This is a genomic window from Paenalcaligenes sp. DL 463 (assembly GCF_057475185.1).
On record NZ_JBYBKX010000001.1, the window covers coordinates 286,558 to 344,228 of the forward strand.

The 57,671-nt window shown below is 50.4% G+C and carries 43 protein-coding genes (2 of these 43 only partly in view); 27 read left to right on the top strand and 16 right to left on the bottom strand.

All coding sequences use genetic code 11. The annotated features are described in order from the left end of the window. Positions 1-1,305, top strand: partial view of a DNA-directed RNA polymerase subunit beta' gene (gene rpoC, locus AC2UZI_RS01345; protein WP_486942033.1) — the 3' portion only. It extends 2,961 nt beyond the left edge of the window; 1,305 of the gene's 4,266 nt are visible here — the last part of the coding sequence; its start codon lies beyond the left edge, outside the window; its stop codon occupies positions 1,303-1,305. A gap of 124 nt (positions 1,306-1,429) precedes the next feature. Here the strand turns inward: rpoC and AC2UZI_RS01350 are convergent, their stop codons facing one another. The 3 genes from AC2UZI_RS01350 to AC2UZI_RS01360 are packed head-to-tail and all read right to left on the bottom strand — an operon-like array spanning position 1,430 to position 5,220. Next, positions 1,430-3,415, bottom strand: a complete 1,986-nt coding sequence (locus AC2UZI_RS01350) for a CHASE2 domain-containing protein (protein WP_486942034.1) — start codon at positions 3,413-3,415, stop codon at positions 1,430-1,432. 10 nt (positions 3,416-3,425) lie between these two features. After that, positions 3,426-4,469: a FecR family protein gene (locus AC2UZI_RS01355; RefSeq protein WP_486942035.1), complete on the bottom strand. Its 1,044-nt coding sequence runs from the start codon at positions 4,467-4,469 to the stop codon at positions 3,426-3,428. Positions 4,470-4,524: 55 nt separating this feature from the next. After that, on the bottom strand, positions 4,525-5,220 hold the full coding sequence (locus AC2UZI_RS01360; protein WP_486942036.1) for a response regulator transcription factor: 696 nt from the start codon (positions 5,218-5,220) through the stop codon (positions 4,525-4,527). Positions 5,221-5,606: 386 nt separating this feature from the next. Here AC2UZI_RS01360 and rpsL point away from each other — a divergent pair, with 386 nt between their 5' ends. The 5 genes from rpsL to rpsJ all read left to right on the top strand — a co-directional run bounded on the left by rpsL (position 5,607) and on the right by rpsJ (position 10,371). Further along, a complete protein-coding gene (rpsL, locus tag AC2UZI_RS01365) occupies positions 5,607-5,978 on the top strand; it encodes a 30S ribosomal protein S12 (RefSeq protein ID WP_486942037.1) in 372 nt (123 codons plus the stop codon). A 146-nt stretch (positions 5,979-6,124) separates the two neighbouring features. After that, positions 6,125-6,595 (top strand): 30S ribosomal protein S7, encoded by a 471-nt coding sequence (gene rpsG / locus AC2UZI_RS01370; RefSeq protein ID WP_486942038.1) that lies wholly within the window; start codon positions 6,125-6,127, stop codon positions 6,593-6,595. An 18-nt stretch (positions 6,596-6,613) separates the two neighbouring features. Continuing rightward, positions 6,614-8,716, top strand: coding sequence for an elongation factor G (fusA, locus tag AC2UZI_RS01375; protein ID WP_486942039.1), 2,103 nt, complete (start codon positions 6,614-6,616; stop codon positions 8,714-8,716). A gap of 83 nt (positions 8,717-8,799) precedes the next feature. After that, positions 8,800-9,990 (top strand): elongation factor Tu, encoded by a 1,191-nt coding sequence (gene tuf / locus AC2UZI_RS01380; protein ID WP_486942025.1) that lies wholly within the window; start codon positions 8,800-8,802, stop codon positions 9,988-9,990. A gap of 69 nt (positions 9,991-10,059) precedes the next feature. Continuing rightward, positions 10,060-10,371, top strand: coding sequence for a 30S ribosomal protein S10 (gene rpsJ / locus AC2UZI_RS01385; protein ID WP_238665749.1), 312 nt, complete (start codon positions 10,060-10,062; stop codon positions 10,369-10,371). A gap of 118 nt (positions 10,372-10,489) precedes the next feature. Here rpsJ and AC2UZI_RS01390 read toward each other — a convergent pair whose 3' ends face one another. Then, positions 10,490-10,924 (bottom strand): IclR family transcriptional regulator, encoded by a 435-nt coding sequence (locus AC2UZI_RS01390; RefSeq protein ID WP_486942040.1) that lies wholly within the window; start codon positions 10,922-10,924, stop codon positions 10,490-10,492. A 261-nt stretch (positions 10,925-11,185) separates the two neighbouring features. On the opposite strand from AC2UZI_RS01390, the gene AC2UZI_RS01395 reads away from it, so the two are divergent. The 14 genes from AC2UZI_RS01395 to rpsQ all read left to right on the top strand — a co-directional run bounded on the left by AC2UZI_RS01395 (position 11,186) and on the right by rpsQ (position 21,686). Next, a complete protein-coding gene (locus AC2UZI_RS01395; RefSeq protein WP_486942041.1) occupies positions 11,186-12,793 on the top strand; it encodes a GMC family oxidoreductase in 1,608 nt (535 codons plus the stop codon). Positions 12,794-12,837: 44 nt separating this feature from the next. Beyond that, positions 12,838-13,734 (top strand): MFS transporter, encoded by an 897-nt coding sequence (locus AC2UZI_RS01400; RefSeq protein WP_486942042.1) that lies wholly within the window; start codon positions 12,838-12,840, stop codon positions 13,732-13,734. Positions 13,735-13,948: 214 nt separating this feature from the next. Then, positions 13,949-15,910 carry a glycine betaine ABC transporter substrate-binding protein gene (locus AC2UZI_RS01405; RefSeq protein ID WP_486942043.1) on the top strand — a complete coding sequence of 654 codons (1,962 nt, stop codon included), beginning with the start codon at positions 13,949-13,951 and terminating at the stop codon, positions 15,908-15,910. Continuing rightward, on the top strand, positions 15,907-16,722 hold the full coding sequence (locus AC2UZI_RS01410) for an ATP-binding cassette domain-containing protein (RefSeq protein WP_486942044.1): 816 nt from the start codon (positions 15,907-15,909) through the stop codon (positions 16,720-16,722). Before AC2UZI_RS01405 ends, AC2UZI_RS01410 begins: the two co-directional genes overlap by 4 nt. 233 nt (positions 16,723-16,955) lie before the next feature. Next, a complete protein-coding gene (gene rplC, locus AC2UZI_RS01415; RefSeq protein WP_486942045.1) occupies positions 16,956-17,633 on the top strand; it encodes a 50S ribosomal protein L3 in 678 nt (225 codons plus the stop codon). Positions 17,634-17,635: 2 nt separating this feature from the next. Then, complete coding sequence (rplD, locus tag AC2UZI_RS01420) at positions 17,636-18,256, top strand: 50S ribosomal protein L4 (protein WP_486942046.1); 621 nt, start codon at positions 17,636-17,638, stop codon at positions 18,254-18,256. Then, positions 18,253-18,549: a 50S ribosomal protein L23 gene (rplW, locus tag AC2UZI_RS01425; protein WP_486942047.1), complete on the top strand. Its 297-nt coding sequence runs from the start codon at positions 18,253-18,255 to the stop codon at positions 18,547-18,549. The genes rplD and rplW overlap by 4 nt, the downstream gene beginning before the upstream one ends. 1 nt (position 18,550) lies before the next feature. Beyond that, positions 18,551-19,378 (top strand): 50S ribosomal protein L2, encoded by an 828-nt coding sequence (gene rplB, locus AC2UZI_RS01430; RefSeq protein ID WP_486942048.1) that lies wholly within the window; start codon positions 18,551-18,553, stop codon positions 19,376-19,378. 11 nt (positions 19,379-19,389) lie between these two features. Beyond that, positions 19,390-19,665, top strand: a complete 276-nt coding sequence (gene rpsS / locus AC2UZI_RS01435; RefSeq protein ID WP_486942049.1) for a 30S ribosomal protein S19 — start codon at positions 19,390-19,392, stop codon at positions 19,663-19,665. A 2-nt stretch (positions 19,666-19,667) separates the two neighbouring features. After that, positions 19,668-19,997 (top strand): 50S ribosomal protein L22, encoded by a 330-nt coding sequence (gene rplV / locus AC2UZI_RS01440; RefSeq protein WP_486942050.1) that lies wholly within the window; start codon positions 19,668-19,670, stop codon positions 19,995-19,997. Between the two features lie 9 nt (positions 19,998-20,006). After that, complete coding sequence (gene rpsC, locus AC2UZI_RS01445) at positions 20,007-20,780, top strand: 30S ribosomal protein S3 (protein WP_486942051.1); 774 nt, start codon at positions 20,007-20,009, stop codon at positions 20,778-20,780. A 2-nt stretch (positions 20,781-20,782) separates the two neighbouring features. After that, the gene (gene rplP, locus AC2UZI_RS01450; protein WP_238665734.1) at positions 20,783-21,199 is read left to right on the top strand and encodes a 50S ribosomal protein L16; all 417 of its coding nucleotides are present in this window, start codon (positions 20,783-20,785) and stop codon (positions 21,197-21,199) included. A gap of 9 nt (positions 21,200-21,208) precedes the next feature. Further along, positions 21,209-21,400, top strand: a complete 192-nt coding sequence (gene rpmC / locus AC2UZI_RS01455; RefSeq protein ID WP_486942052.1) for a 50S ribosomal protein L29 — start codon at positions 21,209-21,211, stop codon at positions 21,398-21,400. A gap of 1 nt (position 21,401) precedes the next feature. Next, complete coding sequence (gene rpsQ / locus AC2UZI_RS01460) at positions 21,402-21,686, top strand: 30S ribosomal protein S17 (RefSeq protein WP_486942053.1); 285 nt, start codon at positions 21,402-21,404, stop codon at positions 21,684-21,686. A 119-nt stretch (positions 21,687-21,805) separates the two neighbouring features. Here the strand turns inward: rpsQ and AC2UZI_RS01465 are convergent, their stop codons facing one another. The 12 genes from AC2UZI_RS01465 to AC2UZI_RS01520 all read right to left on the bottom strand — a co-directional run bounded on the left by AC2UZI_RS01465 (position 21,806) and on the right by AC2UZI_RS01520 (position 38,807). Then, positions 21,806-22,498 carry a FadR/GntR family transcriptional regulator gene (locus AC2UZI_RS01465; protein WP_486942054.1) on the bottom strand — a complete coding sequence of 231 codons (693 nt, stop codon included), beginning with the start codon at positions 22,496-22,498 and terminating at the stop codon, positions 21,806-21,808. A 30-nt stretch (positions 22,499-22,528) separates the two neighbouring features. After that, positions 22,529-23,359, bottom strand: a complete 831-nt coding sequence (locus AC2UZI_RS01470; RefSeq protein WP_486942055.1) for a sulfite exporter TauE/SafE family protein — start codon at positions 23,357-23,359, stop codon at positions 22,529-22,531. Positions 23,360-23,594: 235 nt separating this feature from the next. Then, positions 23,595-25,058, bottom strand: a complete 1,464-nt coding sequence (gene cysG / locus AC2UZI_RS01475) for a siroheme synthase CysG (protein WP_486942056.1) — start codon at positions 25,056-25,058, stop codon at positions 23,595-23,597. Between the two features lie 2 nt (positions 25,059-25,060). Next, complete coding sequence (gene cysI, locus AC2UZI_RS01480) at positions 25,061-26,770, bottom strand: assimilatory sulfite reductase (NADPH) hemoprotein subunit (protein WP_486942057.1); 1,710 nt, start codon at positions 26,768-26,770, stop codon at positions 25,061-25,063. 9 nt (positions 26,771-26,779) lie between these two features. Then, complete coding sequence (locus AC2UZI_RS01485) at positions 26,780-28,594, bottom strand: assimilatory sulfite reductase (NADPH) flavoprotein subunit (RefSeq protein ID WP_486942058.1); 1,815 nt, start codon at positions 28,592-28,594, stop codon at positions 26,780-26,782. Between the two features lie 102 nt (positions 28,595-28,696). Then, positions 28,697-30,361: an AMP-binding protein gene (locus AC2UZI_RS01490; RefSeq protein ID WP_486942059.1), complete on the bottom strand. Its 1,665-nt coding sequence runs from the start codon at positions 30,359-30,361 to the stop codon at positions 28,697-28,699. Between the two features lie 71 nt (positions 30,362-30,432). Then, positions 30,433-30,987: a DUF4442 domain-containing protein gene (locus AC2UZI_RS01495; protein ID WP_486942060.1), complete on the bottom strand. Its 555-nt coding sequence runs from the start codon at positions 30,985-30,987 to the stop codon at positions 30,433-30,435. Positions 30,988-30,996: 9 nt separating this feature from the next. Beyond that, on the bottom strand, positions 30,997-32,319 hold the full coding sequence (locus tag AC2UZI_RS01500; RefSeq protein WP_486942061.1) for an OmpP1/FadL family transporter: 1,323 nt from the start codon (positions 32,317-32,319) through the stop codon (positions 30,997-30,999). Positions 32,320-32,485: 166 nt separating this feature from the next. Further along, positions 32,486-34,435, bottom strand: coding sequence for a 3-hydroxyacyl-CoA dehydrogenase NAD-binding domain-containing protein (locus tag AC2UZI_RS01505; RefSeq protein ID WP_486942062.1), 1,950 nt, complete (start codon positions 34,433-34,435; stop codon positions 32,486-32,488). Beyond that, positions 34,428-35,729, bottom strand: a complete 1,302-nt coding sequence (locus AC2UZI_RS01510; RefSeq protein WP_486942063.1) for an acetyl-CoA C-acetyltransferase — start codon at positions 35,727-35,729, stop codon at positions 34,428-34,430. The genes AC2UZI_RS01505 and AC2UZI_RS01510 overlap by 8 nt, the downstream gene beginning before the upstream one ends. A gap of 11 nt (positions 35,730-35,740) precedes the next feature. Continuing rightward, positions 35,741-38,089, bottom strand: coding sequence for an acyl-CoA dehydrogenase (locus AC2UZI_RS01515; protein ID WP_486942064.1), 2,349 nt, complete (start codon positions 38,087-38,089; stop codon positions 35,741-35,743). A 55-nt stretch (positions 38,090-38,144) separates the two neighbouring features. After that, on the bottom strand, positions 38,145-38,807 hold the full coding sequence (locus AC2UZI_RS01520) for a TetR/AcrR family transcriptional regulator (protein WP_486942065.1): 663 nt from the start codon (positions 38,805-38,807) through the stop codon (positions 38,145-38,147). 540 nt (positions 38,808-39,347) lie between these two features. Here AC2UZI_RS01520 and AC2UZI_RS01525 point away from each other — a divergent pair. The 7 genes from AC2UZI_RS01525 to AC2UZI_RS01555 all read left to right on the top strand — a co-directional run. Further along, a complete protein-coding gene (locus AC2UZI_RS01525; RefSeq protein ID WP_486942066.1) occupies positions 39,348-40,808 on the top strand; it encodes a TolC family outer membrane protein in 1,461 nt (486 codons plus the stop codon). Between the two features lie 71 nt (positions 40,809-40,879). Next, positions 40,880-41,092, top strand: coding sequence for a hypothetical protein (locus AC2UZI_RS01530; protein ID WP_486942067.1), 213 nt, complete (start codon positions 40,880-40,882; stop codon positions 41,090-41,092). Next, positions 41,070-43,259, top strand: coding sequence for a type I secretion system permease/ATPase (locus AC2UZI_RS01535; RefSeq protein WP_486942068.1), 2,190 nt, complete (start codon positions 41,070-41,072; stop codon positions 43,257-43,259). Before AC2UZI_RS01530 ends, AC2UZI_RS01535 begins: the two co-directional genes overlap by 23 nt. Positions 43,260-43,324: 65 nt before the next feature. Further along, a complete protein-coding gene (locus AC2UZI_RS01540; protein ID WP_486943688.1) occupies positions 43,325-44,611 on the top strand; it encodes an HlyD family type I secretion periplasmic adaptor subunit in 1,287 nt (428 codons plus the stop codon). Between the two features lie 12 nt (positions 44,612-44,623). Continuing rightward, entirely contained in the window at positions 44,624-45,256 is a 633-nt protein-coding gene (locus tag AC2UZI_RS01545) for a response regulator transcription factor (RefSeq protein ID WP_486942069.1), read from the top strand. A 233-nt stretch (positions 45,257-45,489) separates the two neighbouring features. Next, the gene (locus tag AC2UZI_RS01550; RefSeq protein ID WP_486942070.1) at positions 45,490-57,174 is read left to right on the top strand and encodes a retention module-containing protein; all 11,685 of its coding nucleotides are present in this window, start codon (positions 45,490-45,492) and stop codon (positions 57,172-57,174) included. 174 nt (positions 57,175-57,348) lie between these two features. After that, positions 57,349-57,671 carry the start of a transglutaminase-like cysteine peptidase gene (locus AC2UZI_RS01555; RefSeq protein ID WP_486942071.1) on the top strand. Its footprint extends 388 nt past the window's final position, so 323 of the gene's 711 nt are visible here — the first part of the coding sequence; the start codon lies at positions 57,349-57,351; the stop codon falls past the right edge of the window.

Sequence of the window (57,671 nt, forward strand, 5' to 3'; positions counted from 1 at the left end):
GATAGTCGTCGTGAACGTGAGCGTCACAAGATCCCTTACGGTGCCAACATTTCCGTGGGTGATGGTGAAGATGTTAAAGCCGGTCAGCGTATTGCCAGTTGGGATCCGTTAACTCGCCCAATCGTTTCAGAGTACAGCGGTACGGTTCGTTTTGAGAACATCGAAGAGAACGTAACCGTGGCTCGTCAAGTTGACGAAGTTACCGGTTTGTCGACACTGGTGGTTATTACACCGAAAACTCGTGGCGGTAAAGTCACGATGCGTCCACAGATCAAACTGTTGAACGAGTCCGGCGACGAGATCAAAATCGCGGGTACTGATCACATGGTAAATATCTCGTTCCCAGTCGGAGCGTTGATTACCGTTCGTGATGGACAACAGGTGTCGGTGGGTGAGATCTTGGCTCGTATTCCACAAGAGTCTCAGAAAACCCGAGACATTACTGGTGGTCTTCCACGTGTGGCTGAGCTTTTCGAAGCGCGTTCGCCTAAAGATGCAGGCTTGTTGGCTGAAGTCACAGGTACCGTCTCTTTTGGTAAAGACACTAAAGGTAAGCAGCGTCTGGTGATTACTGATCTAGACGGTGTTAGCCATGAGTTCTTGATTCCGAAAGAGAAGCAAGTGCTGGTGCACGACGGTCAGGTTGTGAACAAAGGTGAAACCATTGTTGATGGACCACCTGATCCTCACGACATTCTGCGCCTCAAAGGCATTGAGCAGTTGGCTAGCTACATCGTTAATGAAGTGCAAGACGTATACCGCTTGCAGGGTGTAAAAATTAACGATAAGCACATCGAGGTGATTGTGCGTCAGATGTTGCGTCGAGTAAATATTAGCGATGCAGGTGACACGCAGTTCATTACCGGTGAGCAAGTTGAGCGCTCTGAGTTGTTGAATGAAAATGATCGTATGGAAGAGGCCAAGCAAATTCAGGCCACTTACGAGAACGTATTGCTGGGTATTACTAAGGCATCGTTGTCGACAGATTCATTTATTTCAGCAGCGTCTTTCCAAGAGACAACACGAGTTCTAACCGAAGCCGCGATTATGGGCAAACGTGATGACTTACGTGGTCTTAAAGAGAACGTGATTGTTGGACGCCTAATCCCTGCAGGTACAGGTATGGCATTCCACAAGGCACGTCACAAGAAAGAGCAGTTTGAAATTGCTGAGCGCCAAGCGGCACGTGCGCAAGAGAATCCGTTTGAAAATGAAAACCCTTTCAACGATGCTCCAAGCACACAAGCTGATAATGAAGCTGCTGGTGAAGCACCGCAATCTGCAAGTGCTTCGGATAATGAATAAGTTCTAATTAATTTAGAACGTTCTTTATTCTAAGAAAAAGCCCCACATTTTTTGATGTGGGGCTTTTTTCATGTAGTTCTATCTGAAAAGCTCTGCACTGGCTGAGAGAAAATAAGAAAAGGGCTTAAGCTTGTGGATCCTTTTCGTATTCGTCGGGTGGTATGGGTAAGTACACAATAAAGGTGCTGCCCTTGTTGACTTCGCTTTCTAGTTCAATGCGACCTTGATGTCGTTGTATGACCGTTTCGACAAAGGCTAAACCGATTCCACTACCCGTAGGTGCCTCGTTGCTATCGTACGGGACGCGGTGAAACGCTTGGAAAATAGTGGGTTGTAAGTGTTCAGGGATACCCCAACCTTGATCACTAATGCGAATGATCACGTTATTGTCGTGTTGAAAGACCGAGCACTGTATTTGGGTGTTGGGAGAGCTGTATTTGATGGCATTGTCCACTAAGTTGCTTAGTGCACGCTTTAACATTGGCTGGTTAGCGTTTAGCCAGAATGCGTCTTCGGGTTCATCAAAAACTAACTGAATTTGTTTCAGTTGGGCTCTGGACCATGATTCATCGCAGACCTCGGCGATCAGATCAATCACATTGATAACGTTAAATTCCAGCTCAACCGCTTCGGCGTGTGCTAAGTCCATGAAGCTATCGACGAGCTCTAGCGTGGTGTAGGCGTAACTTTCGATTTGGCCTAAAAGCTGAGTTGGCGCCAATGTGTCTGCTTGCGCCCGTTGCATTGAAATTAATGCCAAAATTGAATTTTGTGGGGCTCTCATGTCATGAGAGATAAATCTTAAGGTTTGCTCACGACGTTGCTGGGCCTCGCGTAGTAGTTCAATACCGTGATGCAAATAGCTAAGTCGTGCAGGTAAGGTTTCAGAATGTGCTTTAGCTTGCAGCGCCAACCGTAACGTAGGGTGTTGTTCGCTCAACGTAGAGAGCTCTTGATTTACTTTACGAAGTACAGCCTCTTGGCTTCGCCAATGCCATACCGGATAAGCAAGTAGGGTGCCGATGAGGCTAGCCGTAGGCGGGGACCACACTCGAAACAGGTGCAGTTGTATCCAGTTAATGACAAGAATCGCGAGCAGTAGGCCGATGGTGGCCATCAACGCTCGCCGTGGTGAGGCGCGAATTAAAATAACACAAATAAAAAACACAGGGAGCAGACTGATAAGGATGAGAAGCGAAAGCGGCTGCTCATCAATCCATTTGTTTTGTCTGGCACTGCTCAAGCTGTTGGCAAGGATCTCTACTCCCGTCATGCTGGTCTGCTCTTCCCACGACAGAGGGGTAGGGTAAGAGTCGGTTAGCCCGCTGCTCCAAGCACCGATTAGTACGTAACGATCGTTAAAGGTGTCGGCTGGGTAGTGCCCCGCGAGTACAGCGGCGTATGCATAACTTTCAAAATGTCCGTGTCTACCCGAAAAAGGAATCAGCCGTGTTGGTTTGCTGTCGGTAAGTAGAGCATCGGCAACAGCGGCTTCTCCACCGGCTCTAAGCATCGCCAGTGTCATGTGATGCCATGTCGCACCGTCTTGCGTTTGTAGACGCGTGTCAAACCGTCTTACTACCCCGTCTGGGTCGGGATAAATATTGATGAAACCTAACTCTGAAGAGGCGTTTGCCAGAGAAGCTAAGGGTAGGGCGGCATGGGTATAACCCGATTGAACCACTATAGGTAGAACCGTACGTCCGTGTCCTTTTAATGCATTAGCAAAAATAACATCATCAACAGGATAAGCTGGGTTTAGGTCTTCAAAAATAATATCAAACCCTACCGCTTTTGCATTTTGGAGCCGCTCTAGCAGTCTGGCGTGTTCAGCACGCCTCCATGGCCAGTACCCTAATTCTTTTAGGCTACCATCATCAATAATGATTAAAGCAATTTTTTTATCTACCGCTGTGGGGGTATTCAACTTTGTTTGCAAATCATAGAATGCGTTGTCGATTTGCGTAAGCCTCAGGTCGTGCCTGAACAGCAATAGTAAAACAGTGACAAGCAAAAGTAAGCAGGTGACGACTCGCCATTCAAATTGCAGTTGTTTGGCTAATGCACTTGGGCGAACCGGTAGCCCAGCGTTATGGGTTGGACTACGCATGCGATCAAGTTTAGAAGTCGTTTAGCGTCACGGGGATATTAAATCGCGTCATCACGGGCGCCCCGTTACTGGATTGCAATACGGGTTGGCCAGGGAAGCTTGCAATGGCATCTCGCCCCATTATGCCGTTTTCATCAATAGCACGAACGCGTACGTAGTGGGTTCCCGACCCAACGCCTCGAAAGTGGGCTGTGGTGTCGGTAGTGAACTGTCGGGACACGAGTTGTGAACCCACTTCGTCGAGTGAGACTTGGACGAGATAGTGTTGGGCTCCGGATAGGGGCGGATAGTGAATCTCCCAACCACTACGGCCGCGTGTAGGCTCGGAAATAGCAGGGGCAGGGAGCAGCGTGCCGCTGGCAAAGATGGCGCCGCTGTGATCAATCGCCGCACCACGGTTAGTGGGGACCATTTGTGAGCGTTGGCCGGGCGCATGCAGTTTTGCCTGACCCGTTAGTACTTCGGTGATCGTTTTATCGTCGTAGGCACTGACTCGCAAGTCGGTGCCGCGTACGCCTGTAATGGCGATGGGCGTGTGCACCTCGAAGCGACCTACGCCTTGTTTATTCGGCGCCACCCGTGTTTCGATGTTTCCGGTTTCGAGCAACAGGATAGAGTCGCTGATGCGCGCACGCTCGAAAGCTTGGATACGTTGAAGCGTGACGTGGCTGTCGGGAGGAATACTGATCGTACTTTCATCAGTCAGCATTAAGGTTAAGAAGGATTGCTGATCAGTGTTAATGACGTCGCCTTCTTGCAGCTCATCGCCTAATTGCGCTGGGCTGTTGTTAATCAGTGGTTGGCCTACGCGATGCGTAACCACGGCGGGAGCCGCGTGCATCGGAATCATTGAAAATGGAATACGTAGGTTTTTTCCAATTGGCAACGCGAGAGGGTCAGCGATGTTGTTTAATGTCTGTAGCGTGCGCCAATTTGCGTTATTTATGGTGTATAGCTCGGCCAGATCTGACAGGGTGTCTCCGGCTTGAACGCGGTAAATGAAGTCTTCACCTTCGGCCCCCGAGGGTTGAGCAACTACGGGCTGACTAAGCACGGCAAATGCCGTTAGGAAGGTTAAGACTAGGCGGCTAAACATATTGTTTGGGTAATTAGTGTTCGTTAAGTGACTCTAAGCGATAGCCGAGTGCATAAGATGCGTTTAAACGCACACCGTTCTCAGGACGCAGCTGAAGCTTACGACGTATGTTTGAAAGGTGCGTATCTAATGTCCGAGACGTAGCAGGAATTTCTCGGTTCCACACCGATGTAGCAAGGACGTCACGTGAAAACAGTCGGCCCGGGTTTCTGAAGAGTAGTAGAGCGAGCTCAAACTCTTTAGGTGCCAGTACGATGTTTTCCTCATTTAAATGTACCGTGCTTTCCACTGGATTAATTTTGTAGGGCCCAAAGTCGAAAGGCTCACTAGATGGCACGATGGGATTCATGCGTCGGATAAGAGCTTGTACACGCGCTGTTAGCTCGCCTTCACGTACAGGCTTGAGCATGTAGTCATCGGCGCCGGCTTGTAAGCCCGTAACAATATCGGTCTCGCTAGTGCGACTGGTAAGAAACAGGACGGGCAGAGCGTAACCTTGGTTATTGCGGATCCAATGTAAAACGTCTAAACCGCTGACATCAGGAACTTCCCAATCCAGAATGATCAGATCAAAGTCAGGTGATTTAGCCAAATGGCTAATCAATGACTTGCCCGTGGCAAATTGCGTGCAAGTGTAGCCTGCTGATTCCAGAGTCTGAGCGATAAGTTGGGCCTGTGCTAAGTCATCTTCAAGCGATGCAATATTCATAGAGCCTAATGATATTTAGAACGTGGGAAGTGCCTAAAAGTATAGCCTTCAACGCCACAGTTTGTAACGTTTAAGCCGGATGTGACCTGAATCTAACGTTCTGCTGCGAATAAAGGCCTAGGAAAGTCGAATTATTGACCTAAAAGTGATCAACATGGTACATTGGTGGGCTTACTCATAGGACCCTTTGCCGGTTTTCCTAAAGTAAATTTCTTGGCGGGCTGTCATTTGTTTTTAATAAAAGATAAGTCGATTGCCAAGTAAAATAGTGCTAGACCCGCTCTTTTACGTAAATACTCGTTTTGGGCGGTTCTGTGCAAGTCGTCCAAGCCGTATAGCGGCCGGGACGTGTCAAGTGTTTGTACGTAAAAGGATACGTCGAGGTTATGCCAACCATTAGTCAATTAGTGCGCAAGCCGCGCAGCGTCGGTCGCCCAGGCAGCAAAAGCCCAGCGCTCGAGAACTGCCCTCAGCGCCGTGGTGTTTGCACCCGTGTCTACACCACCACTCCAAAAAAACCTAACTCTGCTCTACGTAAAGTAGCTAAAGTTCGCCTTACCAACGGCTATGAAGTCATTTCATACATCGGTGGTGAAGGTCACAACTTGCAAGAGCACTCAGTCGTACTTATCCGTGGCGGTCGTGTAAAAGACTTGCCGGGTGTGCGTTATCACATTGTTCGCGGTGCGCTTGATTTACAAGGCGTTAAAGACCGTAAGCAAGCTCGTTCTAAATACGGCGCGAAGCGTCCTAAATAAGCTGTAGTTTCCGCAGACTAGTTATCTAGTCCGTGTCCGTGCAGCCTTTGTTTTATTTATTACGAAGGCATGTAAGTGGCTGTTTTTTGATAAATAGCCGTGGCCGTGAAACGCGGTTCAACTGAATTGTCACAAAGGAAAGTAATATGCCTCGCCGTCGCGAAGTACCCAAAAGAGAAATTCTGCCCGATCCAAAGTTTGGTAACGTTGAGCTTGCCAAATTTATGAACGTTGTTATGTTGTCCGGCAAGAAAGCTGTTGCCGAACGTATTGTTTATGGCGCCCTTGACCACATTCAGGAAAAAGCCGGCAAAGATCCCATTGAAGTGTTCTCAACCGCCATTAACAACATTAAACCTGTTGTCGAAGTAAAAAGCCGCCGTGTCGGTGGTGCTAACTACCAAGTACCTGTCGAGGTTCGTCCTGTACGTCGTTTGGCGTTGGCCATGCGTTGGTTGCGTGAAGCAGCAAAAAAACGCAGCGAAAAATCCATGGATTTACGCTTGGCTGGCGAGTTGCTTGATGCAGCCGAAGGTCGTGGTGGTGCAATGAGAAAGCGTGAAGACACGCATAGAATGGCAGAAGCCAACAAAGCATTCAGCCATTTCCGTTGGTAATCAAAGGACATATAAATCATGGCCCGCAAAACCCCTATCGAGCGCTATCGTAATATTGGTATTTCTGCGCACATTGATGCCGGAAAAACCACTACGACAGAACGCATCCTGTTTTACACCGGTGTAAGCCACAAGCTGGGCGAAACCCACGAAGGTTCCGCCACCATGGACTGGATGGAGCAAGAGCAAGAGCGTGGTATCACCATTACCTCCGCTGCTACGACTGCTTTCTGGAGTGGTATGGCAGGCAATTACCCAGAGCATCGCGTCAACATCATTGACACACCTGGACACGTTGACTTCACGATTGAAGTTGAGCGTTCCATGCGTGTACTTGATGGCGCTGTAATGGTTTATTGTGCTGTGGGTGGTGTACAGCCTCAGTCTGAAACTGTATGGCGTCAGGCTAATAAATACAACGTTCCACGTTTGTTATTTATTAACAAAATGGACCGTACGGGCGCTAACTTTTTCAAAGTACTAGACCAACTGAAACTGCGTTTGAAAGCGAACCCAGTACCTATCGTATTGCCGATTGGTGCTGAAGACGAATTCCAAGGCGTTGTTGATCTCGTCAAAATGAAAGGTATTGTTTGGGAGAACGAGAACTACGGTATTAAGTTCGAGTACGTTGATATCCCAGAGCACCTTGTTGATGACGCTAATCAGTGGCGTGAGCAGCTTGTTGAAAGCGCAGCAGAAGCTAACGAAGAGTTGATGAACAAGTACCTCGAAGAGGGTGACCTCACCGAGGCAGAAATCACCGAAGGTATTCGTTTACGTACAATCGCTGGCGAAATCCAGCCGATGTTATGTGGTACAGCCTTTAAAAATAAAGGTGTACAGCGCATGCTAGACGCCGTTATTGACTACATGCCATCACCGGTTGATATTCCACCAGTTGGCGGTGAAGATGACGACGGTAATGCTGTAACACGTGCAGCGAGTGACGAAGAGCCTATGTCCGCATTGGCATTTAAGCTTATGACAGATAACTTTGTCGGTCAGCTTACTTTCGTTCGTGTGTATTCAGGTGTATTACGTTCTGGCGACACCGTGTATAACCCAGTTAAGGGTAAGCGCGAGCGTATCGGTCGAATTCTGCAGATGCATGCTAATAACCGTGCCGAGCTTAAAGAGCTCGTGGCTGGTGATATTGCCGCTGTGGTTGGTTTGAAAGAAGTGACAACCGGTGAAACCTTGTGCGATATGCAGAATCACGTGATTCTCGAGCGCATGGAGTTCCCTGAGCCTGTTATTTCACAGGCGGTAGAGCCTAAAACCAAATCTGACCAAGAGAAAATGGGTGTGGCTCTGTCACGCTTGGCACAAGAAGATCCGTCTTTCCGTGTTAGCAGTGATGAAGAGTCCGGCCAAACGATCATTTCCGGTATGGGTGAGCTTCACCTTGAAGTTCTTGTTGACCGTATGCGTCGCGAGTTCGGTGTAGAAGCTAACGTAGGTAAGCCACAAGTTGCCTACCGTGAAACCATCCGTAAAACGTGCGAAGAAGTCGAAGGTAAATTCGTACGTCAATCCGGTGGTCGTGGTCAGTACGGTCACGTGGTACTTAAGCTTGAGCCTCTCGAGGCCGGTGGTGGTTACGAGTTTGTTGACGAAATTAAAGGTGGTGTGGTTCCTCGTGAATACATCCCTGCTGTTGACAAAGGTATTCGTGAAACATTGCCTGCAGGCGTTATTGCTGGTTACCCAGTGGTTGACGTTAAAGCAACATTGTTCTTTGGTTCTTACCATGATGTTGACTCTAACGAAAACGCTTTCCGCTTGGCTGCTTCAATGGCTTTCAAGGAAGGTATGCGTAAAGCAGACCCTGTATTGTTAGAGCCTACAATGGCGGTTGATGTCGAAACACCTGAAGAGTATGCCGGTACAGTGATGGGCGATTTGTCATCACGTCGCGGTATGGTCCAAGGTATGGAAGACATTCCTGGTGGTGGTAAATCGATCAAAGCTGAAGTACCTTTAGCAGAGATGTTTGGTTACTCCACAAGCCTACGGTCACAAACTCAAGGCCGTGCGACATACAGCATGGAGTTTAAGCAGTACGCCGAGGCGCCTAAGCACGTTGCTGATGAAGTTGTCAGCGCACGGGCAAAATAAATAACACTTATGTGCCTGCCTGTTGTATAAACAGGCAGGTTTCAAATATTTTTGTTTTCTAGAAAACATAGTTGGGATAAATCATGGCAAAAGGTAAGTTTGAACGGACTAAACCACACGTCAACGTCGGCACAATCGGTCACGTTGACCACGGTAAAACCACTTTGACTGCAGCAATCTGCACGGTTTTGGCAAAAGAGTACGGCGGTGAAGCACGCGATTACGCGCAAATTGACGCCGCTCCTGAAGAGAAAGCGCGTGGTATTACCATCAGCACCTCACACGTTGAGTACGAGACACCTAACCGTCACTACGCTCACGTTGACTGCCCAGGTCACGCTGACTACGTTAAAAACATGATTACAGGTGCTGCGCAGATGGATGGCGCGATTCTTGTGGTTTCTGCTGCTGATGGCCCCATGCCACAGACACGCGAGCACATTTTGTTAAGCCGTCAGGTTGGCGTGCCTTACATCGTTGTGTTCCTGAATAAAGCGGACATGGTTGATGACGAAGAGTTGCTCGAGTTGGTTGAAATGGAAGTTCGCGAGTTGTTGTCGAACTACGATTTCCCAGGCGACGACACACCGATCATTAAGGGTTCAGCCAAGTTGGCACTTGAGGGCGACACCAGCCCCTTGGGTCACCCTGCAGTGGTTGAGTTAGCCGCCGCGCTAGACAGCTACATTCCTACCCCTGAGCGTGCAGTTGACGGTGCATTCTTGATGCCTGTTGAAGACGTATTCTCCATCTCCGGTCGCGGTACAGTAGTAACTGGCCGTATTGAGCGTGGTGTGGTGAAAGTGGGTGAAGAGATCGAGATCGTTGGTATCCGTGAGACGGTGAAATCGATTTGTACAGGCGTTGAGATGTTCCGCAAGTTGCTCGATCAGGGTGAAGCGGGCGATAACGTGGGTGTATTGCTACGTGGTACGAAGCGTGAAGACGTTGAGCGTGGTCAAGTATTGGCCAAGCCTGGTTCCATTAAGCCACACACAGATTTCACCGCTGAGGTCTACATTCTGTCCAAAGAAGAGGGTGGTCGTCACACACCTTTCTTTAAAGGCTACCGTCCTCAGTTCTACTTCCGTACAACGGACGTAACCGGTACGATTGAGTTGCCAGAAGACAAAGAAATGGTCTTGCCTGGTGATAACATCTCGATGACCGTATCGTTGATCGCTCCGATTGCGATGGAAGAAGGTCTGCGTTTCGCGATTCGCGAAGGTGGCCGTACTGTTGGTGCTGGCGTTGTTGCCAAAATCATCAAGTAAACTGCTGATGTAGTTTAAATGCGGGGGCCATTATCCGGCTCCCGCGCTTTTCGTTCTTTAGGAATTCTCATGAAAAACCAAAAAATCCGTATCCGCCTTAAGGCTTTCGATTACAAACTTATCGATCAGTCTGCGGCTGAAATCGTTGATACGGCTAAGCGCACTGGTGCTGTAGTCCGTGGTCCTGTACCTCTACCTACACGTATCCGTCGTTACGACTTGTTAAGCTCACCTCACGTGAACAAGACAGCGCGTGACCAAGTTGAAATGCGTACACACCAGCGTCTAATGGATATTGTTGATCCTACAGACAAAACTGTTGATGCTTTGATGCGTTTAGACCTGCCAGCAGGTGTTGACGTGGAAATTGCACTGCAGTAAAAGATTTTTTGAATGTCGGATCACTGATTAGACATTTAAATAAAGAAGGCCGAGTCTCATAAGGGGACTCGGCCTTTTTGTCTTGTGCAGCATATCAATACATTGCTTGGCTTTCGTTTTAGCGGGGTGTTGATATGTTGCATTGGCTGCTGAATTGTGTGCAGAACACTTGCGCTATTTCGTCAGCGACTTCTTGCATTAACGAACGGTGGGACAGTAGCTTTCGTAAATCGGTACGCGCCGAAACCGCATGGCATGCGACGGCGGCGATGATTTCCCTGCTTGAGGCCCCATAGATGGGGACCGCAATGGCGACCATACCTTTTACAAACTCTTCTTGATCAACGCCAAACCCTTGTCGGTAGGTATTCTCAAGTTCGCCCTTCAGTGTCTGATGGTCTGTAATCGTGCTTTGTGTATAGGCGGTGAGCTCAAGACGCTTTAGGTGGTCTTGCTGTTCGATGAGGGGCATGTGAGCCAGAAAAAGTTTGCCGCTGGCCGTGCAATGTAAGGGAACTTCAACGTTGGGACGTACGTTGTAGTAGCTGAGCAAACGTTAGTGGTTGGCCAGAGGTAGCTAAGGCTTCAACGATGACTAATACTCGAGGGGATGTGTTCTGGTCCGGCACGTAATACTCCTTTTTTGTGCATAGGCCTATTCTTACTTTTTTTTGAATTTTAGTTCTAAAACTGTTGTTTGAAATGGGACCGCTTTGCATAACGTAGTGCCAATTATGGTTTTTTAAGCGCAAACCCTATATTGAGAAGTTCCATTGCTCTCTAAATTAGTCTGCACAAGAACAAGGAGACTGGTGTGAGAGCGCATTACGATTATGTGGTTGTGGGTGCGGGCTCAGCGGGTTGCGTGCTCGCCAGCCGTTTAAGTGAAAATGGAAAGTATACGGTCTGCTTGCTTGAAGCTGGGCCTGAAGATAAAAATATGTGGATCCATATCCCTATTGGGTATGGAAAAACCATGTTTAACAAGAAGCTGAATTGGGCCTTTCAGACGCAAACTGACCCACACATGAACAATCGCAGCTTCTACTGGCCGCGAGGAAAGACCTTAGGGGGATGCAGCTCTATCAATGGGCTAATTTACATCCGAGGTCAAAAACAAGATTATGACCGCTGGTCAACGCTGGGTAATCAAGGCTGGAGCTGGCAAGAGTGTCTCCCGTACCTCAGAAAGTTAGAGAACAATGATTTGCCCGACTCAGACACGCGTGGCAAAAGTGGGCCGTTAAGTGCGACCTCCATTCCTGCTAATCATGAACTGGTTGATGCCTTTATTAAATCGGCGGGATTAAACGGAATGCCACGCACTCAAGACTTCAATTCCGGAGATCAATTGGGTGCTGGCTATTATCAATTGACGACGAAAAATGGTTTACGGCAATCCACGGCTGTAACGTACTTACGTCCTGCAAGAAGCCGAAAAAACTTAACCGTAAAAACTGACTCTCTGGTCCATCGTGTGCTGTTTGAGGGAACAAAAGCAGTAGGCGTAGCGTTTAGCCATAACGGAGGCGCAGTTCAGAACATCAAGGCAAACCGAGAGGTCATCTTGAGTGCAGGAGCGATACAAAGCCCGCACACACTGCTGTTATCTGGAGTAGGCCCAGCAGAGTCATTACAAAAATTCGGCATTCCCGTGGTGAAGGCGTTGTCAGGGGTAGGACAAAATCTTCAAGACCACTTGCAGTTGCGTTTGATGTACGAAGTTTCCAAACCCATCACGAATAATGATCAATTACGCACAGTGTGGGGTAAGGGAAAAATCGGTCTGCAGTGGTTGTTAAAGCGATCAGGCCCTTTAGCGATAGGGATCAATCAAGGCGGTGCTTTCGGTTACGCCTTGGAGGGAGAAGCCACAAGCCCAGACGTGCAGATTCACTTCGGCACGTTGTCAGCGGAACAGGCCGGTGGAAAAGTGCACCCATTTTCGGGTTGTACGGTGTCCATCTGCCAACTACGCCCCGAGTCAAGAGGCTTTCTAGAGTTAGGGGATCGAGATCCAGCAACGCCGATTGCGATCAATCCGAACTATTTGAGCGCTGACTTAGATCGTCGTACAGCCGTTGCGGCGGTTCGTTTAGCGCGTCGTATCGCAAGCACTGGTCCATTAAGTGAGCTGTTAGTGCGGGAACATCGCCCGGGTGTAGAGCAGCAAAGTGATGAGCAAGTATTAGAGTTTTGCCGTAATTACGGCGCCACAATCTTCCACCCCTCTGGTACAGCAAAAATGGGCGTGGCAAGCGATTCATCAGCAGTCGTTGATAACGAGTTACGTGTGCACGGCGTTCAAGGCTTGAGGGTGGTCGATGCCTCCATTATGCCAACGCTTGTTTCGGGAAACACCAATGTGCCAGTGGTGATGATCGCTGAGCGAGCCTCCGAGATGATCCTGCGTAACGCTTAATAAGCCGCCCACTCATTAGAGTGTTGGGGGAAAGGAGAGATAAGATGCAAGCAGATAAAAAGAAAGAAGTACATCGTGTAGTGCGGGCGTCTGTCATTGGCGCGACGATCGAATGGTATGACTTTTTCTTATACGGAGTTATTGCTGGGCTGGTCTTTAATAAGTTGTACTTTCCGTCAGGGGACCCTTTTATCGGCACGATGTTGGCTTACGCCACGTTTGCGATAGGGTTCTTAGCAAGGCCATTAGGCGGCATTATCTTTGGGCATATCGGTGACAAGGTCAGTCGCAAAGGGGCTTTGATTGCCACATTGATTTTGATGGGGGTTTCCACCTTCGCCATCGGTTTAATCCCTTCGTACGAAAGCATAGGTATTTGGGCACCGATCTTGTTGTTGATTTGTCGTGTGATGCAGGGTATCGGTTTGGGTGGCGAGTGGGGCGGTGCTGTGTTGATGGCTTATGAGTATGCCCCTAAGGAAAAGCGCGGTTTATATGCGTCGTGGCCGCAAGTTGGTTTGTCTCTGAGCCTATGCTTGGCACCCGGGGTTTCGGCCTTACCCGCTTTGTATTTAATGACGGCGCATGTGGACAGCACATGGATCGTTTGGTTGTCCATTATTATCCCGTTTGGCATTCTTTATGCCTCAGTGTATGGCCCAGAGGCAGCGCTATTTTGTGAGTTGTTTGACACCGATGTGCGTTACACCGGCATTTCTTTTGTGTACCAATTCTCTGGTATTTTTGCCTCTGGCATCACACCCATGATTGCAACCGCTTTATTGCATGCTAACGACAATCAACCAGGGTATGTCGCAAGCTATGTGGTGTTTGCGGGGCTGGTTTCAGCACTAAGCGCATGGTCTATTCATCGATCAAAGAAGCGTGATCATGTTGTAGCAACGTCTACATCGATACGGACCAAAGCCACGAGTATGTAATCCCCTGTTAACACTGAGCGAATGGCGGTTTTTTGAAAATACTGAGGCAGGAAAATGACAATTTGCGTTTTCCTCGCCTCAGTTGGTATATGCTAAAAGCTTCGTAACATCAGCAGCCAAGAATACCGTCACGGCTTTGAATGCACCTTTGTCTTCGGCAAGCCACTGGCGGTGGAACCAATCAACCGAGTACCGTAGCCTGAAGGAGAGCCTGATGTGCGCTCAGTTCGTGGGGCTTGTGCGATACCTGATCTTATTGTGTTGTTTTGCTGTAGTAGCCCCAGCGCTTGCCGCTGAGCAAAAGCAAAGCACTTGTGGTGATACGCCCATCAAGATGGCGGATCTGTCTTGGGAGAGTGCCGCCTTCACAACCCAACTAGTAAAGCAAATTCTAGAAAAAGGGTATGGTTGTAAGGTAGAAGTGGTTCCTGGGACTTCTGCCGCGCTTGAGACCGCGCTCGCTCAAAATGATATACAAATTATTGCGGAACTGTGGTCTGGGCGTACTGAAATTATTGAAAATGCCGTGGCGGCGAACACGGTAAAAGTGGTGGGTGACACCCTAGAAGGCGGGGCTGTACAGGGCTGGTACGTACCTGACTACATGATTGATGGTGACGCGAACCGCAACATCAAGCCTTTAACCCCAGATTTAAAGAATGTCGCCGATTTGGCGGATCTTGCGCAGGTGTTTGCCGATCATGAGCAGCCCACTAAAGGACGATTCTTTAATTGTCCTACAGGCTGGGTGTGCGAGAAATTTAATACGGAACTACTAGAGGCGAATGGGCTGAGTGAACATTATGTGAACTTTCGCCCAGGTACCGGAGCGGCCCTTGATTCTGCGATTAGTGCAGCGTACGAACGAGGCGTGCCAATCTTGTTTTACTATTGGCAGCCCGCAGGCCTGATGGCGAAGTACAGTTTTAGACGCATTGAGCAACCTCCTTTTGATCAGGCGTGTTGGGATGCCGCTGTGAATGAAACAGGCAAAGCGTGCCCGACTGATTTCGTCCTCTCTCGTTTGAGTGTTGGCTTATCAACCCCGTTTACGCAGCAGCATCCGGCGCTGCTACCCCTGTTCGAAAGCCTAACGCTGAGACCGGGGATCATGAACGCCATTATTTTGGAGATGAACGAGCAGCAAATGTCGGGAGCGGACGCAGCAGCCAACTTTCTGAAACAATACCCCGAGTATTGGAAAGAATGGATGCCCGATGAAGCAGCGCAACGCCTTGAGTCGTCGTTATCGAATACGGGAATACAGGTAATTGGCCATTCCACTAGCTTAATGGGGCAACAAGCTATTTTTCCAAGTTGGTCGTTACGAGACAAGATCAATGAAGAGTTACGCATCGTGGTGCGTAAAAGTGGTGATTCGTTCAGAGAGGTGAGCCACTTTGTACTGTTGAATGTGCTGCTGCCCTTAGAACGTTTGTTGATGACCATACCGGCATTGTTGTTCTTGGTGCTGGTTGCCGCATTAAGTTGGCACTCCACGCGCCGTTTCAGCTCGGCTGTACTTTATACACTGGGTTTTTATGTCATCGGCGCCTTGGGTTTGTGGGACAAGCTCATGCAAACGTTGGCGTTGGTGTTGTTATCTACCGCCTTATCGGTGGTAATTGGCATACCCATCGGGATTGTAATGGCAAGAAATCGTTGGGTGCGTAAGCTAATTTCTCCATTGTTGGATGTGATGCAAACCATGCCTAGCTTTGTCTATTTGATCCCTGTGCTGATGCTATTTGGCTTGGGCAAGGTGCCAGCGATATTAGCAACCATCATCTATGCGGTGCCTCCGCTAATCCGCCTAACCAGCTTAGGGATACGGCAGGTCGATCATGAGCTTATTGAAGCGGCACAGTCGTTCGGGGTGACGCGCGCACAAATGCTTTATAAGGTCACGCTGCCTTTGGCGAGACCCAGCATTATGGCGGGCATTAACCAAACCACCATGATGGCTCTTTCGATGGTGGTGGTGGCCTCAATGATTGGTGCGCAAGGTTTGGGTGAAGACGTGTTGGCTGGAATCCAAACAAACGATATTGGGCGCGGTTTGCAAGCCGGTTTTGCCATTGTTATTCTAGCGATTGTTATGGATCGCACGAGCCAAGCCTACGGGCGCTCAAAGCGTAGCCGAGCGCGTAAAGTGAACGCGGAGCCCAAATCATGAGTGACTATAAAGTACAGCTTCGTCATGTGGTTAAGGTGTTTGGCTCGTCGCCCGAGCCCGCCTTGACGATGCTGAAAGAGGGCGCAGCTAAGCAAAAGGTGCAACAACGCTGTGGGGTGAACATCGGCTTAGCGGGCGTTAGCGCTGCGTTCAAGACCGGCGAGATTTCGTGTGTGATGGGCTTGTCTGGATCTGGAAAATCCACACTTATCCGCCACATTAATCGTTTAATTGATCCCACGGCAGGCGAGGTGCTGGTTGATGGCGAGAACATTCTTGACCTCACACTCGACCAGCTACGACAGTTTAGGCGCCATAAGATGAGTATGGTTTTTCAAAGCTTTGCCCTGCTGCCGCATTTAACAGTAGAAGAGAACGTAGCTTTCGGGTTAACGGTGCGAAAAGAGGTTCCTGAAAGCGTCGCGGAACGTACCAGCCAGTGGATCGAGAATGTCGGCCTAGCGGGTTATGAACGGCATTATCCAGATGAGCTTTCAGGGGGCATGCGACAGCGGGTTGGATTGGCTCGGGCCTTAGCCACGGATGCCGATGTTTTGTTAATGGATGAGGCTTTTTCTGCACTCGACCCATTAATTCGATACGAGATGCAAGATCAATTATTAAGTCTACAAAGTCGTTTACAAAAAACGGTGATCTTTGTGACGCATGATATTGATGAGGCGTTACGCTTAGGTCAGCATATTGTCATTTTGAAAGACGGATTGGTCGAGCAAGCGGGTAGTCCCGAAGAGATCATCCAACACCCCAATAATGAATACGTAGAGCGTTTTGTCGCACGGCGACACGCGTGAACGCGTAGAGGTGGGATCAGTTTCTTATCAAAGGCTTATTAGCGAGTTAAGGCTGTTGTATTCCCGCTTGACAGATACTTATTTTATTGCTCGCCTTTGCTTGTTCGTGTTATATTAGTTAGCTTAGCCATTTTTACTGTAGTAAGAGTGGTTAAATAGCAGGTTCTGTATACAAACGTATGCGTAATCAGTAAATAAGCCCCGACCAATCGTAGTTGGGAATGGAGAAAAAGATGTCGAACTCGACACCTGTGCCTGCCGCATGGCGGCTGGGCCTTGTTGGGCGCAAAGTTGGCATGACCCGCATCTTTACCGAAGACGGTGAATCCGTACCGGTAACAGTGTTGGACGTGTCAAACAACCGCGTAACCCAAGTCAAGTCGCCCGAAGCTGATGGCTACGCTGCTGTTCAAGTGGCATATGGCACACGCCGCGCAACACGCGTAAATAAAGCAGCTACCGGACACTACGCTAAAGCTGGCGTAGAAGCAGGTAGTGTTTTGAAGGAATTCCGCTTAGATCCCGCTAAAGCCGCTGAACACACCGCTGGTGCTGTTATTGCCGTTGATAGCGTTTTCGAAGTCGGTCAAAAAGTTGACGTAACAGGTACAACCATCGGTAAGGGTTTTGCTGGTACGATCAAGCGCCACCATTTTTCAGGCCAACGCCGCTCCCACGGTAACTCGATTTCACACCGAGTTCCTGGTTCTATCGGTATGGCTCAAGATCCCGGTCGTGTATTCCCCGGTAAGAAAATGGCCGGTCATTTGGGTGCTGCTACCCGCACAGTTCAAAACCTAGATATCGTTCGCGTTGACGCTGAGCGTGGTTTGTTGTTGGTGCGTGGTGCTGTTCCCGGTCACAAAAATGGCGACGTAGTTGTACGTCCCGCCATCAAGAAAGGAGCCTAATTATGGAACTCAAGCTCCTGAATGATCAGGGTCAAGCTGCGTCTACAGTTGCTGCTTCCGATGTGGTTTTCGGTCGTGAGTTCAACGAAGCGCTAGTACATCAAATCGTTGTCGCTTTTCAAGCGAATGCACGCAGTGCAAACAGCAAGCAGAAAACCCGTGGTACCGTTTCGCACAGCACACGTAAACCTTGGAAGCAAAAAGGTACAGGTCGTGCACGTGCAGGTATGACATCTTCACCATTGTGGCGTGGGGGCGGTCGCGCTTTCCCGAACACTGGCGAAGAAAATTACAGCCACAAAGTTAACAAGAAAATGTATCGCGCTGGTTTGCGTTCCATTTTGTCTCAGTTAGCACGTGAAGACCGTATTGCTGTGATTGATTCTTTTGCTCTCGAAGCGCCAAAAACAAAATTGGCTGCAACGAAACTAAAAGACATGGGTTTAGAGTCTGTGCTAATCATTACTGATGCATTTGATGAAAATCTTTATCTAGCTACACGTAACTTGCCTCACGTTGCTGTGGTAGAACCGCGTTACGCTGATCCTGTTTCGTTGATCCACTTCAAGAAAGTGTTGATCACCAAGGCAGCTATCGCTCAACTCGAGGAGATCTTGGGATGAACGCAGAACGCTTACTCCAAGTCATCCTGGCTCCAGTCGTAACTGAGAAAGCCACGATGGTAGCTGAACAAAATCAGCAAATCGCATTTCGTGTTGCAGCTGACGCTACTAAACCTGAAATCAAAGCAGCTGTAGAACAGTTGTTCAAGGTTGAAGTCGAGTCCGTGCAAGTTCTTAACCAGAACGGTAAACAAAAGCGCTTTGGTCGTTTTGAAGGCCGTCGCCGTAACGAGCGTAAAGCCTATGTTTCGCTCAAAGCCGGTCAGGAACTCGACTTTAGTGAGGTGAACTAATATGGCACTCGTTAAAGTAAAACCAACGTCTGCTGGCCGTCGCGGTATGGTCAAAGTGGTGCACTCTGAGCTACACAAAGGTGCCCCTTATGCTCCATTACTCGAAAAGAAATCACGTACGGCAGGTCGTAACAACAATGGTCACATAACGGTACGTCACCGTGGTGGTGGTCATAAACAGCACTACCGTATCGTAGATTTTCGTCGTAACAAAGACGGTATTCCTGCGAAAGTAGAGCGTCTCGAATACGATCCAAACCGTACTGCTCACATTGCATTGCTTTGTTATGCAGACGGCGAACGTCGTTACATCATCGCTCCTCGTGGCCTCGAAGTCGGTGCAACATTGTTGTCCGGTCAAGATGCACCGATTCGCGCTGGTAACACATTGCCTATCCGCAACATTCCAATTGGTGCAACGATTCACTGCATCGAGATGTTGCCCGGTAAAGGTGCGCAATTGGCTCGTTCGGCTGGTGCTTCTGCCGTCTTGCTAGCGCGTGACGGTTCATACTCCCAAGTGCGTTTGCGCTCGGGTGAAGTACGTCGCGTACACATCGATTGCCGCGCCACTATTGGTTCGGTAAGCAATGAAGATAATAGCTTGCGACAAATTGGTAAAGCCGGTGCCACTCGTTGGCGCGGTGTACGTCCTACTGTTCGTGGTGTTGCCATGAACCCGATCGATCACCCTCATGGTGGTGGTGAAGGTCGTACGGGCGAAGGCCGTGAGCCAGTTAGTCCATGGGGTACTCCTGCTAAGGGCTACCGCACCCGCCGTAACAAACGCACAGACAATATGATTGTCTCGCGTCGCAAGCGCAAGTAAGGGGCGAACAAATGTCACGTTCGATTAAAAAAGGCCCATTTGTAGACGAGTATCTCATTAAAAAAGTAGATGCTGCTGTCACGGGCAACGATAAACGGCCGATCAAAACTTGGTCACGCCGCTCAACCATCCTGCCCGAGTTTATTGGGCTGACGATTGCTGTGCACAATGGCCGTCAACATATTCCCGTTTACATCAACGAGAATATGGTTGGTCATAAGCTTGGCGAATTCGCGTTGACCCGTACGTTTAAAGGTCATATTGCGGATAAGAAGTCACGGAGATAGCGATGGAAACCACTGCAACTATTCGTGGAGTGCGTATTTCAGCGCAGAAGGCACGCTTGGTCGCGGACATGATCCGTGGTAAGTCTGTGTCTCAAGCACTAAATACCTTGACTTTCACTCCCAAGAAAGCCGCTGGCATTATCAAAAAAGCGCTTGAATCCGCTATTGCTAATGCTGAACATAACGACGGTGCCGATATTGACGAGCTACGCGTAACCACAGTGTATGTGGATAAAGGTCAATCATTGAAACGATTCTCCGCACGCGCTAAAGGCCGCGGTAACCGTATCGAGAAGCAGACTTGCCACATTGTGGTCAAGGTCGGCGCTTAAGGAGTCACAATGGGACAAAAAGTTCACCCAATTGGGTTCCGCCTCGCTGTTAACCGCAACTGGAGCTCTCGTTGGTACGCTGATCACAACGAGTTCGCCGGCATGCTGGCTGACGATATCCGCGTACGCGAGTACCTCAAGAAAAAGCTCAAGAATGCTTCTGTTGGCCGTGTCGTTATTGAGCGCCCCAACAAGAACGCCCGCATTACGATTTACTCCGCCCGTCCAGGCGTTGTGATCGGTAAGCGTGGTGAGGACATCGAAAGCCTGAAGGTTGACCTTCAGCGTTTGATGGGCGTTCCTGTACACGTTAATATCGAAGAAATTCGTAAACCTGAAACCGATGCTCAGCTTGTGGCTGATTCAATCGCTCAGCAACTTGAGAAACGTATTCAGTTCCGTCGCGCCATGAAACGTGCGATGCAGAACGCAATGCGTCTTGGTGCCCAAGGTATCAAGATCATGAGCGCTGGTCGTTTGAACGGAATCGAAATTGCTCGTAGTGAGTGGTACCGCGAAGGTCGCGTGCCGCTACACACATTGCGTGCCAACATCGATTACGGTACAGCAGAAGCCCATACTACTTACGGTATTATTGGCATCAAAGTTTGGGTTTATAAAGGCGATATGCTTCCTAACGGCGAAATGCCTGTTGAGACAGCAGCTCCAGAAGATCGTCGTCACCGTCGTCCACGTGGGGAGCGTCCTGAAGGTCGTCGCCCAGGTCGTGGTCGTGGTCCACGTCGCGATGCTTCTGCAGCGCCTGCGCCTGAAGGAGAATAACTATGTTGCAACCCTCTCGCAGAAAGTATCGCAAAGAGCACAAAGGTCGTAACACCGGTTTAGCAACACGTGGAGCGCAAGTTTCATTTGGCGAATTCGGTCTTAAGGCAACTGGCCGCGGTCGTTTGACTGCACGCCAGATTGAAGCTGCTCGTCGTGCGATTAACCGTCACATTAAACGTGGTGGCCGTATTTGGATCCGTATCTTCCCAGACAAACCAATTTCACAGAAACCTGCTGAAGTTCGTATGGGTAGTGGTAAGGGTAATCCAGAATTCTGGGTCGCTGAAATTCAACCCGGCAAAATGCTGTACGAAATGGAAGGTGTTAGCGAAGAGCTAGCCCGTGAAGCATTCCGTCTAGCTGCCGCTAAGCTGCCGATTTCCACGACATTCGTGTCGCGTCAGATTGGTGCTTAAGGAGATCTCATGAAAGCCAGTGAACTCCGTTCAAAAGAAACCGCCGAGCTCCAAACCGAGCTCGAGAGTCTGCTGAAAGCACAATTCAGTCTGCGTATGCAGCGTGCAACTCAGCAGCTTTCCAATACCAGCCAGCTATCGAAAGTACGTCGCGACATCGCTCGTGTACGCACAGTAATGGCTGAGAACGCAGGAAAGTAAGATGAGCGAAACGCAAACAACCGAAGTCGCAAAGAAGCGTCAGCGTACCTTGCAAGGACGAGTGATTAGCAACAAAATGGATAAAACCGTAGTCGTTCTTGTAGAACGTCACGTTAAACATCCTTTGTACGGCAAAATCATTATTCGTACGAACAAGTACAAAGCGCACGACGAGACTAACCAGTACAACGAAGGCGATATCGTAGAAATCGCTGAAGGTCGTCCTATTAGCCGCGATAAATCGTGGACAGTAGTTCGCCTGTTGACGGCAGCTCGCGTAATTTAATGCGCTAAATGCCCTAGCGGCATTTATTAAAAAGCCCAGCATCAAAATGCTGGGCTTTTTTTATGTCTACAGAAATCATTGCTTTAAACGGCAGTTGGGTTGGCACTACCTGACGCTGATTAATCTAATTCGGTCTCTAGGCCTTGTCGTACCGTGCTTAGATGAGTACGCATGGCATCCGCTGCTTGGCTGGGTTCGCGCTGTTGGATGGCTTCTACGATTTTATGGTGTTGCTGGCTGTAATGTTGGCGAGTAGCCTGATCTAAGGTGGCTTTTCGTAAGCGTCCCCATGTGGTTTGTAAGCGAGCCGAACTTAGTACCTCAGAGAAGTGTTGCAGTAGGCGATTATGGGTCGCGCTGGCTAGCGCTTCATGAAATCGACTGTCGCCGATTTCCCATTCCGCGTACGAGCGAGCGTTATGGCTTTGTTCGTAGCAGTCCATTAACACCTGTAAATCATGGGTACTGGCGTGGGTCGCTGCGGTAGCAGCGATGGCAGGTTCAAGCACATAGCGTGCGGTCATGAGTTCTAAAGGGCTTACATGTAAGCCGATGGCTGAGTCGTCTTTTTGTTTGGGCTCGACCACGATCGTGCCCCGCCCAGGTACGCGTTCAATACGGCCTTCTTGCTCTAAGTGATTAAGGGCTTCGCGAATGACTCGACGACTGACTTGCAACTGTGTGGCCAGTTCTCGTTCTGGCGGAAATTTATAACCGGGGCCGTAATCCGGCGAGGCCAACAAATCGCTAAGGTGTTGGATAACGGTGTCGGCCCGCCGAGCGATAGGTCGAGGTAGCGCAGTATTCGTCATGTCATTCACTAAACAAATCGTCAAATGGCATTAACCGCGAAGGGCGGTAATTAGCATGTTGATGGCATTAAAGAATAAGAAAGCAGCAAAGGCATACTTTAAGTATTTTGGGTTAATGCTGTGTGCAATACGCGCTCCGATCGGGGCAAAAAAGCCGGTCACGGGTATAAGGATGGCGAAAGCGACAAGGTTAACGTACCCGATACTGAAAGGAGGAAGGTTGGGTTCGCCTAGACCGGCGAGAAAAGCACCAATGGTGCCCGGCACCGAAATCAGTAAACCCACGGCGGCTGCGGTGCCTACGGCTCTGCGGATAGGGTAGCGATATAAGCTAAGCAATGGAACCGTTAAGCTTCCGCCGCCAATGCCCATAATGGATGAGAGACCACCTACCGTTATGCCAGAGAACCAGCGAATTGGGCCTTTAGGAAGCTCACCTTGTTCATCCGCATGACCAGAGGGGCCTAACAGCATGTAAACGGCAATTAAAAAGGTGATGGCTGAAAAAACGAAAGTGAGCTGTACGGACTTAATGCTACTAAATAGGCTCATTCCGATGATCGTGCCTATTAATAGCCACGGACCCCAGCTTTTTAATAAGGCCATGTCTACAGCTTGTTTTTTGTAGTGTGCTCTGGATGATGACAGCGCCGTGGCAACAATGGTTGAAAGCGAGGTGCCAACAGCGACGTGCATACGTATGTCGGCATTGAAGTCGAGGGCCGTAAACAAGTAAAACATGACGGGGACCAAGACGATACCGCCTCCTACACCGAGCAAGCCGGCGATCAGGCCAGCAAAGACGCCAGCAATGGCCATAGCGCCGATAAAGTAAATATAGGTCTCTGTAGTGAATTCCATTTTTATGGTTTGGTTCGAGTAGAAAAGCTATATGGTACCAAAACGGTTCAGGCTTGTAGAGAAATATGAAAACTGTGGTGTGGAAGCTATTAGTGTACTTATAAGAGAATATGTTTTCTTGTTTTAATATCATCCAATGGCTCGTAGCACAAAAAAAAGGGACCAAAATACATATTGGTCCCTTTTTTGGTTGCTGCGTTATTTGACGTAGCAGTCGGTGATGTGCTGATGAGGTTTAGGCCGCTTCTAACTCGGGTAGCTTTGTCACATCAAATTGTGTCGTCAAGGGCAGATCGCTGTCTGGATACTCATCAATAATTTCACCAAACCAATGTAATTGCTTAGCCAGTGCGGCAACTGGGCCTACGATTAACAACGACGGTGAGCTAAATGAGTGTTGGTCGGTATAGTGTTGTACCTGATCTAAGCGAGCAAGCAGGGTGCGTTGATTAGGCCTTGATCCGTTTTCAATAATGGCGCAAGGCGTATTGGCTTCGCGACCGTGCTGGATAAGCATCCGATTAAACGAAGCAATTTGCTTCAAGCCCATGTACACCACTAAGGTTTGGGTGGCATCGCACAGCCCAGCCCAATCATCAATGTGAGCATCTTCTTTGCGGTGTGCGGTGACGAACTGCACAGATTGAGCGAATTCTCGGTGCGTGAGAGGGATGCCGCTGTAGGCAGCACACGCTAAAGCGGCGGTAATGCCGGGTATTACTTGGTAATCAATGCTGTGTTGGCGTAAAAACTGTAGTTCTTCACCGCCGCGACCAAAAATAAAAGCATCACCGCCTTTTAGCCGCACAACGGTTTGGCCTTGCTGAGCATGCTCTAGCATAAGTCGATGAATACGTGACTGCGTAGCATGGTGATCTTCGCCGACCAGCTTACCCACATGAATTTGCGTGGCATCGCGACGAGCCAACTCAAGAATAGAGGGATCCACTAAGCGATCGTACAAAATAACGTCCGCTTGATTGAGAGCGCGCAGAGCGTGAAGGGTTAGTAATCCTGGATCACCTGGGCCAGCTCCGACCAAAAACACTTGCCCTTTAGGAGGGGTTTGATGTTGTTGTAGAGCAGATTCTAAGGTCTCTTGGGCTTGCTCCAGTTGTTGAGCTTTCAGCAACTTAGCGACCGGACCGTCTATCATCCAGTCGTAGAAAGCACGTCGGGGTGCAAGGTTGGGAAACTTCGCTTTGATGTTCGACCGGTAGCGTTGTGCGAGTTCAGCGATGGCGCCGATGGAGTGGTCGACCATGGTTTCGATTTGAGCTCGTACCCGCCGTGCCACCATGGGTGCTGCGCCCGACGACGAGATCGCCACCACCACAGGAGAACGATCGACGATAGCGGGCACTTGAAAGCTGGATAATGCCGCATTGTCGACGACGTTGCTAAACAAGCGACGGGCCTTAGCGTGAGCAGCAATATGCGTGTTGAGCTCAAGATCATCGGTTGCTGCGACCACGAGCCAGACCGTATCAAGATCACTTTCTTGATATGGCGCGATGCGTAGCTGGATGCGGTCATGGGTAGCCCAATCTTCCAACGTAGCATTCGCGCTTTTGGTGACGACACTGACCTTAGCGCCTGCGGACAGCAAGAGGTGAATCTTACGTTCGGCGATATCGCCCCCACCCACTACCAACACAGGGCGCTCTTTAAGGTCGGCAAAAAGAGGAAATAGCTGCATGGTTACGCCGTTTCTAACACTAAAGGGATGAGTTTCTGGGTCGGCTGAGCGATGATTTCTGCACGAAGTAAGAAGTCGCCAAAGTATTCATCTTGATGACGTTGAGCAGCGTAGCGCTCGAACAGGCCGTTAAGGTGTTCGAGGATGGCGTCTTCATCGATGTTTTGTTGATACAGCACATTGAGACGTTCGCCTTTAAAGTTGGCGCCCAAGCGTAAATCGTAGCGGCCAGGGGCGCGGCCAACTAAAGCAATTTCTGCCAGATAAGGTCGAGCACAGCCATTAGGGCAACCGGAAATACGGAACACTATTTCTTGTTCGAGCAAGCCGTGCTGCTCAAGCAGTGTGTTGAGTTTGGGTAAGATAATGGGTGCGTAACGTTCGCTCTCGGCCATGGCTAAGGCACACGTCGGTAGGGCGACACACGCAATGGTATTGCGCGCGATTCCACTTTGCGTTTTGTAGCTATCAAGCTGGTATTGCTCTACCAAGGCGTCAATGCTGGCTTTATCTTCGGTGGCGACATCAGCCACAATCAAGTTCTGATTACAGGTTAAGCGGAAGTGTCCTGTGTGCACGTTAGCGATTTCACGCATGCCGGTAAGCAGTGGAGAGTTAGGACTGTCAATCAGTCGGCCTGAGTTGATGCGCAAGCCTAAATGCCAGTTGCCATTTTCACCTTGGGACCAGCCGAATTGGTCGCCATTTCGTTCAAAAGACCAGTCTTTGGGCGGCGCCAACTCGATGCCAGCGCGCTCTTGGATCTGCGCTTTAAACCAGTCGGCCCCTAAGGTGTCGACCGTATATTTAAGGCGAGCATAGCGTCGTTCGTCGCGGTTACCGTGGTCTCGTTGTAGGGTGATGACGGCCTCGGCGGCAGCAATAACGTCTTCCAGGGCTACGAAGCCCAACACGCTACCCAAACGGGGGTAGGTGGTGTCATCGCCATGCGTCGCACCCATGCCGCCACCGACGGTCAGGTTAAAGCCAACGAGGGTGTCGTTTTCAATAATGGCAATAAAGCCCATGTCTTGAGCGAAAATGTCCACATCGTTGGTGGGGGGGATGGTGAGGCCAATTTTGAACTTACGGGGCAGGTACGTTTTGCCGTAAATCGGTTCGACTTCAGCGTCGTCGTTTGTTAATTCATCGACTTTTTTTCCATCCAGCCAAATTTCTGCGTAAGCATTGGTTTTGGGTAAAAAATAATCCGACAGTTTTTGTGCCCAAGCGAGTACATCGGCATGATGTTGGGACAGCAAGGGGTTAGAAACGCTGACGACTTGGCGGTTTACATCGCCACAGGCAGCGATGGTGGTCGCATGAGCTCGACGAATACCTTGCATCAAGTTTTTCAGGTTGCGTTTCAGCACGCCATGCCATTGAAAGGTTTGACGGGTGGTAATGCGCAGTCCAAATTCGGCGTAGTCTACCGCAATTTGATCAAAAATTAGCCACTGTTCGGGGGTGATGATACCGCCGGGTAAACGGGCTCGGATCATAAAGCTGTGCGCTGGCTCAAGCTTTTGTTTACGGCGCTCGTCGCGCAGATCGCGGTTGTCTTGCTGATAACTGCCATGAAACTTCAACAGTAAGTTGTCGTTGTGGCTGATCGCACCGGTTAATGGATCCGAGAGGCCTTGGGCAATGGTGCCACGTAGGTAGTTACTGTCGATTTTGAGTTGCTCGATCGGAGCGATTTTCTTTGTCATAGCTGTCTTTTAGTAAACGTCACGGGCATAACGGCCCTGAGCGCTAAGCTCATCAATCCATTGGCGTGCTGCCTCGTCATCCAAGCCGCCTTCAAGCTGGGCGATTTGCTGCAGGGTAGCGTGTACGTCTTTGGCCATGTGGTTCGCGTCGCCACACACGTAAATGTGCGCACCGGACTGAATCCATTCGTAGATATCGGTCGCGTTTTCGAGTAGCTTGTGCTGCACATAGATTTTCTCTTTTTGATCTCGTGAGAAGGCGACATCCATGCGATGGAGTTGTCCTTCTTCAACGGCTCGTAGCCATTCGGTTTGATAGAGAAAATCGCTAGTAAAGTTTGGATTACCGAAGAAGAGCCAGTTTCGGCCGGCGGCCTCTTGGGCACCGCGCTCTTGGACAAAGGCGCGGAAGGGTGCAATACCGGTACCGGGGCCAATCATGATCACGTCTTTGTTGTGATCTTCAGGCAGACGGAATCGTGAGTTCGGGTCAACAAAAACCAACACCTCGTCGCCTTCGCTAAGTTGGCTTAGGTAGTTTGAGGCCACACCCCAGCGTTGCTCGTCATTAAATTCGTACTGCACGTTGGCGACGGTTAAGTGGACTTCTTCATCGACCACACTTTGGCTAGACGCAATGGAGTACATGCGCGGGGCTAGCGGACGCAACGCGTTCACGAAGGTTTCGGCTGTCCAGACTGCTGGGAAGCGTTTAAGCGCATCAAGCAATTGGTGCGTGGTGAGTAGTTCACGAAACGCGTCCAGACCTTCTGGACTTAAGGCGTGAGTGAGCTCAGGGCTTGCGTTGTGCTCGGCCAGTGTTACCAAGAAAGGCTTTGTCAGTTGTGTAAGTTCGCGGTAATGGCTAAGCCACTCGCGTACGCTACGAGTTTGCTCTTGGACCGTTACGGATTGTTCGGCATCGATGTTGGTTTCTGCCAAAATCGCGTCAACAAGGCGGGCGTCTTGTACTGGCCAAACCCCCAGTGAGTCTCCTGGCTGATAGTGCAGTTTGCTGTCTTCAAGTGAGAGCTCAAAGTGACGCACATCGCGTATGCTGCCCTGACCGGTAATGGCTTGAGCTTCAAGTAGGGTCGCTTTAAAGGGGTTGTCGCGAGTGTAACTTTGCGCTTTAGGATGCAAGGGGGTGACCGTCGAGGTGCCCGTTGCAGGTTCGGCTGCTGCCTGTAATGGCTTAGCGAGCTCAACCGCCCCTTGTTTCCAAGGCGTGGCCACGGTTTCAATGTCTAAGTCGGCCAGACCGCTATCCAGCAGTTTGGACGCGCCTAATTCAAGTAGGCGTTTCTCGATGGTTTCGGCAATACCGCAGAATAAGGGATACGACGAGTCGCCTAAACCGAGAATACCAAACTGCAGCTTATCGAGTTTAGGGGCTCGATTACCGGCCAAGAACTCGACAAAACCGATTGAGTCATCGGGTGGGTCGCCTTCACCTTGGGTGCTGATAACAATAAACAGCAACTCTTCTTCTTTGAGTTCGCGCGTGGCGAAACGGTCAGCGCGCACTAAGCGGACGTTTAAGCCAGCTTGTTGGCACTGTTCGTAGAATTCGGTAGCGACACGTTCGGCATTGCCCGTTTGGCTACCAAATAAGATGGTAGCGGGGCGTGAGGGGGCCGCAGCGGCGGCAACAGCAGGCGAGGGGACAGCGACTAAGCTGGGCGTACCGTGTTCACCCTGTTTAACCTGAGCGGCACCAGCTAAGTAGCCGGATAACCAAGTGAGGGTATTAGGGTCTAGGTCGCGAGTGAGCTCGTTGATGAGCCCCTGCGCTGTGTCGGGAAGGCGGGACAAAGCAAGCATGATGTCTCAGTATTAGATATGGATAGGTCCATTCTATAGAGCGATCTTGCCTCGTCTAACAATTGAATATCTATTTAGTTATTCCCATATATGCATATGACGCTACGCGTCTTTAAGCTTTCGACGCAGTATTTTGCCTACATTGGTGCGTGGCAGGTCGTCGCGAAATTCGACGGATTTCGGTATCTTGTAGCTGGTTAAACGTTTACGTAGATGAGCGATGACATCTGCCTCGGTCAGGGATGGATTCTTGCTAATAACGAAAAGCTTAACCACTTCGCCCGAGTGATCGCTTTCAACGCCGACAGCGGCGGCTTCGATGATGTCGGGGTGTTCAATCGCAACGGCCTCAATTTCGTTAGGGTAGACATTAAAGCCTGATACCAGAATCATGTCTTTTTTGCGATCAAGAATATAAATGTAGCCCTTGTCATCCATGTAGCCGATGTCGCCACTGCGCAGAAAGCCATCGTCGTCAAAGGCTTTCTTGGTCTCGTCTGGGCGATTCCAGTAACCCGGTGTGACTTGTGGGCCGCGTATGCAAATTTCACCGCTTTCGCCAATGGGTAGGTTGCGTTGTTGATCGTCACGAATGGCTACTTCGGTGGAGGGCACGGGAAGGCCGATTGAGCCGGTGAAGCTTTGGTTGCTTAACGGATTAATGGTGGCAGCCGGCGACGTCTCCGTTAAACCATAGGCTTGGGCGATGGGGACACCCGTGAGTTCTAACCAACGTTTGGCCACCGCTTCTTGCACAGCCATACCGCCGCCTAATGCGATTTGAAACGACGAGAAATCAAGCTTTTTGAAGTCGTCGTTATGTAATAGCGCATTAAATAAGGTGTTGACGCCGGTTAAGTAGGAAAATGGCGCTTTCGCTAATTCTTTGACAAATGCTTTGATGTCTCGCGGGTTCACGATCAGGAGATTTCTGGCCCCTACACGCATGAAGACGAGGCAGTTAGCGGTCAGTGCGAAGATATGGTAGAGGGGTAGGGCGGTGACGACTGTCCCCGCGTTGTCATCAATGTAAGGGCGCAACCAGGCTTGGGCCTGACAGACGTTGTGGATCATGTTGCCGTGGGTAAGAATGGTTCCTTTTGCCACACCAGTGGTGCCGCCGGTGTACTGCAGCAGTGCCATGTCGTCTTGTGTTAGCGTTGGTGCAACAAGTTCAAGCTGGGATCCGGCGTTTAAGGTTTTCTTAAACGGGATGGCCGAAGGTAAGGTCCAAGCAGGTACTAGTTTTTTGACCCGACGCACCACAAAATTCGTTAGCCCGCCTTTAAGGCCGCCCAACATTTCACCTAACGAGGTCACAACAATGTGTTTGACCTGAGTCTCGTTGATCACTTCTTCTAAGGTGTGCGCAAAATTTTCAGCGATAACGATGGTGGTTGCGCCGCTGTCTACCAGCTGATGCTTGAGCTCATGGGCGGTGTAGAGTGGGTTAGTGTTAACCACGGCTGCCCCGATGCGCAGCGTGCCAAAAAAGCAGATGGGGTACTGCAATAAGTTGGGCATCATTAATGCCACCCTATCGCCTTTTTGTACGCCCACAGACTGCAGCCATGCACCAAAGTGAGCCGACTTCTCGTTAAGTTCTGCATAGCTAAGCGTGGTGCCCATACTGTCGTAGGCAATACGATCGCTAAAACGCTCGCAACTCTCAAGCATCATATCGGCAAGGGAGGAATACGCACTAGCTTCATTGCTAATGTCAGCAGGAATACCATCGGGGTAGCTTTTTAACCAAATTTTTTCCATGCTTGCCTCTCGTTAAAGGTGGATGATCGTCGCCAGCGGATCAACCAAGGTGCTTTTATTACGTGTAGCGCTTAGCGGGCAGAGGATGATGGGTTGGTCTTGGCAGACGCTTTCGCTACATACTTCTGTTTGTAAAAGGCTTTCTGTGCAATGTAAAGAGTGCGTTCTACTTGTGTGTGGACGAAACCGGCATCATCTTTAATCTGAATTGTAAAACGATGATCTAACTCGTGCTTCAGTGCTAACTGCTGCTGAATATGGTCAAGGTCCGTTTCGCTGAGAGTAAAATCAGCATATACGGTATCGTAAGCAGGTTTACGATAGCGTATGTTGGCTGATTTATCCCAGATAATAAGGTCGTCACTAAGGTTTAAGAACAATAGCGTGACGTGAACGCCGTCTGTTATCGAAAAAAGTGAACCCCCAAAAATAGAGCCGACCAAATTTCGTGTTCGTCGTATCAGTGGTAAGCGTATACGCAAATGACGTAGATCGTTAGATACAAACTGCACACGTCCACCCGTAGCCCTAAATGCAGGGTGCAGGTTGAAGCTAAGACGAAGCGCTGGGCCCCGCCACGTCTTGGGTAGACGTTTTAGGGCCGAGAAAATAGTGGTTAGGCGCACCAGTTTGACCTAAAACTGATACGAGTACTGGATGCCAAACACGTTGGCGTTATCTTTGTATTTACCGCGCATGGTTCCTTTTCCTTCTTCAGGTAAGCCGTTATGGATGCTGGCATTATTTAAGAATAAGCGTGCGTAGCCAATATCAAGGGTTGAGTTAGCACTAAACCGATACTGCGCACCCACAGATAACCAATAGCGATCATTATCAGGAAGCGATGTGGGTCGGTAAGTGGCATTACGTACCGGGGTTTGATCCCAGGCTATCCCCCCCTTAAAGGTCCATTTTTGGTTGTAGTGATAGTTGGCGCCCAGTGCAACGCGCCACGCATCTTGGAAGCGCAAGTCCAGAGAGTCATCGGGTAAGCCACCCTCGTTATAAATATCTAACGATTTAATACTACTCCAGCCCGTCCAAGACACATCGGCAAGCAACTGCCATTTCGGATTAAGGTCATGGACCACGCTTAGTATCGCTGTGTCGGGCAACCTAACACTGGCTTTGGCGTTTACTTTTTGATCAACAGCAATCGCCCCACCTTGGGAATTGGGTAGTTGACCTTTTAAGGTGGTGTGGCCACTGGCGTTGATCTTAACGGTCGAGCGATACGATAAACCGATACGGGTATCGGGGGTGGCTTGAAACAGGATACCGGCGTTCCAGCCCCATGCGTCGCCATCCATTTTGACCCGAGCATTCAGGTCTGGAGCCCCCACCATTTGGGACACAGGCAAGACGGCTAGTGCTGGAACGGCACGTCGATAGTCTGCATCAAGTCGCATCCAGTTGGCCCCCACGCCAAGCGATAAGCGTTCGTTCACTTTATAGGCGATAGACGGGTTGAGGTTTATGCTTTCAATACCAAACTTCGTGGAGTGATAGCGGCCCATCCAGTCGCTATCGTATTCAGTGGTGAGGCCGAAGGGGGCGCCTAGGCCAAGACCAACAAACCATTGTGGGGTCAGTTCCCACGACACATAAGCATTGGGTAAAAAGCCCCAAGCGCCCGCATCGCCGCCAGTGTTATTGCCAATGGGCAGAGACCCGAACGGGGTTTCAGGGCCGGTGCTGCCGCTATCACGAAACTTAAAGCTAGGTTTAATGACGGATAAACCGCCACTGACGTTCACACCGGGTAGGCGTGTCATTCCGGCGGGATTGAAATAAATGGTGCTGGCGTTGTCTGCAATGGCTGCAGAGCCGGCATAGGCGTTACCCAGACCACTCGCATTTTGTTCAAGTAAATTGAAACCGGCGCTTTGTGCAACGCTTGTAACGCCCAGACTCATAACAACGGCGGAAAGAAGCCGTAAGGATGCTGCACGTTTCATGACATCTCCTTATCGTGGATGATTGCTCTTTTGAAGCGATAAACGTCGCCTTGTAAGCTACGTTCTGTCACGTTTAGTCGTTGTTTTTATCTTTTAGGACAAACGTTTGTTTGCTTTTTTCGTGAAATGAATACCCCCTTATGTGATACCACTGGTGTGGTGACAGTTACGAGTTAGTTTGGGTGTGCATTCGATCTTTGTAGAACAATGGGCCCCCTAAGAAGGGGGCAAAACCGGTACCAAATATGGCGCCTGCATCGGCAAGGTCGGCATCGGCCACCACCCCTACGTTAACCTGCACCTGAGTCTTATTAATCAATGGTGCGATAAGGCGTATCGCTAAGTCCGAAGGAATATCGTTGGCCTTTGCTTTTTGGGCCTTACCGTTTACCCATTTATAAAACCCCTGACCGCTTTTACGTCCTAATTCGTTGGCGTCTAAGCGCTGCTGGAGGCAGCGGGGGGTATCTTCGCTGTCGGACAATTGCACACCCACGTCTCGTGCGATATCTAAACCAACGGTGTCGATGAGTTCAATCGGCCCCATCGGCATACCAAACTTAACCATGGCGGCATCCACCACTTCGGGCTTAATACCTTCATCCACGCAACGCATGGCTTCCAGCATATAGGGGGCCAGAATGGCGTTGACTAAAAAGCCAGGTGTGTCGCTAACCGGTAAGGGTAGCTTAGAAATTTGATCACAAAATGCCATCGCTGTGGCTCGCACCTCAGGGTCGAGGTCGTGTGTTTCCACGATTTCAACCAGCGGCATTTGGGCAACCGGATTGAAAAAGTGAATACCGATCAAACGGTCTGGGCGCATTAAGGCTTTTCTTAAGGTCTCAAGTGGAATGCTTGAGGTGTTGGTTGCCAAGATGGCGCCTTCTTTAAGTTGAGGCTCGATCATGGCATACAGTTGTTGCTTGGCGTGAACGTTCTCGCTGATCGCCTCTAACACCAGATCCGCTTGAGGGATGGCGATGCCTTTTTCATCAGGGATCAGACGATCAAACGCTTGTTGTATTAATCGAGGATCGCGTAAGCGTCGTTTAAACAAGGCGAGTGCCCGTCCCTGTGCTTGCGCGACGCGGTCGCGGTCTTGATCTTGTAGTGTGACCTTAATGTTTTTACTGGCACACAGGGCGGCAATGTCTCCGCCCATGACGCCTGCGCCCACGATGTGTACGTGCGTCAGTGGGTCTTTGGTTGTGCGCTTAGCAAAGGCTTTAAGGCGCTCTTGCAAATGAAACACCCTTACCAAATGGCGTGCGGTTTCTGAGGTTGTGATGCGGTGAATGGTATCGGGTGATTTTAACGGGTTGCCGTCATGTCTGGCCCATATGTCTACGATAGCTCGCGGGGCCTGATAGTGATGGTGGGGGTCTTTTTGATTAACGGCGTTAAGGGTCTGCTTTTCCACCAGCTTTTTGAAAGGGGCTTTGTTTAGCCAAGCCTCCCAGCCTTTGGCTTTACGTGGGGCTTTGCCGCTTAACACGTGATAGGCAGCTGCCTGTTTGGCAAGGCGCTCGGGTACTAAGGCGTCGGCTAAACCCATGCGAACGGCTTGTTTTGCCCGCACATTTCGACCAGTAAGCATGATGTCGAGTGCTTTAGATGGCCCGATTAATTCGGGCAAGCGTTTCATGCCGCCCCAGCCGGGAAAGATACCCAACATGACTTCAGGAAGCGCTAGCACGGTGTTGCTGCGATCGATAAGCAAGCGGTACTGGCATGCCAGTGCAAGCTCGAGTCCGCCGCCCAAGCAGTGACCATGGATTAATGCCAAGGTAGGGAATTTGAGGTTTGCCAGACGGTTAAAAATTGACCACCCTCGTAAGATCAGCGCTTCGCCCTTAGCCGAGGTGTCTAAACTGGAAAACTCATCGATGTCTGCCCCCGCGATAAAGCCGCTGGCTTTAGACGAATAGATGACAAGACCCGCAGGGGGCGCGGCAACGAAGTAGTCAAGGGCGCGATCCAGTTCGTGCAATACCTCGGCAGACAGCCGGTTCACACTGCTGTTGGCCACATTGATTTCAAGCCATGCGATATGCTTGGCATCGATCGTGCACTGAAAATGGCGTAATCCTAAATTGCTAAAGTGATCAGCCATGGTTGGCTCCTTCTAGGCGTTCAATTAGCATGGCGCCGCCTTGGCCGCCCCCTATACAAATAGCGGCTAGCCCACGTTTCTTTTGTTGTTGATGCAAGCTGTTAATGACGTGTAGCACAATACGGGCACCGGAGGCACCCACTGGGTGACCGATAGCAATGGCCCCGCCGTGGATGTTGAGACGGTCAAGTGATAACTCGCCCAGAGCAGGCCGGTTTAAATTGCTTTGGCACCATGCTTCGTCTTTCCAGGCGGCGATACACGCGAGCACTTGGGCAGCAAAAGCCTCGTTGATTTCCCAAAGGTCGATGTCGTTTAACCCCAGTTGATGGCGGTCCAATATGGGCGTCGAGGCAAAGACAGGGCCTAATCCCATGACCTTAGGGTCAAGGGCAGCCCATTGCACGTCTACGATTTTAGCAAGAGGCTGAAGCTGGTATTTCGCTACGGCTTTCTCTGACGCTAAAATTACCAAAGCGGCACCATCGCTAACTTGCGAGCTGTTTCCGGCGGTAATGTTTCCCCACGGACGGTCAAATACCGCGCGTAGTTTGGCTAGATTTTCGGGGGTGGAGTCGTCTCGAATGCCATCGTCTCGACGTATAAGACCGCCGCTTGAGGTACTTAAGGCAATGACTTCGTTGATAAAGGCGTGTTCGTTATACGCCTGCTGAACCAGACGGTGGCTGCGAGCGGCGTATTCATCCATTTGCGCTCGGCTGATGTCGAATAAAGAGGCGAGCTCTTCGGCGGTTTGCCCCATAGACAGGCCGACGGTAGGGTCGGTAAGCCCTTTTAGCAGGCCAATAACGGGCTTCACATAGTGGGGGCGTAGGCCTCGTAAGGCGTTGATGCGGGCTTTAATACTTTTGCTTTGATTCCATTTGGCTAACCATCGCACCATATCGTCGCTGAGTAATAGCGGGGCTCGTGATAGGGCGTCCGTGCCGCCGGTAAGGACTAAGTCGGAGCGTCCTGTTTGAATGGATTGAATGCCAGAGTCGATCGCTTGCATGCCCGAGGCGCAATTGCGCATGACCGTCCACCCCGGTACGGTATCGCCACATCCTAAACGTAAGGCACAAAGGCGTCCGATATTGCTTTCGTCTGCAGAAGGCGCGGCACTGCCGATGATGACTTCACTAAGATCGGTAGGCTTAAACGCTTGGCGCAAGAGTAATTCACGACCCGTTTGCACCACCAGATCAGAGGCAGAAAGCGGCCCCGGTTCATTGCGCGCTTTTAAAAAAGGACTACGAGCGCCATCAACAACATATACGGGTTCGAACGGCATTCAACGGCTCCCTAATTTACGATGTCAGCAGGCGTGTCGGCTGACTGCACTGAAGTAAAGTCGAGGGTGAACTCGTCCACGGCAATGACTTGATCACGCAACACGTTGCGAGCGGATATTTTCTCGTACTCGTCTTGACTAATGCCTTTCGCTAAATAGACGGCGGTGGCGATATCACGCACATTCGCTTGAGGATTATTATCAAGCTGCCCGCTTTTCTCGAAGGCCCGTATTTTGGCATCGATGTCTCGGGTGGCGAGCGTGGCGTCAAAAGCAGATTCGATAGCACGTATGGGTTCGTGCGACCCCTTGGGGATAAAGCTTAATTGGGTAAGACGATGACGGCTATCGCTTTTCTGCGTGATTAAACGTGCAACTTCTTGACCCAGTTTATCAGTCGGTGCGGAAAAAGTACGGCCATAAGGGAAAATACATAGTCGTACAAGAACGGCGATGGGGCGGTTTGGGAAGTTTCGTAATATTTCATCAAAAGCCTGTTGCAGACGATGCAGGGCGTCTTGAATGGCCCAATGAGCGAAGGGTGCGTCGGCGGCTTGTCGACCTTCGTCTTCGTAGCGTTTGAGTACAGCACTGATGAGATAAAGCTGTGAAAGCACATCGCCAAGACGGCCTGATAGGCTTTCGCGTCGCTTTAACGAACCGCCCAGCACTAACATGGACGTATCAGCCAACATTGCAAAGGCAGCCGAGAAGCGATTCAGCGCGTGATAGTACGGACGCATGGCGGGGGCGACGTCAACATCGACTTTAGAGAAAAGACGCCCACTTAAGCCATACAGCAGCGTACGACCACTATTGCGAAGGCTAAAGCGCATGTGGGCCCAAAAAGCACGATCAAACTCGTGTAGACCCGCCTTGGTGTCAGGGTTTTGTACCGCCTGCATTTCGGCGAGCACATAGGGATGGCAGCGAATGGCGCCTTGGCCAAAAATAATCAGGCTGCGCGTTAAGATATTTGCCCCTTCTACGGTAATGCCGACGGGTAGTTGTTGGTAGGCGCGGCCTAAAAAGTTAGACGGGCCCAGACAAATTCCTTTACCGCCAATGATATCCATACCGTCGTTAACGACTTGGCGTCCGAGCTCGGTCAAGTGGTACTTAACAATGGCAGACGAGACAGCCGGTTTCTCGCCCAAGTCTACTGATTGCGCGGTCATGCTTCGAGCCGCATCCATCAGGTAGGTGTACCCACCGATGCGAGCTAAGGCTTCGGCAACCCCTTCAAAACGTGCGATGGGTGTGTTGAATTGCTGACGTACGGTCGAGTAAGCGCCCACCGAAAGCGCGGTAATACGGGCCATGCCAGCATACGATGAGGGTAAGGAAATAGAGCGTCCGGCAGCGAGGCACTCCATCAGCATACGCCAGCCTTTACCTGCCTGTTCTGCGCCCCCAATGATGAAATCTAGTGGGATGAAGACGTTATTTCCACGGGTGGGGCCGTTCATAAACATGGCGTCTAAGGGGAAATGGCGGTGGCCAACTTGTACGCCGAGATGATCACTGGGCACCAAGGCACACGTGATCCCAATATCAACGGTGTCGCCCAGCAACCCATCGGGGTCGTAAAGCCTAAAAGCCAAGCCAAGCACGGTGCACACGGGGGCCAGTGTGATGTAGCGTTTATCCCAGCTAACCCGCATGCCTAATACTTGCTCACCTTGCCACTCGCCCATGCAGACGGTGCCGGAATCAGGAATAGCGGCGGCATCAGAGCCGGCCCAAGGGCTGGTTAAAGCAAAGGCAGGAATGTCGTCACCTCGTGCTAATCGGGGTAAATAATGATTCTTTTGTTCCTCAGTACCGTACTGAATCAAGAGCTCGGCCGGGCCAAGTGAGTTCGGCACCATCACCGTAACGGACAAGGCCGAGCTACGCGTTGAAAGTTTGCTGACGACAGCAGAATGCGCTTGCGCTGAAAAACCCAGCCCTCCATATTCGGTGGGAATAATCATGCTGAAAAAACCTTTGGTTTTTAGGTAATTCCAGACTTCGGGGGTAAGGTCGCTGTCGTCACGAGTGAGAGTCCAATCATCCACCATATTGCAGACTACGTTGACTTCGTTATCAAGAAAAGACTGCTCGGCCGGACTCAGTGAGGGCTTGGGATACGAATGCAGGGTGCGCCAATTTGGCTTACCGGAAAAGAGTTCACCTTCCCACCAGACCGTACCCGCCTCTAAGGCATCGCGTTCGGTGTCGGACATGGCGGGAAGGACTTTCTTAAACGTATTGTAGAGGGGGCGAGTGAGCCATTTTATACGGTACTTTTCGTCGTTAAGGACGAAAACGGCTGCAGCAATCGCCGCGATCAGTAAGACTAACAGTAGCAATTCCATGATCGACTCCAATGTGTAGCAGTCGTGTGCCCGTTAAGCGGGCACGAACTTCTGTTTACGGTGACTCAGGCAATGGACTGCGCAAACCGCCTAATAAAAAACTCATTAACCGTGCATGTAGTTGTCGGTTCTCTTCGGTCTCGTCAATGTTTAGCTGAGAGGCACGAATCACATGGCGCAGTTGCTCAGTTCCCATCAGCGCGTACGACACTGAGCCCAACATAAAGTGAAAGCGCCAAATAATCTCTTCTTCCGGCACCCCCACTAATGACAAAAATAACGCTTGTTTATAACGGTCGAAAACAAAAGCGTGTTCTTCATCAAAGATGGCTTGAATGAAACCTTCCGAGTCGGAGGTTGAGCGTTCAAGCAAGGGAAGGAATGCCTTTTTATCGCGACCGTGAGCTAAAGCGTGACGAACTAGCGGCCCAAAAAAACCCTCTACAATTTGCGAAGGCTTAAGTGGAGCCCCCTTTGCATCGTGCTCAAGCTGTTCAATGATCTGCAAACGCTCTTCGTTAATAGCATTGAGTCTACGCTTAAATACCGCCTGAACTAAGGCTTCTTTAGAGCCGAAGTGGTAGTTAACTGCAGATAAATTCACTTTAGCCGTACTGGTGATTTGCCGCATGGTGGTGTGCTTATGGCCATGCTGTGCAAATAACTGTTCGGCAGCGTTCAGGATGCGGTCGCGGGTGGGTGGCAGTGTGGCTTTCATAGTGTCTGTATTCAAACGATTGTTTGAATTTAACCTTATTTGATGAGAGTGACAGTGAGGATTGTCCCTAGGTTAATGGTGAGTGGCTAATAAGCGTTACATTTTGATAGGGTTAGGGGGTGCTTGGCAACTGTTGTGCAGTATAAGCGCACGGTAGAGCGGTGCACACAAGGGCGTTTTCACTGTTTTCCGGTCATACTTTGTTGCGCTTCACTTTTTTCGTTGCCTTTTTACGTGTGTTTCTAAAGAAAAACCAGAAATTAACAATTCTTTTTTAAGATTTAAATAGTCTTTGGATACAATCACGTAACAGTGTGAAAACGGCGTTACACCCCTAAATGCGGGGTTATACACAGCTTTAAGACGCAAGGTTATGCTTCAAGAATACAGGCCTGAAACCTGTAGCTCCGCCTTGCCAGCGCTATTAACTAAGTCTGTTCCCGTTTCAACACCTTCCACCTCTCGTGCAGTGGCAGCCTTCAATAAAGGGGGCTTACTTTGCTGTGCGTGTTTGAAAATATTCATAGCAGGAGCTGCAAGATGCAAGCCCGTAACGTTCGAATCCTAGCCCTTGCCATCAGTATTGCCTTCACCGGCGCAAGTTATGCGCAGGGCGCCACACCATTAAGCCAGAGTGTAGAGCGCGCGATATTGACTAACCCCGAATTGGGTGCCCGTTTCCAAGATTTCCAATCAAGCTTAGAAGGTGAGAATGTAGCTCGTGGTGCCTTGTTGCCCGAAGTGAATGCCTCAGGCTGGTTGGGCCGTGAGTGGCGTGGTAGTACCTCGTTAAGCCCTTCTTACGATTGGAATCGACGCGGCTACAGTTTAGAGCTGCGCCAACTCATTTTTGATGGTTTTTCTACCATCAATCAAGTAAAGCAACTTGGCTTTGAAAAATTAGCGGGATACTACGAGCTTTTAGCGTCGGTAGATAATGTGGCGTTGGAAGCAGCATTGGCCCACGTTGATGTGCAACGCTATCGCGAAATGGAGCAGTTGGCACGCGAAAATTACACCATGCATTTGAATATCCTAGGGCAAATTCGTGAGCGCCAAGAATCCGGTGTAGGGCGAGGGGTAGACTTAGAGCAGGCCTATGGCCGTCAAGCCTTAGCCCAAAGTAATGTCATGACCGAAGCGGGTAACTTGAATGACGTGTTGCAACGTTACCGTCGTGTGGTGGGCGAGTCGGCTGCTCCTTTGTTACTTGATCCCCCTAATATTGCTGAACAGCTTCCACACGAACCTGAAAACTTTGATAGTTCGTTACGAGGCAATCCGGCTGTGTTGGGGAAACAAGCGTTGGTTCAAGCCGCCAATGCGGGGAAAGACGTCGCTAAAGGTCGGTTTTCTCCTACGCTTGAGTTTCGTGCGGCCACCGGTAAAGACCGGAACGAACCCCCTAGTGTGAACTATCGTGACGCCCAAGCCTCTAATGTTCAGTTGGTGCTGTCTTACAATTTGTTTCGGGGTGGTGCGGATTCTGCACGTGTACGTCAAACCGCAGCGCAGGCCTATGCAGCCAGAGACGTACGTGACTATACCTGCAGGAACACACAGCAAGACCTCGCCATTGCGTGGAGCAATATTGCCCGGTTGCGCGAGCAAATTCCGTTCTTGCAACAGCATGAGCTAGCCACTTCTAAAGTTCGCGTGGCCTACATGCAGCAGTTCCAAATCGGTCAACGTTCATTACTGGATCTGTTGGATACCGAAAACGAGCTTTTCGATGCACGTCGTGCTTTGGCAAACGCCGAATATGACTTGAAGCAAGCGGAATACCGCTGGTTAGCCAGCTCTCACCAATTGCTGTCGGCGTTGGGCCTATCGCAGCCTCATAACGAAGCACCAGAGGAAGCCGATCATTTGGACTTCCCTGAAGAGGCATTACAGGCGTGTTTGACCCCTGTTCCCGATGCTGCCAATTTGAAGCCCATTACGGTCGAGTACCGTGATAATTTGCAGCCGCCCATCGTGCGCGCTCAAACGGCTAATTAAGGCATCAAAAAGACCGCATGCTTAGGCTATGCGGTCTTATTTATGTCACCCAATTAGGGTAAAAGGAAGTCATGGCTGACGATTACAAGCGCGAGCTTTCTACCTCCGATGCGGATTTTATTCGCGTTCTTGAAGATCTGATCGATGTGCTGATTGCAAATGGCACGATCCGAATGACCGATCTTCCCCCCGAGGCGTTAAGCAAATTGCACGCACGTAAGCAAGCTCGCAAACGCCTACGTAATACGCTGGACTTAATCAATGACGACGAACCCCTTATCTGAGCAGCCTGTCGAGTTGGATCTCGCTAACGCTTTGCCACCCCATGTCACCCATGATGACCCATTGTTGGCGTGTTTAGTCGAGATCACGAAACTGCACGGCAACCCGTGCTCGGCCCAGCATCTGAGTGCAGGGTTACCGCTGGTTAACCATCGTTTAACCCCTGACCTGCTATCGCGAGCAGCGCATCGAGGAAACTGCTCCTCGAAAGTGGTGCGCCGTGCCCTTAACGCTTTGCCCACGGCCGTTTTGCCCGCTATTTTGTTTTTAAAGCAAAATCGCGCCTGCGTTCTGATCAGTGTGAATGGTTCGACAGCAACCGTACATTATCCCGAGGCAGCGTCGCCGGTGACGGTTGATGTGGAAGCGTTGGACCAAACTTACACCGGCTTAGCGGCATTCATCCAGCCACGTTATCAGGTAGAAGCCCGCGCTAAAGAGGGTGTGGCGGCGCTTAAAGGTAAACATTGGTTTTGGTCCACCATCTTTGAGAATTGGCGTCTTTATCGCGATGCAATCGGTGCGGCGTTATTAATTAATATCTTTGCACTGGTGATCCCGCTCTACACCATGAATGTTTACGATCGCGTGGTTCCTAATAACGCGACGGACACCTTGTGGGTGCTCACAGTGGGTATTGGTATTGCGCTGATCTTTAACTTGGTGCTGACCAGCGTGCGCGCTTATGTAGTCGATATGGCCAGCAAACGGGTGGACGTAAAGCTATCGGCTTTAATTATGGAGCGCGTACTGGATTTACGCATGGAAGCCCGTCCTGCCTCAGTGGGCTCGTTTGCCGCTAATTTGCGTTCGTTCGAATCGGTACGCGACTTTATTGCATCGGCAAGTTTAACCACCTTGGTCGACTTGCCTTTTGTGCTGTTGTTTTTAGCGGTGTTGGCTTGGATATCGCCGTGGATGCTGATCCCTCCGGTTGTGGCGATTGTGGTCGTGTTGATCGTCTCGTTCATCGCGCAGCGCCGCATGGAACGACTAACCAAAGAAACCTTTCAAGCGGCGGCTCAGCGCAATGCGGGTTTGGTGGAATCGTTATCCGGCTTAGAGACCTTAAAAGTACTCAATGCGCAAAGCCACGCTCAGCGCAATTGGGAACAATCGACGCAGTTTCTGGCGACCATGGGCGCTCGTATTAAGCTCACCTCATCAACGACGGTTAGCTTTGTGCAAACCATGCAGCAAATCGTCACCATCAGCGTCATTGTGATTGGTAGCTATTTAATTCAAGACGCCGCGCTGTCTTTAGGGGGCATTATTGCCTCGTCGATGATTGCTGGACGCTGCTTAGGGCCACTAGGGCAGGTCGCGGGTTTGATGATGCAATATCAAAACGCTCGAACGTCGTTGGACTCGATTGATAGCTACATGGCTTTACCGGTAGAGCACCCAGACGGCAGAAGTTTTGTGCCACGTCCCAACTTGAAAGGCACGGTTGAATTCCGAGGGGTCAGTTTTCATTACCCGAATAGCGAACAACATGTGCTCAGCAATATTAATCTTAGTATTAAAGAGGGCGAAAAAATTGGTATTGTGGGTCGTATCGGTTCGGGTAAGACCACCTTATCTAAGTTGGTGCTAGGGCTTTATCAACCCACTGAAGGCACTGTGCTGATCGATGGCGTAGACAGTCAGCAAATTGACCCAGCTGATTTGCGCCGTGCTATGGGTTATGTGTCACAAGACCCTGTACTGTTTTACGGTACGCTAAAGCACAACCTCATGATGGGGGCGCCCTTTGCTTCCGACGAAGAGATGTTGGCCGCTGCTCGTATTTCAGGGGTGGATCAGTTTGCATCGCGTCACCCTGATGGCTACGACATGATTATTAGCGAACGGGGTGAATCGTTGTCGGGCGGCCAGCGTCAGTCTATCGCTGTTACACGGGCGTTGATGAATAATCCGTCAATTCTGCTACTGGATGAGCCCAGCAGCAATATGGACAACCAAAGCGAATCTGCCCTGCGCGAGCGTCTAAAGAACATCAGCTCTAATAAAACGGTATTGCTGGTTACACACCGTACCGCGTTGCTTGATTTAGTCGATCGACTTTTGGTGGTGGATAACGGTCGTATCGTAGCTGATGGCCCTAAAGATCAGGTCATTACGGCGCTGCGTGAAGGCCGTATCGGTGGTGCACGGAGGGCTGCGTAATGTCATCCCTTTTAGCGTGGATCAAAAAAAACTGGCCCAGTGAAACCTCGCCTTCCACACGAAGTATGGCTGATAACGCCAGTTGGGTCGAGACGCATCAAGACGTACGCGGGTCGCGTGTGTTGATTTGGCTATCGTTGTTTGCGGTGGCGATGCTTATTATTTGGGCTGCTTTGGCCTGGATTGACGAGGTCGTACGTGGCGAAGGTAAGGTGGTGCCCTCCAGGCAGGTTCAAATCGTACAAAGTCTGGATGGTGGTGTGGTTGAGGAAATTCTTGTGCGCCCGGGCCAGTCGGTGGAAGAGGGCGAAGTGCTGTTGCGCATTGACCCCACTCGCTATAGCTCGTCGTTAGGCGAAAGTCAGGCCGACCTACTGTCGTTGTCGGCAAAAGCCGCTAGATTGGAGGCAATTGCGTCAGGTCAAGACTTGAATATGCCAGAAGAGGTATTGTTAAAAGCACCAGCATTGGCAGAGATGGAACGCCGTGTATGGGAGGCTCGTATGCAAGAGCTTCAAGCGAATTTAACTGTGGCGAAAGACCAGTTGCATCAACGGCGTCAAGAGCTTCGTGAAACGCAGGCGAATCGAGATCAAGCGGCTTCAAGCTGCGCACTGACCTCGCAAGAGCTACGCATGACACGGCCGTTGTTGCAAAGTGGTGCGGTGTCTGAGGTGGATTTACTGCGATTGCAGCGTGATGTGGCGCGGTACTGCGGTGAACAAAAAGCCGCCGCCGCGCAGATCGATCGCATACAAGCGTCGATTGATGAAGCAGAAAGTCGTTCCAGTGAGATTGATATTATCTTCCGTAACCAAGCTCGCACTGAACTGGCTGAAACGCGTGCCAAGTTAGCGTCGTTAGAGCAAGGGCAATTAGCACTGGTGGACCGCGTGCGTTTGGCTGAAATCCGCTCACCCGTGCGCGGCACCATCAAAACCCTAGCGGCGAATACCGTGGGTGGGGTGGTGCAGCCTGGTAAAGATATTTTAGAAATCGTCCCTACCGACGATACGTTGTTGCTTGAAGTGCGTATTAATCCACGCGACATCGGTTTTTTGTACGCAGGACAGAATGCAGAAGTGAAGTTCACGGCGTATGACTTTGCGGTATATGGGGGCTTGTCTGGCACGTTAGAGCAAACCAGTGCTGACACGATCACCGACGAGAAAGGCAACTCGTTTTATGTTGCCAAAGTTCGCACAGAACAAGCTTATGTCGGAGAAGATAACCGGCCAATCCTGCCGGGAATGGTGGCTGATGTACACATTTTGACGGGTAAAAGAACGGTGATGCAGTACTTGTTGAAACCGATTTTACGAGCAAGATCCAACGCTTTTACAGAGCGTTAAAGGAAGAGCGGCATGCAGCATAACGATTTTGTTTTAATCCTAACGAATGATGAGCACTTGTGGGAGCACTGGAATCAGCTTTCAAGTGCGCAATGGTCCGTGGTACGCGCAAACGGGTTAGACGACGTTTACCGTTGGTTAGAGCAAGGACATCACTTGGTAGTGGTGGATCACATGCTTAAGCCTTGGCTTGATACGCGTTGGGCAACCTTAAGCCGTCAATTGCAGTGTGTGGTGGTCAGTACGGCGCCAAATGATACCGAAGGTCAAACCGCGTTGGCCGCTGGCGCTCGTGGCTATGTGCATGCCTATGGAGCCGTAGGGGCGTTAGAGCGAGTATTGCGTCATGTTGCTGCCGGCGAGGTGTGGGTCGGAGAAAGCTTGCTTAGTCGCTTGCTCAGTACCGTTAGCCAAGGGCTACCCGAGATGACGGGCGACTGGCAAAGTCCCTTAACTGCCAGAGAGATCGATGTCGCAAAGCGAGCGGCATTAGGTCATTCTAACCAGTTGATCGCGACAGATTTGGGCATTAGCGAACGTACCGTGCGCGCCCACTTGTCATCCGTTTTTGAGAAGCTCGATGTAACAGATCGTTTAATGTTAACGCTAAAGGTACACGGAATTTATGCTGGGCAACCCAGTTAAGCTCTTGATCTATCAAAGAAAGCCAACCATATCGGTTGGCTTTTTTGGTTTTTACGCCACACAATCGTTAACAATTGTGAAGATAACCCTTAAAAAACCGCTGACTGTCGTCGGCGCCAATACCCCTTTGCTTCATCAAATTTTATGATTGATAGCAATTTGTCATCTTTTCGGCATGCGCGCGTGAGTTTTCTCCGCCAAACAGCCAGTATTTCGCAATGGAGCCTAGTCAAATGGCTATTGATACAGTTTTAGTTACACAAGTTACCGGTACCGCATGGATACGTCAGTCGGATGGATCGCTTACCGCGATACGCGAAGGGATGCGTGTACCGGCTAACGCTGAAATTGTCACTGATAATGGCTCTACCGTACAGTTGCAAGCCGACGGTATGCCCCCGATGACGGTGGGTGAAGGTCGTGAGTTTGTGGTCAGCCCCGAGTTAGACAACGATGATATCGACCCCGCCGCGCAAAGCGTGGCGCTGCCGGCCGACCCTGAAGCCGCGCGTGTGCTCGCTGCCTTGCAGGCTGGTGATGACCCTTTCGAGGTACTTGACCCAACCGCTGCAGTGATCACTGGCGGGGGAGATGATGGCGGTAGTAGCTTTACGCGCTTGTTAAGCATCGTGGAGACAACACGACCGTTAGCACTTGAGTACCCGCGCCCCGATTTGCCCGGGCGCGACATTCAGCGCTTGTCAGGCTACGCATCGAACAACGACCCTGAGGCGTTGTTGTCGAATGGCCTAACGCTAGCCCAAATTAATGATGACAGCGAAGTTATTGATGGCTTGAACATTGGTCAATACTTCACCGATGCCGATGGTGATGTGCTTAGCTTTAGTGCCACGGGCTTACCTCCTGGCCTTAGCATCGACCCCGTTACCGGAATTATTAGCGGCACCATCGACCGTAGTGCCAGCCAAGGCGGCACCAATGGCGTGTACACCGTTATCGTGACGGCGACGGACCCAGTCGGCGGTACAGCGAACCTTACCTTTACTTGGACCGCGCTGAACCCACCACCTGTTGCCGAGCGCGATGAAGGCACGACCGAAGAAAATACGCTGCTTGAAGTTACGAAAGACAAGGGCTTATTGAGTAACGATAACGACCCTGACGGCGATGATTTGGTTGTTACTGACATCGAGAACGAAGACGGCATCCGCGTATCGGTCGGTACCCCCATTGCAGGCAGCAACGGTGGCACCCTAACCGTTAACCCCGATGGCAGCTACAGCTTTAATCCGGGTACGGACTTTGATTACCTCGCCGACGGCGAAAGCACCACCGTCACATTCACCTACACCATCAGCGATGGCGAAGGCGGAACAGACACCGCACAATTAGTGATTACCGTGACAGGTAGTAATGACGCGCCTGTTATTGTGGGTGCGGACGATAGTGCCACCATCACTGAGTTACCTGAAACGCATCCTAACGAAGAAAATTACGAACACGTTCAGACTGGAGAAGTACGTTTCTCGGATGTGGATGCTGGCGTAATTTCAAGTGCCACTCACACACCGACTGTGACACCTGCCACGTCGAATACAACGTCGTACGGAACCTTAACGGCTTCCGTTACCGCCGATGGCGTTGTGACGTGGACGTTTACTGTGCAAGACGCCGATATTAACAGTCTGGCAGAAGGCCAAAAAGAAGTTCAGACCTACACCATTACCATCACCGATGAACATGGTGCGACGGCCGAGCAGCAAGTCACCATTACTATTGAAGGTACTAACGACGCGCCAACGATCACTAGCGATGCGACAGAGCACGCTGGTTCGGTAGTTGAAGATGCAGCGGAAGTTACCACTACCGGTCAGTTGGCTTATAACGATGATGATAATAACGTTCACGATAGCCAAACATGGAGTCTGATTGGTGACGATGGTGAGCCCACGAAGCCTGATACCTCTGATGTACACACCGTTCAAGGGATCTACGGTTATCTTGAGCTAGGTACGGATGGCAAATGGACCTATCACCTTGATAACGACCGCGCTGCAACCAATGCGCTACAGCAAGGTGAAACCGCTACTGAGACCTTCACTGCTCGTGTCACGGACAAGCCCGGCGCTTTTGCTGAGCAGGATATTGTGATCACGGTTACAGGTAGCAGTGCTGGTGCAACGATTACGCCTGACGATAGCAATGGCAGCGCACAAGGTCACATCACCGTTAATGAAAAGGGCCTAACAGGTGACGACACCTCCCATATCACTAACGGTTCGATCAAGGTTAGCGCTGACGACGGCTTAGCGTCGATCACGATTGGCGGGCAAGAGTTCACTTTAGACGAGTTATTGGCCTTATCTTCTACTAGCCCATCGGACAAGATTGACGTCGGTCACGGCACAATTACCTTAACCGGATTTACCGGAGGTGACTTGGTGGACGGTGAGCCGACATCAGGCACGCTGAACTTTACCTACGAGCTTGGTGATAACCGTGAACACGGCCAGCCCACTACCGGTACTGATAGTGCAAAAACAGTTACCGTTGACCTGAAAGTAACCAGCGTAGACAGTCCAACCCGTCCCGGTCAAACCAGCACCGGCACATTGGTTATTGAAGTGCTGGATGACGTGCCTACCGCTAAGGGTGATGTAAACAGTATTTCGGAAGACGGTGAGGTAGAGGTTTCCGGCAACGTTATTCTGGGCGACGGTACGAATAACCCTGATAGCGGGACGGACCGCGTTGGTGCCGACGGCGCAACCGTTGTAGGCGTTCAAATTATTGGCGACAACGCCAGCGCCAAAGACGTATCCGAGTCGGGCATCACCACGCTTAAAGGTAAATACGGCACGCTGCTAATTGGTAAAGACGGCGGCTACGTTTATCAGCTTGATAACGACAACGCCGAGGTGAATGCCCTTAAAGATGGCAAACAGTTGGTGGAAGAGTTCACCTACACCTTACGTGACGGCGATGGGGACGAAGCCTTTGCGGATCTGACCATCACCATCAATGGTAATACCGATGGCACACCATCCATTACACCGAGCGATGAAAACGCAAGTGTAGATGGCAACATCACCGTCCAAGAAAGTGGTCTGGTAGATGGCGACAACAGTCACATTGCAACCGGCTCCATCGCTATTACAGCGGGTGACGGCTTAGCGTCTATCACCATCGGTGAAGGTACCGAGGCTAAGAGCTTCACGCTGGCAGAACTTCGCGACCTGATTAACAACTCTGCAGAGATTGACTTAGGTCACGGCACCATTACCCTAACCGGATTTACCGAAGGTGATTTGGTAGGCGGCGTGCCGACATCAGGCTCGCTAAGCTATACCTATGAGTTGAATGCGGAGCAAACACACGACAAAGCAACGCAGGACGACGCTCGTAATTTTGACGTGGAACTTAGCGTCACGGATGCTGGTAACGAAACAGAAACAGGCTTGTTGGTTGTTCACGTCAAAGACGACTCACCAACCGCCAACGACGATACCGCTACGGTATTGGCAGGCGAGACATTACTAGACGGTATCGCTGACAGTTTTAACGTGTTGGGTAATGATCGTGAAGGCGCGGACGGAGCAACCGTTACGCAGGTTACGGTGACATTAGCAGACGGAACGGTAAGCACGGTTACTGTGCCAACCTCTGGCGCTGCTACTACGATTGGCGGTAAGTACGGCTCCCTAACGATTCAGGCGAATGGTAGCTACAGTTACGCTCGCGACATGACGAAACCCGGCGGTGGTGCATCAGACGTGTTTAACTACACCATCACGGATGGCGACGGTGACCCAGCTACTGCAGCCCTGACCATTAGTATTGTCGATGCACCGGTAAGCATTACTGACCTGACACCGGCAGCTGATGGTGGCGATGTGGTGCTCGATGAGAAGCACTTGGCTGATGGAACGGATCCGGTAGAAGCTGAGCTAACGAAAGTAGGTACCTTTACGGTTAGTGCGCCTGACGGTATCGCTGACCTGAAGATTGAGGGGAAATCAATCTTCTCCAGTGATGACGGTTATGTAGGCGTCGAGGTGGAAACCGTACATGGGAAGCTAACGATTACTGGCTTTAATGAAAATACGGGCATCGTATCGTATAAGTACACTCTCAGCGATAATCAAATCCACGATCAGTCCGCACAACAAGGCGAAAAACTGTTTGATGAGTTCGCCATTGAGCTTAAAGACCTGGACGGTGACACCGCTACAGGTACCTTAAGTGTAGCCATCATTGATGATGCGCCTACGGTAACAGTGACTGGCACTGTGGGCACTCTGGAAGTGGATGAAACTGTCCTCCATACCACTGGTAATCCGGTTACTGCTTCTGCCGATTTTGAGAAGGCTTTCGATATTAAAGAAGGAGCCGATGGTGCAACTACCGTATACAGCTTGGAGCTCGGCGCCGACGTCAACAGTGGTTTAGTGGATACTGCGACAGGTGAATCGGTAACTTTAAATCAGGATACTAACGGCCAAATCAGCGGTACAAGCGTGTCGGGGGGGCTGGTTTTCACCATCTCCATTAACTCGGACACCGGCGAAGTCACCTTAACGCAGCATCGCGCGGTGAAACATGACAACATCTCGGATCATAACGACCAAACCACCCTTACGGCTGGCGCAGTAAAAGTCGCGGTTACAGTTACGGATACGGATAACGACGTTGCGACAGGATCGATTGATGCAAGTACATCCTTTGTGTTCTTGGATGATGGTCCGTCCATTAGCCTAAAAGAGGTGGCTTTAGGTGAAGTGGTGGGTGAGCTACGTACCCGCGACGCAGACACAAAAGGTCCAGATAATAAAGGGACCGCTTCCGCCAACTTCGCTGCCGTGTTCGCCATCGCCGAATCCGACGCCGGTGCGGATGGCTTGGGCGGCATCGAGTGGACTTACGACCTAGGCGTCGTTGCAGGTGGAGTCTCCGGCTTAGCGAGTGGCGGTCAGCCTATTACGCTAAGCGTGGTAGACGGTGTTGTCCATGGGAAAGTGGGCGCAACGCCCATCTTCACTGTTTCGGTGAATGCCGACGGCGAAGTCACGTTGACACAGTTTGGTCCTATTGATCATCCAACAACCGATCACGCTGAAATTATTAGTCTCGCAGCCGACAAAATCACCTTAACCGGCACAGCCACCATCACTGATGGTGACGGCGATACAGCGGTTGAGCATAAAGTGGCCCAGATAGGCGAATTAATCTCCTTTAAGGATGACGGCCCGTCTATTGGCAACCCTGCGGATGCTGTGGTTTACGAAGCAAATCTGGCTCATGGTAGTGCCGACACTGATGCGACTAAAACAACCGTAACCGGTAGCTTAGCCGTTGATTTTGGCGCAGACAATAGCGATACCAAAGACACGCAGTTCACGCAAGAAACCATTGCGGAACTGCAAAAGTTGAACCTGAAGTCCGATGATAAGGTTCTTAGTTACGAGATTGTGGCTGGTTCTAACGGGCACGTATTAACCGCCACAGCCGGCGGTAAAGCGATCTTTACCGTTACCATCGAAAACCCCTCAACCAATCCAAGCTATAGGTTTGAGTTGCAGGGTGCGATCGACCATCCAACAGATGGAGCGGGTAACACCGTTGAAGACCGGGAATTACACTTTAACTTCACGGTCACGGATGCGGATGAGGACACGATTTCAAGCTCCTTTACCGTGAACATTAAGGACGACCCGGGTCACGCTGCGACGCATTCGATCGAAGTTGATGAAGACGGCTCGGTTGAATTCAACACCTCGGCTGATGGCACAAATACCAACATCAAAATTGGAACAGGCACGGATGCCCCTATTTACGGAACTGTTAGTGTAGATAGTCAGGGACGAATCACGTATATGCCTAAAGAGCACTTTAGCGGACCGGATAGTTTTACGTACACCACAATCGAAAATGGTGTTGAGACCACCACGACCGTTCATGTCACTGTTAAACCCATAGCGGATACGCCTACTTTTGCTGTGGATGCAGATTCTGTTACGACGAATGAAGACGTAGCGATTGCATTGGGCCTGAAAGCGCCTGAGGTAACAGACAATAAGGACTGGTCTGATGAGAATGATGGTTTTGATAACCCAGAGTTATTAGGTGTTATCACACTTAGCGGCTTCCCCGAGGGCAGTACCTTATTGTTTGGCGGTCAAGAGTCTGGTGTACCTGCCACGGGTACGGTCACCATTGTGTTAACCGATGGGCCGCATACTTCTGTAGCGCTAAATGATGCCAACGCCCTGAAGATGACCACGGCAGAGTTTGAAGCGATGCAAGTTTTGCCGAAGGGTGAAAGCAACAAAAACTTCACCGTAACGGCAAAAGTTACTAGCTACGAAGTCGATTCCAGCGGTGCCCCGTTAGCGGGTGTACCCGGAGCCGAAAACTCAACCTCCGTACAGGTAACCGTCAAAGCAGTCACAGATCCCATTAAGCTGGAGTTCAATCATAATGGCACTACGGCTAAGTCCGGCGAAATTACCAGCGATGAGGATGAGCCGATTAATTTAACGTCATACCTGAAAGTTAGCTTCCCAGATGACTATGAAAATGGGCGTGGTGGTGACGGCATCGGCGGCCCTGACACAGATGGCAGTGAAGATCGTTGGTTTGTTATCAGTGGCTTGCCCGAGGGTAGCGTGATTAAAGTAGTTGATGACGCTTACACCGCTGGTGCAAATGGCGTTATCACACTGCCTCCAATGGATTCGCTAAGCACGTCTACTGATGTGCCAAGTATTACGTTGACACCGCCCAAAGACTTCAGCGGAACAATTGAAAAGATTACCGTTACGCTCCATGCACAGGATATTGATAAAGACGGTAGTAGCGAAAACGGGGCCGTTGAAACCAGCTCCATAGACCTAAGCTTACATATCAACCCAGTAGCGGGCGACGTGGCCGCTCCTAACGTTACAACGAAGGAAGATAGCGCTGTTAAGTTCATGGTCGGTCTGAAAGTTACCGATGATAATAATGATGCGATTAATAGCAGTGCCGCGACAGATCCTGAGTCAGGGGAAGTCATTACTGCTATTACTGTTAAAGGCATTCCAGAAGGCTGGGTGCTTAAGGACGCTGATCAGCAAGAGATCACACTCACTAAAGTGGGCGATACCTATGAGTTTGAGGTGCCTCAAGGTGTTGTTGATGCGAAAGGCTGGGGCGGTTACACCCTAACTCCGCCTGCGCATAGCAGTAAGGATGCAAAAATAACGCTTGATGTTACGAGTGTTGACACAAATATGGTTGATGGGGAGGTTGTAGTCAGTGATCCCGTCATTAAGTCATTGGATGTGAAAATTACCGTTACGCCAGTGGCCGAGGTTGTGGGTGGTGATAGCGATGGGGACAAAACTGTCGACCTGACAATGACCCCCGGCTTCAACTACAGCGGTAAGATCGCGGGAACAGAAGATGCTTTCTTTAGTTTGAATGCTGGAGGCTTCGATTTAAAAGCCGGATGGGCGAACCAAGACGGTAAGTCTGCCGACGGCGCACCACAAGGCGCTGATGGCGGCACAGAAAAAACCTTCGCTTTACTGACACCTGTACTGGTACACGGCGTAGCCGGTGAAAGTGCGAAAGGGTCGCAGTTCAAGTACACCGATGCTGCGGGTAAAGTACACACCCTGATTTATAACGGAGAAGATGCCATTGAAATCCCAATGGAGTTCTTGGACACCGTTGAGTTCATGGCGCCCCCGCATGTTTCAGGAACGTTTGAGATCGAGGTTCAAGCCAAAACCGTGGACTACGATTTCGATGATCCGTCGGTTACGCACGAAGCGATTTCAGGTAACGCAAAGCTAGAAGGTATCTTTATCGCTCCTGTAGCTGACCCTGTCAGCTTAACGACTATCGGTGCGCGAGGCCTTGAGGACAGTTTTATCAATTTGGTGATCAAGCCACACAGTGCCGATCCTACCGAGACCTTTAATGTCAAAATCGATGCTATCCCTAATGAGGCTGCGCTTGCGTATGGTTCAGGTAGCGACCGCGTAGAAGTGAGCGTGGATGCCGAGGGCAATGTTACGGTGACCTTAGCGGATAACGCGGTTTTAACCGGTACTGATGCAGCAGCTAAGTTAGCCGAGCTAAAACTGGAAGTGAGTAAAGGTGCTGAGAAAGGCGACCCATGGAGCCTGATCATCAATGATTACGACGCGGCTAACAACCCCGCCGTCAAACCACCTTTAAATAGCAACAACGACTTCACGTTGAAGGTTGGAGCTCAATCGGTCGACGAAGCAGCGACGTCTGAAACGGAAACCCAGACAGATCATTCTGCGTGGAAAGAGCAGGACATCACCGTCCGCGTGAAAGGTGTGGCTGATGAGGCTACGGTCGAACTTACAACGCAGCCTGGTGGCGCACCGGTAACGGTGACTGAGGCGGTCGCTGAAACTGATGGCATTCTTCTATCTAGCTTGGTGAAAGGCATCACCTCCACCGATACCGATGGTTCAGAAGCCGTTTCTGCACGGTTAACCGGTTTGCCTAAAGGCTTTACGGTAGAAGGTGGTCGTATCTTCACCCGCGGCGAAGGCGAAGCGCGTGAGTGGATTATTCCAATCAATGAAGACGGCTCCATTCCCGACACCGTGAAGATCAAAGCACCTGAGAATTACAGTGGCGAGCTGACCTTCCAGCTGGTGCCGGTGACCACAGAAAACGATGGTGATTCACAGACTTCTGCACCGCAAGATGTTACGGTTCACATCACCCCAACGCCAGAGGCGACGGTAAGTCTTGACTCTTCCATTGAGGAAGACGTTGGAGGCTTGATCGACTTTAGCGTGTACCAGCCTGAGGGTGAGAACGAAGCGTTGACTGCGGTTTGGATTAAAGCCAGCGATATTAGTGGCTTTGAGTTGACAATTGGTGATCCCGCCAAAAAACTTGCAGAGTTGGCTGCGGATGACAATGTGTCTGATGTAAATTGGGGCACAGGCGACTATGATGGCTTCATCAAAATCACTGGCCCTGCAATCAATCAAATCCACGCTAAACCGGATGCGAACTTTGCCGACAACCTGACAGGTCAAGACAAACTAAGTTTTGAGTTCAAAGCTGAAATCACCGATTACAGTGATGAAGGCCCAGATGCTACAAACCCTGTGGTTGGACCTGTTACTGGCGTAATAGATGGCACCCACACGCTGAACGTGACTCCTGTTACGGATGAAGTAGCGGTAGCGCTAGTCGACGAACCTGACACAGTCGATCTGGCACAGAGTTCGGTAAGCCTGAATATCGTGTTGACCAAGCAACTTGACGCTGACGCGGGTAATAAGGCAGACGTAGACGGCAGCGAGCAGTTTGTACAGTTTCTGGTCAAAGCGCCTGAGGGCTTGTTGCTGGATGGCATGACGGTTGATGGTACTTCGTTTAATAACGTCAGTTATATCGGCGAAGGCCAGTGGGTGCTACATATACCTGCTGATGCGTACCCCACCTTCTTAGCACAAGGCGGTAGCGATGGCTCGATTAACGCCACGCTTAACTTCACCCCAACCGACTTCTTAGGCACAGGGGATAAAGAAGTCTCCATTACGGTGGTTACGCAGGATGCAGGCGCTGCAGGGCTTAAGAACGATACCATTACATGGAACTTCGAAAGCACAGGGGACGGTCCCGGTAGTGGCGAGCTGTCGTCAATCGAAAGAGTTAACTACACTTCTAAAAATTACATAGCAGAGGAAGACAAGCCCTTCGTCTTAAGCGATGTGTTTGATCTGACGGTAGACGTGCACAAAGGTACAGATAGCGCTGCCAACCTGCATTTCTCGCTGGTGCTGGATAACATACCCGAAGGCGCTGACATTACGTGGACAGGGTCTGAAGGTAGTGTGTCCATCACCCAGATCACTGGTGAGGATGGGGCCGAGCGTTGGGTTATTACCGGCACGGTTAGTGGAGCAGACGATACGGCTAAAAATGATGCGTTAGAAGCATTGTTGGGTGATATTACTGTTGAACTGCCCGAACACTGGAATAACAACGCCAGCACAATCGGCGGCTTCGAGTTGGATGTAACGATTACCGGTTATCTGGATAACGGTAGCCAGAAAGTGACTGAAGCTGATCCTACTCTGGTACCGGTAACCCCTGTTACAGATGCGGGCGATATCAGCATCAACTTCCATGCACTTGATGCTAATGGCAATGTCATTAAAGATGATGATGAGAACCCCATTCATGCACAGGAAGGCAACCCGATTTTGATCAGTCTGGATGTAAGCAGTCCTGATGATCATGGCGCGCAGACGTTGGGCGACACCTTGTACTTCACTTTGGATACGGATGGCTTTACCGGTGGCACCTTGACGCATAACGGTCAACCTGTCGATAAAATCACGGTTACGTCTGACGATGTAATCGGTGGCATGGAGGAAGGGCAGGAGTATTACGTTATCCGAGCCGAGGCGGGCGCTACCTTAACGGCGCCTATTGCATTGGTTTACACACCGCATGAAAATGATTTGTACAAGGGCGGCAAGGATGGCGGTTCGCTGAATGTAAAAGCGTGGGTAGAGCACACCGAAGCGGGTGCAGCAACTCCGAAAGTAGCAGAGGGCGACAGTCAGACCGTTTACATCGATCAGGTAAACAATGACTACAAGTTTGGCGCTACAGGTGACACGGTTATTGATGGCGATACCGCGACCGTAACCGGTAAGGAAAACTCGAGTGGAACGGGCAATATTCCCTTGAATATTTCAGGCTCGCTAACAGATAGCGATGGTTCTGAAGTTGTGCACTCGGCGGTGTTGAAAGGCGTGCCCGTTGGCTTCCTGATATTTGTCGATGGACAGGAGGTTAAGTTAGCCGAGAACACAGGGACGACTGATGATGGTACTAACACATGGTCAATCCCGATCGGTGCTGATGGCAAGCTACCCGAAAATATTGCCATCCAGCCGCCACAAAACTGGAGCGGTACTTTAAAGGGTATTCAGCTTTCGGTGTTAAGCGGTGAAAAGGCCTTGGACGATGTCGCAGAAACTACCATCAATATTATTATGGTCGTTGAACCTGTGGCAGACGGTATCGAGCGCATGCAACCCGCCTTGGTCTTTGGTCAAGAAGGAGAGATTGTCGAACTACGCCTTAACCTGACGATGAATGACAACTTGTCTGCAACGGTACCCGGTGCAGTCGATGAGTCAACGGAAACGGTTTCGCTTCGTTTGACAGGTTTGGGTGAACATGCGGCGTTCTATGTGCGGGACATCGACGGTAATCAGGTACTGATCTCTGAAAGTCACATTGACCGTAACGCGGATGGTAGTTATGTCCTGTCGGGTCTCTCCGAGGATCAAGCAAATAGCTTAGGCTTTATTCAAGCCCAAAGCGCTGTGAGTGAAAATGGAAAAATCAAGGTTGAAGCTTGGACAGTAGACGGTCAGGGCGACAAGGCAAGCGATCCGTCTGCATCAACGCCTGAGCACGAGTTTGATCTGGAGCTAAGACCCCAAACAGCACCTACCGCTGGCAACGACGAGAACTTGCTCTTCGACGGCTCCACCTTGCTTGATGGTGGTGCAGGCGACGACACCGTGTGGCTGCGTTTCGATGAAGACATCGATTTTGCTACCACTGAAGGCGGGACGTTATTCAAAAACATCGAAACTCTCGACCTGACTCGTGAAGGCTTTAATCACAAGCTCAGTAACCTAAGTGCCGATGACGTGCTGCAGATGACCGATGGTCGAAACACACTCACGATTAAGGCTGATGATGGTGACATCATTGATTTGGCCGAAGGTTGGGTTCTTTCCGATGATTCAGATAGAGATAATGGAAGGGATGTGTATGTCAGCACTAATGCGAATGACAAGGCTGAGCTTCATATCGAAGCGGATGCTGAGTTTTTACGTAAAGTGGCAGAGTCGTTAATGACAAAAACAGACGGTTCGAATGGCTAACACCTAAGTCTGACTCACCCTAAACCAAGGCACTTTTGCATAGTGCCTTATTCAGCGCCTCGCGACCTATTGTGGGTTGCGAGGCGTTTTTGTTGTAAAGGTAGTGTCAGGCCAGCTTGGCTGGGGTATAAACCAGTAACGATAGCGGTAAATACTTTAGGTATAGCGCCGTTAATGTTATTTACCCTTGGCGTTTACCTATTCTTGCCTATGCTGCTTTTGTTGAACCATCGCATCAAGTTGCTCGCTGCCGTTTTGGCGTTGGCGTTGATGCTGTGTTTCACGCCATGGGTACAAAGTCAGTTTCACTTCGACGAGACGCAGCTTCGACGCACAGCAAAACAAAAATTTGATGCGTCTGGCCTTAAGAATGTAGAGCGCTGGTTGAGCCTGCAAACGCACCTTGATGGGGTGCCCGATGCGCAATTATTAAAGGTCGTTAATGACTTTTGGAACACCCATGTTTTGGCCGGAGAAGACAGTGCCATTTGGGGGCA

Excerpts from the sequence above, each read along its gene's own strand:
- AC2UZI_RS01350 (WP_486942034.1), bottom strand. The coding sequence starts at position 3,415 with ATGCGTAGTCCAACCCATAACGCTGGGCTACCGGTTCGCCCAAGTGCA.
- AC2UZI_RS01360 (WP_486942036.1), bottom strand. The coding sequence starts at position 5,220 with ATGAATATTGCATCGCTTGAAGATGACTTAGCACAGGCCCAACTTATC.
- rpsL (WP_486942037.1), top strand. The coding sequence starts at position 5,607 with ATGCCAACCATTAGTCAATTAGTGCGCAAGCCGCGCAGCGTCGGTCGC.
- rpsG (WP_486942038.1), top strand. The coding sequence starts at position 6,125 with ATGCCTCGCCGTCGCGAAGTACCCAAAAGAGAAATTCTGCCCGATCCA.
- fusA (WP_486942039.1), top strand. The coding sequence starts at position 6,614 with ATGGCCCGCAAAACCCCTATCGAGCGCTATCGTAATATTGGTATTTCT.
- tuf (WP_486942025.1), top strand. The coding sequence starts at position 8,800 with ATGGCAAAAGGTAAGTTTGAACGGACTAAACCACACGTCAACGTCGGC.
- rpsJ (WP_238665749.1), top strand. The coding sequence starts at position 10,060 with ATGAAAAACCAAAAAATCCGTATCCGCCTTAAGGCTTTCGATTACAAA.
- AC2UZI_RS01400 (WP_486942042.1), top strand. The coding sequence starts at position 12,838 with ATGCAAGCAGATAAAAAGAAAGAAGTACATCGTGTAGTGCGGGCGTCT.
- AC2UZI_RS01405 (WP_486942043.1), top strand. The coding sequence starts at position 13,949 with ATGTGCGCTCAGTTCGTGGGGCTTGTGCGATACCTGATCTTATTGTGT.
- AC2UZI_RS01410 (WP_486942044.1), top strand. The coding sequence starts at position 15,907 with ATGAGTGACTATAAAGTACAGCTTCGTCATGTGGTTAAGGTGTTTGGC.
- rplC (WP_486942045.1), top strand. The coding sequence starts at position 16,956 with ATGTCGAACTCGACACCTGTGCCTGCCGCATGGCGGCTGGGCCTTGTT.
- rplD (WP_486942046.1), top strand. The coding sequence starts at position 17,636 with ATGGAACTCAAGCTCCTGAATGATCAGGGTCAAGCTGCGTCTACAGTT.
- rplW (WP_486942047.1), top strand. The coding sequence starts at position 18,253 with ATGAACGCAGAACGCTTACTCCAAGTCATCCTGGCTCCAGTCGTAACT.
- rplB (WP_486942048.1), top strand. The coding sequence starts at position 18,551 with ATGGCACTCGTTAAAGTAAAACCAACGTCTGCTGGCCGTCGCGGTATG.
- rpsS (WP_486942049.1), top strand. The coding sequence starts at position 19,390 with ATGTCACGTTCGATTAAAAAAGGCCCATTTGTAGACGAGTATCTCATT.
- rplV (WP_486942050.1), top strand. The coding sequence starts at position 19,668 with ATGGAAACCACTGCAACTATTCGTGGAGTGCGTATTTCAGCGCAGAAG.
- rpsC (WP_486942051.1), top strand. The coding sequence starts at position 20,007 with ATGGGACAAAAAGTTCACCCAATTGGGTTCCGCCTCGCTGTTAACCGC.
- rplP (WP_238665734.1), top strand. The coding sequence starts at position 20,783 with ATGTTGCAACCCTCTCGCAGAAAGTATCGCAAAGAGCACAAAGGTCGT.
- rpmC (WP_486942052.1), top strand. The coding sequence starts at position 21,209 with ATGAAAGCCAGTGAACTCCGTTCAAAAGAAACCGCCGAGCTCCAAACC.
- rpsQ (WP_486942053.1), top strand. The coding sequence starts at position 21,402 with ATGAGCGAAACGCAAACAACCGAAGTCGCAAAGAAGCGTCAGCGTACC.
- AC2UZI_RS01465 (WP_486942054.1), bottom strand. The coding sequence starts at position 22,498 with ATGACGAATACTGCGCTACCTCGACCTATCGCTCGGCGGGCCGACACC.
- AC2UZI_RS01470 (WP_486942055.1), bottom strand. The coding sequence starts at position 23,359 with ATGGAATTCACTACAGAGACCTATATTTACTTTATCGGCGCTATGGCC.
- cysG (WP_486942056.1), bottom strand. The coding sequence starts at position 25,058 with ATGCAGCTATTTCCTCTTTTTGCCGACCTTAAAGAGCGCCCTGTGTTG.
- cysI (WP_486942057.1), bottom strand. The coding sequence starts at position 26,770 with ATGACAAAGAAAATCGCTCCGATCGAGCAACTCAAAATCGACAGTAAC.
- AC2UZI_RS01485 (WP_486942058.1), bottom strand. The coding sequence starts at position 28,594 with ATGCTTGCTTTGTCCCGCCTTCCCGACACAGCGCAGGGGCTCATCAAC.
- AC2UZI_RS01490 (WP_486942059.1), bottom strand. The coding sequence starts at position 30,361 with ATGGAAAAAATTTGGTTAAAAAGCTACCCCGATGGTATTCCTGCTGAC.
- AC2UZI_RS01500 (WP_486942061.1), bottom strand. The coding sequence starts at position 32,319 with ATGAAACGTGCAGCATCCTTACGGCTTCTTTCCGCCGTTGTTATGAGT.
- AC2UZI_RS01505 (WP_486942062.1), bottom strand. The coding sequence starts at position 34,435 with ATGGCTGATCACTTTAGCAATTTAGGATTACGCCATTTTCAGTGCACG.
- AC2UZI_RS01510 (WP_486942063.1), bottom strand. The coding sequence starts at position 35,729 with ATGCCGTTCGAACCCGTATATGTTGTTGATGGCGCTCGTAGTCCTTTT.
- AC2UZI_RS01515 (WP_486942064.1), bottom strand. The coding sequence starts at position 38,089 with ATGGAATTGCTACTGTTAGTCTTACTGATCGCGGCGATTGCTGCAGCC.
- AC2UZI_RS01520 (WP_486942065.1), bottom strand. The coding sequence starts at position 38,807 with ATGAAAGCCACACTGCCACCCACCCGCGACCGCATCCTGAACGCTGCC.
- AC2UZI_RS01525 (WP_486942066.1), top strand. The coding sequence starts at position 39,348 with ATGCAAGCCCGTAACGTTCGAATCCTAGCCCTTGCCATCAGTATTGCC.
- AC2UZI_RS01530 (WP_486942067.1), top strand. The coding sequence starts at position 40,880 with ATGGCTGACGATTACAAGCGCGAGCTTTCTACCTCCGATGCGGATTTT.
- AC2UZI_RS01535 (WP_486942068.1), top strand. The coding sequence starts at position 41,070 with ATGACGACGAACCCCTTATCTGAGCAGCCTGTCGAGTTGGATCTCGCT.
- AC2UZI_RS01540 (WP_486943688.1), top strand. The coding sequence starts at position 43,325 with ATGGCTGATAACGCCAGTTGGGTCGAGACGCATCAAGACGTACGCGGG.
- AC2UZI_RS01545 (WP_486942069.1), top strand. The coding sequence starts at position 44,624 with ATGCAGCATAACGATTTTGTTTTAATCCTAACGAATGATGAGCACTTG.
- AC2UZI_RS01550 (WP_486942070.1), top strand. The coding sequence starts at position 45,490 with ATGGCTATTGATACAGTTTTAGTTACACAAGTTACCGGTACCGCATGG.